The sequence below is a fragment of the Marinomonas vulgaris genome, assembly GCF_018145875.1.
GTDB lineage: Bacteria > Pseudomonadota > Gammaproteobacteria > Pseudomonadales > Marinomonadaceae > Marinomonas > Marinomonas vulgaris.
The window spans coordinates 1-45,158 of record NZ_JAGSSV010000025.1; the positions used below are offsets into that span (position 1 = coordinate 1).

Annotated in this window: 40 protein-coding genes; 28 read left to right on the plus strand and 12 right to left on the minus strand. The window is 48.2% G+C overall.

From position 1 onward, the window contains the following. Positions 1-478: 478 nt before the first annotated feature. Genes J9B83_RS13620 through J9B83_RS13640 form a run of 5 tightly spaced genes read left to right on the plus strand, consistent with a single transcriptional unit; the run spans position 479 to position 4,990 of the window. A complete protein-coding gene (locus J9B83_RS13620; RefSeq protein ID WP_211537376.1) occupies positions 479-1,240 on the plus strand; it encodes an ETEC_3214 domain-containing protein in 762 nt (253 codons plus the stop codon). Then, positions 1,240-2,184, plus strand: a complete 945-nt coding sequence (locus tag J9B83_RS13625) for an LPP20 family lipoprotein (RefSeq protein ID WP_211537377.1) — start codon at positions 1,240-1,242, stop codon at positions 2,182-2,184. The genes J9B83_RS13620 and J9B83_RS13625 overlap by 1 nt, the downstream gene beginning before the upstream one ends. A gap of 18 nt (positions 2,185-2,202) precedes the next feature. Beyond that, positions 2,203-3,243, plus strand: a complete 1,041-nt coding sequence (locus J9B83_RS13630) for a hypothetical protein (RefSeq protein WP_211537378.1) — start codon at positions 2,203-2,205, stop codon at positions 3,241-3,243. A 19-nt stretch (positions 3,244-3,262) separates the two neighbouring features. Next, positions 3,263-3,850, plus strand: a complete 588-nt coding sequence (locus J9B83_RS13635) for an LPP20 family lipoprotein (protein WP_211537379.1) — start codon at positions 3,263-3,265, stop codon at positions 3,848-3,850. Positions 3,851-3,895: 45 nt separating this feature from the next. Next, on the plus strand, positions 3,896-4,990 hold the full coding sequence (locus J9B83_RS13640) for a murein transglycosylase domain-containing protein (RefSeq protein ID WP_211537380.1): 1,095 nt from the start codon (positions 3,896-3,898) through the stop codon (positions 4,988-4,990). A gap of 72 nt (positions 4,991-5,062) precedes the next feature. Here J9B83_RS13640 and J9B83_RS13645 read toward each other — a convergent pair whose 3' ends face one another. The 6 genes from J9B83_RS13645 to J9B83_RS13670 all read right to left on the minus strand — a co-directional run bounded on the left by J9B83_RS13645 (position 5,063) and on the right by J9B83_RS13670 (position 11,064). Continuing rightward, entirely contained in the window at positions 5,063-5,686 is a 624-nt protein-coding gene (locus J9B83_RS13645) for a ubiquinone biosynthesis accessory factor UbiJ (protein ID WP_211537381.1), read from the minus strand. Positions 5,687-5,718: 32 nt separating this feature from the next. Then, entirely contained in the window at positions 5,719-6,102 is a 384-nt protein-coding gene (locus J9B83_RS13650) for a gamma-butyrobetaine hydroxylase-like domain-containing protein (RefSeq protein ID WP_211537382.1), read from the minus strand. A 16-nt stretch (positions 6,103-6,118) separates the two neighbouring features. Beyond that, on the minus strand, positions 6,119-7,441 hold the full coding sequence (gene hslU / locus J9B83_RS13655; protein WP_211537383.1) for an ATP-dependent protease ATPase subunit HslU: 1,323 nt from the start codon (positions 7,439-7,441) through the stop codon (positions 6,119-6,121). Between the two features lie 54 nt (positions 7,442-7,495). Next, a complete protein-coding gene (hslV, locus tag J9B83_RS13660) occupies positions 7,496-8,047 on the minus strand; it encodes an ATP-dependent protease subunit HslV (protein ID WP_211537384.1) in 552 nt (183 codons plus the stop codon). A gap of 106 nt (positions 8,048-8,153) precedes the next feature. Then, positions 8,154-8,762, minus strand: a complete 609-nt coding sequence (locus J9B83_RS13665) for an SPOR domain-containing protein (RefSeq protein WP_211537385.1) — start codon at positions 8,760-8,762, stop codon at positions 8,154-8,156. Between the two features lie 70 nt (positions 8,763-8,832). Then, positions 8,833-11,064, minus strand: a complete 2,232-nt coding sequence (locus tag J9B83_RS13670; protein ID WP_211537386.1) for a primosomal protein N' — start codon at positions 11,062-11,064, stop codon at positions 8,833-8,835. Positions 11,065-11,331: 267 nt separating this feature from the next. Between J9B83_RS13670 and rpmE the strand changes: the two genes are divergently transcribed. From rpmE to J9B83_RS13685, 3 genes are all read left to right on the plus strand, one after another. Further along, on the plus strand, positions 11,332-11,547 hold the full coding sequence (gene rpmE / locus J9B83_RS13675; protein WP_211537387.1) for a 50S ribosomal protein L31: 216 nt from the start codon (positions 11,332-11,334) through the stop codon (positions 11,545-11,547). An 8-nt stretch (positions 11,548-11,555) separates the two neighbouring features. After that, positions 11,556-12,347, plus strand: a complete 792-nt coding sequence (locus tag J9B83_RS13680) for a thermonuclease family protein (RefSeq protein ID WP_211537388.1) — start codon at positions 11,556-11,558, stop codon at positions 12,345-12,347. Positions 12,348-12,543: 196 nt separating this feature from the next. Next, complete coding sequence (locus J9B83_RS13685) at positions 12,544-13,812, plus strand: malic enzyme-like NAD(P)-binding protein (RefSeq protein WP_211537389.1); 1,269 nt, start codon at positions 12,544-12,546, stop codon at positions 13,810-13,812. Positions 13,813-13,895: 83 nt separating this feature from the next. Here J9B83_RS13685 and J9B83_RS13690 read toward each other — a convergent pair whose 3' ends face one another. Then, positions 13,896-16,340 carry a penicillin-binding protein 1A gene (locus J9B83_RS13690; protein WP_211537390.1) on the minus strand — a complete coding sequence of 815 codons (2,445 nt, stop codon included), beginning with the start codon at positions 16,338-16,340 and terminating at the stop codon, positions 13,896-13,898. A gap of 156 nt (positions 16,341-16,496) precedes the next feature. Between J9B83_RS13690 and J9B83_RS13695 the strand changes: the two genes are divergently transcribed. From J9B83_RS13695 to J9B83_RS13735, 9 genes are all read left to right on the plus strand, one after another. Beyond that, positions 16,497-17,459: a hypothetical protein gene (locus J9B83_RS13695; RefSeq protein ID WP_211537391.1), complete on the plus strand. Its 963-nt coding sequence runs from the start codon at positions 16,497-16,499 to the stop codon at positions 17,457-17,459. Further along, a complete protein-coding gene (locus J9B83_RS13700) occupies positions 17,428-18,138 on the plus strand; it encodes a hypothetical protein (RefSeq protein WP_211537392.1) in 711 nt (236 codons plus the stop codon). Before J9B83_RS13695 ends, J9B83_RS13700 begins: the two co-directional genes overlap by 32 nt. Then, positions 18,131-19,330 carry a type II and III secretion system protein gene (locus J9B83_RS13705; RefSeq protein WP_236037313.1) on the plus strand — a complete coding sequence of 400 codons (1,200 nt, stop codon included), beginning with the start codon at positions 18,131-18,133 and terminating at the stop codon, positions 19,328-19,330. The genes J9B83_RS13700 and J9B83_RS13705 overlap by 8 nt, the downstream gene beginning before the upstream one ends. A gap of 42 nt (positions 19,331-19,372) precedes the next feature. Beyond that, positions 19,373-19,921, plus strand: coding sequence for a shikimate kinase (locus J9B83_RS13710; RefSeq protein WP_211537393.1), 549 nt, complete (start codon positions 19,373-19,375; stop codon positions 19,919-19,921). Next, complete coding sequence (aroB, locus tag J9B83_RS13715) at positions 19,921-21,027, plus strand: 3-dehydroquinate synthase (protein ID WP_211537394.1); 1,107 nt, start codon at positions 19,921-19,923, stop codon at positions 21,025-21,027. The genes J9B83_RS13710 and aroB overlap by 1 nt, the downstream gene beginning before the upstream one ends. A 59-nt stretch (positions 21,028-21,086) precedes the next feature. Next, a complete protein-coding gene (locus J9B83_RS13720) occupies positions 21,087-22,676 on the plus strand; it encodes an SPOR domain-containing protein (RefSeq protein ID WP_211537395.1) in 1,590 nt (529 codons plus the stop codon). A 413-nt stretch (positions 22,677-23,089) separates the two neighbouring features. Next, the gene (gltB, locus tag J9B83_RS13725) at positions 23,090-27,541 is read left to right on the plus strand and encodes a glutamate synthase large subunit (protein WP_211537396.1); all 4,452 of its coding nucleotides are present in this window, start codon (positions 23,090-23,092) and stop codon (positions 27,539-27,541) included. A gap of 114 nt (positions 27,542-27,655) precedes the next feature. Beyond that, complete coding sequence (locus J9B83_RS13730) at positions 27,656-29,077, plus strand: FAD-dependent oxidoreductase (RefSeq protein ID WP_211537397.1); 1,422 nt, start codon at positions 27,656-27,658, stop codon at positions 29,075-29,077. A 123-nt stretch (positions 29,078-29,200) separates the two neighbouring features. Continuing rightward, positions 29,201-29,371 (plus strand): DUF6435 family protein, encoded by a 171-nt coding sequence (locus J9B83_RS13735; protein ID WP_211537398.1) that lies wholly within the window; start codon positions 29,201-29,203, stop codon positions 29,369-29,371. A gap of 92 nt (positions 29,372-29,463) precedes the next feature. Here J9B83_RS13735 and J9B83_RS13740 read toward each other — a convergent pair whose 3' ends face one another. After that, positions 29,464-31,047: a cation:proton antiporter family protein gene (locus J9B83_RS13740; RefSeq protein ID WP_211537399.1), complete on the minus strand. Its 1,584-nt coding sequence runs from the start codon at positions 31,045-31,047 to the stop codon at positions 29,464-29,466. Between the two features lie 109 nt (positions 31,048-31,156). Here J9B83_RS13740 and J9B83_RS13745 point away from each other — a divergent pair, with 109 nt between their 5' ends. Further along, a complete protein-coding gene (locus tag J9B83_RS13745) occupies positions 31,157-31,465 on the plus strand; it encodes a 4a-hydroxytetrahydrobiopterin dehydratase (protein ID WP_211537400.1) in 309 nt (102 codons plus the stop codon). Positions 31,466-31,489: 24 nt separating this feature from the next. Here the strand turns inward: J9B83_RS13745 and J9B83_RS15825 are convergent, their stop codons facing one another. Continuing rightward, a complete protein-coding gene (locus J9B83_RS15825; protein ID WP_236037314.1) occupies positions 31,490-32,074 on the minus strand; it encodes a helix-turn-helix transcriptional regulator in 585 nt (194 codons plus the stop codon). 141 nt (positions 32,075-32,215) lie between these two features. After that, positions 32,216-33,067 (minus strand): LysR family transcriptional regulator, encoded by an 852-nt coding sequence (locus J9B83_RS13755; RefSeq protein WP_211537401.1) that lies wholly within the window; start codon positions 33,065-33,067, stop codon positions 32,216-32,218. Positions 33,068-33,220: 153 nt separating this feature from the next. On the opposite strand from J9B83_RS13755, the gene J9B83_RS13760 reads away from it, so the two are divergent. From J9B83_RS13760 to J9B83_RS13805, 10 genes are all read left to right on the plus strand, one after another. Beyond that, positions 33,221-33,955, plus strand: a complete 735-nt coding sequence (locus tag J9B83_RS13760; protein ID WP_211537402.1) for an HPP family protein — start codon at positions 33,221-33,223, stop codon at positions 33,953-33,955. A 143-nt stretch (positions 33,956-34,098) separates the two neighbouring features. Next, on the plus strand, positions 34,099-34,917 hold the full coding sequence (locus tag J9B83_RS13765; protein WP_211537403.1) for a MurR/RpiR family transcriptional regulator: 819 nt from the start codon (positions 34,099-34,101) through the stop codon (positions 34,915-34,917). A gap of 125 nt (positions 34,918-35,042) precedes the next feature. Beyond that, positions 35,043-36,245, plus strand: a complete 1,203-nt coding sequence (locus J9B83_RS13770; RefSeq protein WP_211537404.1) for an amidase — start codon at positions 35,043-35,045, stop codon at positions 36,243-36,245. A 6-nt stretch (positions 36,246-36,251) separates the two neighbouring features. Continuing rightward, the gene (locus J9B83_RS13775) at positions 36,252-37,874 is read left to right on the plus strand and encodes a gamma-glutamyltransferase family protein (RefSeq protein WP_211537405.1); all 1,623 of its coding nucleotides are present in this window, start codon (positions 36,252-36,254) and stop codon (positions 37,872-37,874) included. A 32-nt stretch (positions 37,875-37,906) separates the two neighbouring features. Then, positions 37,907-38,725: a sulfite exporter TauE/SafE family protein gene (locus J9B83_RS13780; protein ID WP_211537406.1), complete on the plus strand. Its 819-nt coding sequence runs from the start codon at positions 37,907-37,909 to the stop codon at positions 38,723-38,725. A 9-nt stretch (positions 38,726-38,734) separates the two neighbouring features. Next, positions 38,735-39,955 carry a pyridoxal-phosphate-dependent aminotransferase family protein gene (locus J9B83_RS13785; RefSeq protein WP_211537407.1) on the plus strand — a complete coding sequence of 407 codons (1,221 nt, stop codon included), beginning with the start codon at positions 38,735-38,737 and terminating at the stop codon, positions 39,953-39,955. Beyond that, complete coding sequence (locus J9B83_RS13790) at positions 39,955-41,181, plus strand: allantoate amidohydrolase (protein WP_211537408.1); 1,227 nt, start codon at positions 39,955-39,957, stop codon at positions 41,179-41,181. The genes J9B83_RS13785 and J9B83_RS13790 overlap by 1 nt, the downstream gene beginning before the upstream one ends. 377 nt (positions 41,182-41,558) lie before the next feature. Beyond that, a complete protein-coding gene (locus J9B83_RS13795; protein WP_211537409.1) occupies positions 41,559-41,924 on the plus strand; it encodes a cupin domain-containing protein in 366 nt (121 codons plus the stop codon). 233 nt (positions 41,925-42,157) lie between these two features. Next, positions 42,158-42,313, plus strand: a complete 156-nt coding sequence (locus tag J9B83_RS13800; RefSeq protein WP_236037315.1) for a type II toxin-antitoxin system HicA family toxin — start codon at positions 42,158-42,160, stop codon at positions 42,311-42,313. Between the two features lie 11 nt (positions 42,314-42,324). Beyond that, positions 42,325-42,729: a type II toxin-antitoxin system HicB family antitoxin gene (locus J9B83_RS13805; protein ID WP_211537410.1), complete on the plus strand. Its 405-nt coding sequence runs from the start codon at positions 42,325-42,327 to the stop codon at positions 42,727-42,729. 74 nt (positions 42,730-42,803) lie between these two features. Here J9B83_RS13805 and J9B83_RS13810 read toward each other — a convergent pair whose 3' ends face one another. Then, a complete protein-coding gene (locus J9B83_RS13810; RefSeq protein ID WP_211537411.1) occupies positions 42,804-43,550 on the minus strand; it encodes a sulfite exporter TauE/SafE family protein in 747 nt (248 codons plus the stop codon). 302 nt (positions 43,551-43,852) lie between these two features. Then, a complete protein-coding gene (locus J9B83_RS13815) occupies positions 43,853-45,085 on the minus strand; it encodes an APC family permease (RefSeq protein WP_328797744.1) in 1,233 nt (410 codons plus the stop codon). Positions 45,086-45,158 lie beyond the last annotated feature (73 nt).

The window sequence follows — 45,158 nt, forward strand, 5'->3', positions numbered from 1 at the left end:
TGTGATTCTTATGAACGAGTTTCTTGTTGTGTTATTTAGGCTGACGCGTCGAGGCACGAGACAGGCGCAAGTAAATGGCACCATAAGAGGCTCAGTAAGGGAAATTAGGTTTGGCTCGGGTTACTGTATGTATAAGTTGGAATACAGGAAGGGGTTTTCTACTGCATCCATGCAGCTCGGGTTCATCATGAAGAATGGACAGAGCCCCCGTCCTGGGGGAATCGCAAATCCTTTTGCTCTCTGTCTGAAAATAATTTAGTACAATAAAACACTAGATTCAAGAGAATATTTTTAAAATTTAATATTTTATCTACATTACCTTACAAATTATTGGGGTAACTAGGCATGATTTACGGAATGACTGTTGTATTTATCTATATCATCTAATGTTTAAAAAAGAACTTTCCTCTTGATTTATAAAGAATAGATGGTGTTTAATGCACTTTCTTTACATAAAAAATGGAATTAAATTAATTACATGGACTCTGTACATGAAGAAAAGCCACGTTTAATGAAGCGTGTGCAAAGCATAGTATTTACTGTCGCTGCTGTTATGCTGTCGATAGGTCAATGGTCTGATACTAAAGAAATGTCCATTGAAGTCTACGAAGGTTTTATTGCTAAGTTTACCGATACGATCGAATTAGAACGACTCGGCAATGTTAAAGTCGGTGGAAATATAAACTTCATTGAGCAATCTTTTGGAATTGCAACCGTTATTAAGGCATCTAGAACGGTTGAAGGCTTAGAATATCGTTACTATCCAGATTCTAAGTATGTCCTCACGGTTGCTACTCAAGATAATTTAATTAAAGGCTATCAGGTCATTAGCCTCAAAGAAACTTTTTACCCCGAGATGCCTTTTTCTGCGCAATCCCTTGGTCAATTCTTATACTCTGATTACTCACCTTACTACGATGATATTCGTACAGATAATGCCAATCTAACGTATTACCTAGAAAGTCACTCATTGGGACGTGCCGGTCTGTTCTTTAATCAATTTATTACATACGTTGAGTATGGTGCCTCCTATGGTGATGCCTCAGAAAGTAAGGCTGGTATTAATGCCCTTAATGAAAGTCTATTAGAGCAAGGGCAAGAAGGTTCTACAGAAATTATTAATACACTTCGTTCAGGTATTGTGCCTAATGTGTTTTCTGTGGGCGATATAGACGCTTCAACGGCAGCCGATATGTTGGTGACTCAATATGAATACGCTGCTTACTTCAAAGGTGAATGATGAAAATAATACCTGTATTAATCTTTTCTATTTTTTTGGCAGCTTGCCAATCTCTCGGAAGTAAAAAAGAAAGTATTCCTGAGTGGTGGACGACTCCATCAGAGGATACATCAGAGTGGTTATATGGTTTTGGTGAAGGGCGTACTTTAAATGTTGCTAATCAGCAGGCATTAGCAAATGTCGCTGGTAAATTAAAAACGACCATAAGCGGCTCCTTGTCTAGAAGAACTCAGGAAACGAATGCGTCTGCGTCGGATTATATTGACCGTCAAATGTCGTCAGAAATCCAAAAGGTTTCTTTAGGGCACTTTGAAACGGTGAGAACGGAGACATTATCGGGTCGTGTTTTAACGTCGATCCGTGTTGATAAAAAGGCCTTGATAGACGCATGGTTGCGTCAATATCAGGCGATCCAGAATGATTTAGACACGCTACTAGCTGACAAGCAAAAAAGCCGCTTTCAGTGGTGGGTTGCTGCTGATGCGTTTTCAGTACGTGCTTTAGAAGGTGATAATTTGGCGTCATTGATTTCTGGCCTTACTGAAACGGAGATGCCAAGTAACTTGGTGTATCAGCTTAACCAAGCGATCAACCTTAGAGCGCCTACAGTTATGGTAAAAGGCCCGCAGGCAGATATTAACCGAGCGATTGTTTCAGATCTTTTATCACAAGGTTTGAGAGTTGGGAATTGTTCGAAATGTGATCTGACCATTGAATACGACACAACGTTTAGCTCTTTGGTTTTGTTTGGCCAGAGTGTTGTAAAAATGAATTTTTCAGGAAGTCTAATTGATGAGCGCGGTAGTGTTTCTTCGAATCATTGGGTTTTAAGTGCATCTTCTGTATCTGGGATGGAATCGGGTAAGAAAGGATCGATATTCATGGCAGTGCAGAAAATTAAAAGTGAGGGCCTATGGAAGGCCTTCGGTATGGAAACTAAATAAATAGGTAGAGTTTAAAACATGTTGAAGAAAAAGATTTTAGTGGCTGCCGTTGCAGTTAGTACAGTTATTCTTACTGGCTGTGGTCCGGTTAAAGTGGCTGACACAACACCCACACCGGTTCCAGAAGCGGAGTTTGCTCCAACATCAGAAGAGCTAAAAGCTCAGATGAAAGGAAGTGGCAGTAAAATTGTCCTATCGGCTGTTGAATATAGCGATAGTGCTGCCAAAAGCTTTGCGCCTGGCGTGTATGATGATTTTTCTCAACGCTTGTTAAAGTCAGGGAATACTTTGGTTGATCGTACCTTAGCGGCTAAACTTGAAGATGAGCTACGAGCTGCAGAAGTATCCGGTAAGTTCCAAACATCGGGTCCTGCTGACGCTGATATTGCCATCATGACAAAAATTTCAGATCTCAGTCTAAAGCACTCTTTTACTAAAGAGTATGTTTGGGTAGATGAAGATGGTGAAAGGCATAAAAGAGACTCATATTGCCGATTCACTAGCGGGGCTAAACTATTCGTTCGCGCTTACAAAATCCCTTCTATGGATCTAGTTAATACCTATGATTACGAAGGGTCGGCAACTATGACTTCTGAAACAGGTAATTCTAATTGCCCAATTAACGATGCAACAGCATCTAGTTTGGTTAATGAGGCGTTAGAAGATGCGGTGAAGTCTGGCTCAGGTGAGACATTGAATGACCTGGCTCCTGAAGCATACGTTCTTGAGCGCAGAGATAATGAAGATGCCTCAAAAGCGCTTTTCCGTGTGACGATTGCTAAGAAATCTGGTGCGGTTGAAGGGGCAAAAGTTAAGTTTTACCGTAAAACCAGAACCATCACTCCGATTACAAACGAAGAACGTATGGGTAGAATGCTATTAGGAGAAGGTGAAATATCTGGAGAAGGCATCGATACTTCAGGTTCTTATGTTTACGTTAAAGATAAAGAGCTTATCCAAGACATTAAGATCGGTGATATTGCTAAGTTAGATCATGGTAAGTGTGATGTTGATGAAACAGAAGTGCTTGGTTCTTGTATCAAAATCCCCGGTTTGTAACTTAAGGAATAAATAGAGAATGAATATTTTTAAAACAAGTCTTCTAGTCGGTACAGTTGTGGCTCTCACTGGCTGTATGGCCGAAAAAACAACCCTTGATTACGGTGAATGTAATTACCCTGATAGCCCGAACGAAGAAGCACCGGGTTGGGTTTGTAGCCAACAAGTAGAATCCATAGAGATTCAATCGGTAGGTTACTCTAAGAAATTAGCCGCTGGACCTGGCATGATGACTGATGTTGCTGCTACAGAAGCTCGCGCGCGCTTGTCAGGAGAGTTTTCAACACAAGTAAATGCTCGCCTTTCTCGTCTTATAGAAGACAGTACAATCGACGGTGTGAATACTAACAAGGACGTTACAGAGCGTGTTCAGAATACATTATCGACCATGACCATAACGAACTCTCGTGTATATCGTACACAGGTTAGTCCAGCTGGAAACATGTATGTTCTAGTTGGTTTAACCAAAGAAGGTTACGATCAAAACATTGATGCCTTGTTGAACACGTCTTTAGATGGTGATTCTCCAGAGTTGTACAGACAGTATTTGAAGGCGGAAAGTGATGCGGCATTAGATGCCGTTCGGGCCGACTTAAACACTAAGTAATAGACTAAGGGGGCTAAATAAGCCCCTTTATTTTAGGTGAATATTATGAAAACTACGTCTAAATTTGCGGTGCTGCTGCTTTGTCTGAGTGTTTTACAAGTTAATGCGCTCAGCTATGATGAGTGGAAAGCCAGTAAGCAAGCCAGTTATAAAGAATACCAAGTACAGTACAAAGCGCGTTACGCCGCCTTTAAAAATAAAGTACTTATGAAGTGGGGCGATAAAACTACACTGTCTAGTCAACATCAATACGTGACTTACACGGACGATCTAGACCAGAGAACAGTGCTGGACTACAAAAACAATGAAATTGTTATTGAGTCTTTGAGCGCTCAGTCACCTGATGTAGAAAAAGCGCTGTTGGTTTTACAATCGACAACAGTGAATCAAGCTTTACAGAAAGACCCTATTTTAACGAATGTTAATATCGCGCAGCAGTCAGGTTCTTTACTGGGAAGTATTAGTGACTTGGAGTCTCTAGATACGCTTGTTAAAAGCGGAAAAGCAGAAACGGATACCGCAAAAGTAAAAGAAAGCGCAACGGACAAACGCATCAGTCGTGTACGGATTAATTTACCTGATAATGTCTATGTAAAAAGAGCGGAGCCTTTTTTACCAACTGCATCTGCTATGAGTCAAAAGCATGATGTGGACTCCAATCTCATTTTGGCGATTGCGCAGACAGAGTCGAGTTTTAATCCTTTGGCTCAGTCTCCCATTCCAGCATTTGGTTTGATGCAGATTGTGCCAAGCTCTGCTGGTCTAGATGTCAACCAAGCATTGAATAACAAAGATCAAAGCCCTCAAGCATCTGTTTTATTTCAACCAGAAGAAAACATTGATTTTGGCGCTGGGTATTTGCATTTGTTAAACACTCGCTATCTGAAAAACATCAAAGACGAGCGCAGCAGACTGTACTGTATTATAGCGGCATACAATACTGGTGCCGGTAATGTGGCGAGTGTTTTTCACCCTCAAGGTCGTAAAGTGATCAATCCTGCCGTGGCGGTGATTAATAAACTGACGCCTGAGGAAGTGTACCAACGTTTAGTCAAAGAGCTTCCCTATAAAGAAACTCAAATGTACTTACAAAAGGTCACGAAAGCTTTAGCTCAATATCAAGCAGCCAACCCAGTGTAATCACTGATAAACGAAGGGCTTTGATAACAAAGCCCTTAGCATTTCACCCGAATATATTCCCTTAATATCGTATTAAGACGCCTTTTTGGCGAGTATTCTTACTCTTGCTTCTGCTCTGTCGATCAGGGTGCCAAAGCGTTCTAAGTCATCAACAAAGTGATTAAACTCTATTTTACTAGGCAGTAATTGGCTGTCTGTTTGTAGATGTTGAACCAGTTGCATGCGCAAATTAGTGGTAAATTCTTTGCTCCATGACCATTGCGCTCGAAGCAGTCGCGATAAAGTCGCCGCCGGTAAGTCGCCAATATAGTCAGCAAGTAACCCTTCCCAGTCTAGGTCAAAGTTTTGCATGACTTTGTGCAGTGTCATAAGCGCTTGCGCGTTACCTTGAATACGCAAGTCACCATCAAAGAAACCATCACCATCCAGCAGCTTACGATAGGCTGAACTAGGGCCTTGAACCAAGGTGTCCAGTCGAGTGTCCAGTTCTATGTCGTCTAGACTGTCTGGGCGATCCAGCATGACGCCCTGTTCTAAAATATGGATTTGTAAGATGAAGGAGAAATCTTCTACATACAAGTAAACCTGCTGACCAGCCAATTTGCTCAGTCGCTGTTGGGAAGGGGTATCCTGTTTAAGGGCGAGATTAATCGCACTTTCAATGGCGCTGAGTGCCGATAAACTGAGTGAGTCCATAAATCTTCCCGATAAGTGATTTGCTTGTAGGTTTAAATTTGGTGAATTTGAATGACAGAAGTGTCCCGTGTCTGACCTTCTTTTTCAAGACGATCTAGGTACATCTGCCAAAGTTCGTCATGATTTATACCGATGTTATACAGGTATTCCCAAGAGTATAAACCTGTGTCGTGGCCATCATCAAAGGTGATTTTGAGAGCATAGTTGCCAGCGCCTTCAACATTGTTAATGGCTACGTTTTTTTTGCCGTATTGCAGAATGGGCATTTGTCGACCGTGACCACGCACTTCCGCCGACGGAGAGTGAACTCGAAGATATTCTGCGCTTAGCCGAAAGGCTTGTCCGTCAGTAAACGCCAGCGCCAACTCACGAGACTGTTTATGATAATGAATGTGGGTTGGCGTTGGTGTGGTCATGTTTTTATCCTAATAATTACAAAATGTACTGGCTTAAGTCTTCGTTTTCGGCGATTTCACCAAGCTGTTCATCTACATACGCTGCGGTGATATCGACGGTTTGCTCGTCTGGCATGTCGCTGGCCGAGTAAGAAACCTCTTCCAGTAAGCGTTCTAATACCGTATGCAAACGACGTGCACCGATATTTTCTGTGCGCTCGTTCACTTGAAAGGCGATTTCGGCGATGCGGTGAATACCTTCTTCCGTGAAATTTAAGTTGATGTGTTCGGTTTTTGCCAAGGCTACATATTGTTTGGTCAATGAGGCACTTGGCTCCACTAAAATGCGTTTGAAATCGTTAACTGTCAGTGCATCGAGTTCGACGCGAATCGGCAAACGACCCTGTAGCTCTGGGATCAAATCAGACGGTTTCGACAAGTGAAACGCGCCAGAGGCAATAAACAAGATATGATCGGTTTTGATCATGCCGTATTTGGTGCTGACCGTACAACCTTCGACCAAAGGCAGTAAATCGCGCTGTACGCCTTCACGGGAAACTTCGCCGCCACTGCGCTCAGAGCTTTTCGCTACCTTGTCAATTTCATCAAGGAAGACAATACCGTTTTGCTCAACAGCCTCGACGGCGCGTGCTTTTAACTCGTCTTCGTTAACCAGTTTCGCGGCTTCTTCATCCCGTACTTGGCGAAGGGCGTCTTTGACTTTCATTTTACGTTTTTTGGTTTTTTGTGATCCTAAGCTGGAAAACATGTTTTGCAACTGACTGGTCATCTCTTCCATGCCGGGGGGCGTCATGATTTCGACACCAGCAGGCGAGTCGGCCACATCAATGTCGATGTCTTTGTCATCCAATTGTCCTTCGCGTAATTTTTTACGGAAGGTCTGACGAGTGCTGTTGTCTTGCAATTCAGGATCGCCACCACGCGCCGGTGGTAACAGAACATCAAGAATGCGATCTTCTGCTGCGTCTTCGGCTTTGTCGCGCAAGCGGGCGGTTTCTTGCTCGCGGAGCATTTTTATGGCCATTTCAACGAGGTCGCGAATAATGGATTCTACGTCGCGCCCAACATAGCCTACTTCGGTGAATTTGGTTGCTTCGATTTTAATGAAAGGCGCGTTAGACAATTTGGCAAGGCGACGGGCAATTTCGGTTTTACCGACGCCGGTTGGCCCTATCATTAATATATTCTTTGGCGTGACTTCAGCACGCATATCTTCGGGCAGTTGCATGCGACGCCAGCGATTGCGCAGTGCAATAGCGACGGCACGTTTTGCTTTTTGCTGGCCAATAATATGGTTGTCTAAGGCGTTAACCGTCTCTCTTGGGGTCATGCTGCTCATGATCAATTCTCTTCTTTGTTCTGGAACGAGGTAAGTGGGTCACAGGGCGGAAAGTTACGCCGATTTATCTTCAAGCTGTGGATCAATCGTAATATCTTCGATGGTCAGGGTGTGGTTAGTGAACACACAAATATCCGCTGCGATGTTTAGACTTTTTTCCACAATCTCTTTGGCGGTCAGGTCGGTATTGTCGATCAATGCACGGGCCGCCGCTTCAGCGTAATTGCCGCCTGAACCTATGGCTAAAGCGCCATGCTGTGGTTCAACTACATCGCCTGTTCCGGTAATAATTAAGGTGCTTTCTTTGTTCGCGACGATCAGCATGGCTTCAAGTTTGCGCAAGGCTCGGTCTGAGCGCCAGTCTTTGGCAAGATCCACCGCCGCACGAACAAGCTGACCTTGGTGTTTTTCAAGCTGTCCTTCGAAACGTTCAAATAGAGTGAAGGCATCCGCTGTACCACCGGCGAAACCGGCGATCACTTCACCATGGTATAAACGGCGTACTTTGCGTGCGTTGCCTTTCATTACAGTGTTGCCTAAAGACACTTGTCCATCGCCGCCTACGACGACTTGGTTTCCTTTGCGTACAGTTAGAATCGTTGTCATGATGTTCTCCAGTTTCGTTACTAACAAAATGGGGTCATGCACGAAGATTTCAAGCGAGAAGGGCACACAGAAATGGCTTTCTATTCTGTATGCCTTTGAGGAGGGGCTACTGTTCTTTTTTTACTTTATAGGAATAAGGCGAGATAGACATAGAGACAAGCTTATCTTCCGCGCGATTCATTTTTGAGCGCGATTCATAAGGCCCCAAAATAACGCGATACCAAGGTTGCTCATTTTGACCAATGGTCTTACGTACACTGGCTTCTGCCAGGCCCGATAAAATAAGGTTAGCGCGCATTCGATCGGCATCTTCTGGACTACGAAACGACGCCGCTTGCAGCATGTAATAGAAATCTTGCTCGCCTCGTGGCGTCGATTGATAAGCGTCTACGTGACTGGTATCCACTTCACTGTCTTGCAAAATCTGATAAAACTCAAAGGTATCCTTTTTAGGAGCCGTTGTGGCTTTTTCTTCTACTTTTTTCGGTGCAGGGACCGGTTTGACTTTTTCTGTTGGAGTCACCACAGGCATTGGTTTTGGTGCTGGAGTGACTTGGTTGAGTTGCATTAAACCATAGATAAACGCCAGTAAAATGATCGGAATGAGTAACCACAGCCACCACGCGGTTTTGCGTTTTGGTGGAGAAGGGGCTCGGCGGGTCGCGCCTTTTTTCGGACGACTTCCTTTGGTGGCGATGAGAATAGGACTAAACATAATGTTGGCTTTTGAAGTTGACGTGTTAATCGTGGAGCATGATGTATAAGTGCACATTATGCGGGTAAGGTCAGTAAGTTTCCAGTGGATCCACGTCGATTGCGAAACGAATTCGATGTTGTCGCGCCGATTGCTCTAACCAATCGCTCATCAGCTGAACGGCATGGTGTAGGGGCGCTCTTTGAGCCGATTTGAGCGAGATCAAGGCACGATGTTGTCCGGCCTTGCGAACAATGATCGCTGCATAAGGGCCCACCAAATAGACGTCTTTCGAGAACAAAGGTTCAAGGTCATTTCGCATGGCAGACAACCATTGCATGGCTTCTTGTTCGTTGCCCGACTCGGCGCGCACAATCACTTGATGAAAAAAAGGCGGCAGTGACAAGGATCTACGTTCGGCTAACCCATCAATGGCAAAATGCTCGTAACCTAGATTACACAAACATTCTATGGCGGCATGGTCAGGGTGATAAGTTTGTAAGAGCACATGGCCGGCTTTTTTTGCCCGTCCCGCTCGTCCGGCTACCTGTGTAATAAGCTGAGCCGTGCGCTCCATACCACGAAAGTCGGAGGAAAATAAGCCGGCGTCGGCGTCCATGATGATCACCAGGGTAACGTTTGGGAAATGGTGCCCTTTGGCCAGCATTTGCGTACCGATAAGAATGGCTTGGTCGTGTTCGTGTATTTTTTGCGTAAGCTTCGCCATGGCCGCTTTGCGTTGCGTGCTGTCTCGATCGATCCGTAAGATGGGCACCTCTTTGAAGAGTGTACTCAGTTGAGTTTCAACTTGCTCCGTGCCTTCACCGACGGTAAAGAGCTCCTCCGAATGACATTCTGGGCAAGTGTGCAGTAAGGCTTTTTGTGTGTCGCAATGGTGACAGTGCAGCTTGTTGGCGCGCTTGTGAACCGTGAGATTCACGTCGCAATGATCGCAGGCGGCGATCCAGCCGCATTGATGGCACATAAGTGTTGGCGCGTAGCCTCGGCGATTTAAAAATACCAACACTTGTTCTTTGCGGTCTAGGCACAGCTTCATGTGTGCCAGAGCCTGTTCGCTGAAACCATGAATCAGCGTTTTTCCTCGCAGATCGACGCGTTCCATCTCAGGAATGAGAGCGTTGCCAGCGCGACTGCGTAATTTAAGCCAGGCGAATTTCTTTTGTAGCGCGTTGGCTAAGCTTTCATAAGATGGCGTAGCAGACGCCAGCAATACGGGAATATCCAACGCTTGTGCGCGCTTAATGGCAAGATCGCGAGCGTGATAACGAAAGCCCTCGTGCTGTTTGTAGGAGGTATCGTGTTCTTCGTCGATGACGATTAGTCCCAGATTTGGTGCGGGAATAAACGCCGCAGAGCGTGTGCCTATGATGATTTTAGCGTGACCGCTGGCCGCCAGTAACCAAGCATCGAGGCGCTCTCGGTCACTCATATTGGAATGCATTAAGACAATGTCGGTATTAAAACGAGTTTCAAAGCGTTTCAATGTTTGAGGTGTGAGGCCGATTTCTGGCACCATCACCAGCACTTGCTTACCGTCTTCGATCAAGCGCGCCATGACGCGTAAAAACACTTCGGTTTTACCGCTGCCAGTGACGCCGTCGAGCAAAGACACATTGAAATGGTGGCGAGCATCCAGCAGGTGTTCCGTTGCGATGGCTTGTTCAGGGTTGAGTGTCGGCAACACTTGAGTCTGGTGAGCGTGCTTTTCGCCTCCCTTATTAAATGTACGTGGCTCGCGGCGCAGTAAGCCTTTTTCTTCTAAGCTTTTTCCGGCGGCAGGCGCTAAATCCAGCACGGACACAGTCTGTTGACTTAAGCCGTTTGGGTGCTGTTGAACCGCTTTTAAGAAATCTTGTTGGCGAGGGGCGCGACTTAATTTTTCCAGTGAAAAATGTTGCCCTTCAGGTGTGGTGAGCCACCAGTTCTCGGTACGAAACTCGGCGTTTTCTCCTTTACGGAGCAACACCGGCAAAGCGTGAAAAATGACGTCACCAATTGGGTGGTGATAGTAGCGCGCCGCCCATTCACACAATTCCATTAGCTCTTGTGTGATCACAGGACGCTCGTCGTGCATGGCGGTGAGCGGTTTCACTTGCTCTGGGTCCCAGTCGGAGTGATTGGTTAACGCGACTATTACCCCCAGTCGAGTGCTTTTTCCGAACGGTACTTTGACTCGCATACCAGGCTTTAATTCGTGGCGCAGAGCAATGGCTTTTGGCACCTTATAGTCAAACAGAGTGCGCATTGGCACTGGCAAAGCGACTTTGATAAAAGAATAAGGAGTAAGCATCGCCTCTGACATACGTGGAACCAGACCCTGTTTAATTCATAAAAAATAATGATAACAAATAAGCGCCCAGTGTACGCCAGAGTGACGGCTGGGAGCGAGTTACAATTTTTTAGGCAAGCTTGATAAAAAGGTTGCCGATTGGTCGATAGACGCCTAAAATACGCCACTCTTGGATCCACTGTACAATGTCTGTACAACGAAACGTGCGGTGCTTGGCGAGGCAATTGCCCATTTATCTATCGATCAAGTGGCGGCACACCAAACTTTAAGGTAACTATTATGAAAAAAGATATCCACCCAAATTACTCTGCCCTTACTGCAACTTGTACTTGTGGTAACACGCTAAACCTAAACTCAACAGCGGGTAAAGACATGCACATCGACGTATGTAGCAACTGTCACCCTTTCTACACAGGCCAGCAAAAAATGTTGGATACTGGTGGTCGTGTTGATCGCTTTAACAAGCGTTTCGGAGCACGTCGTACTACTAAGTAATTGGTGGCATGATAGTGAACATATTAAAAAAGCGCCCAGTTTTCTCGGCGCTTTTTTTGTTTTTGTGGTTGGCGCTCGATGTCAGTTCGGTGCACGCCAGCGGCCTGTGTGAGGCAAATGGCCCTGTAGAAAAAGCGCACATTAAACGAGTGGTCGATGGCGATACTATTCATCTGACCGATGGCCGTAAGGTGCGTTTGGTAGGGATCAATACTCCAGAATTGGATCATAAACATCAAAAACACCAAGCTTATGCGGTGCAAGCAACCGAGTTTTTGCGCGCCCGTTTAGACCAGTTTGTGTACCTTCAGCGAGCAAAAGATGACCGCGATCGATACGGGCGCTACTTGTACTACTTGTTCGATAAAGATCGTATTTCATTAGCGAGTCAGTTATTATCCGAAGGACTTGGTTATCGTATTGCTGTACCGCCTAATCTGGCTTACCAAGACTGCTTTGTGGAATCGGAAGATGCCGCGCGCAGGGCTCATAAAGGGCTATGGCAGCAATCTTTGCAATGGCAGCCAAAAGCTGGTTTTGCAATCTCTCGTGTTAACATCACTTCCATTACTCAGAACCGAGGTGGCTGGTGGCTAGAAACCGATCAGGATCTAGTGATCAACTTGCCAGCAAGTGCCGTAGATTATTGGCCTGCTCAAAAGGTGTTTTACCTTGAAGGCAAAAGCGTAGAAGTGCGCGGCTGGCAACATCAAAGAAAAAGCCGACATTCGAACTATGCGACCTGGGTGCTTTCAGTTAGACATCCAAATGACTTGTCCAATACTTTTACGAAAGATTAGCGACTTTTTTAGTCATAGATTGATAGGATATTCCTATGGTTTTACGCTTTAAAGTATTAGGTAGATGGATTATTCTGACTACGCACTATTATAAAGCGCAGCTTTCGATGCTTTTGTCGGCTCGAAATATAAAGCCTAATTTGGCTATACTAAAATAAAATAATTTAAAAACACCAAATAGACGGAAAACATCACAATGGCAGAAGACATAAAGCAAGCGGCACTGGATTACCATGAACATCCAGTTCCAGGTAAATTGAGCGTGACGATTTCGAAACCGACCGCGACCGCTCGTGATCTTTCTTTGGCTTACAGTCCTGGTGTGGCAGAGCCATGTCGTGAGATTGCAAAAGACCCAGAAAATGCTTATCGCTACACAGGTAAGGGCAACTTAGTTGCCGTGATTTCTGATGGTTCGGCTATTTTGGGCTTGGGGAACCTTGGTCCTTTGGCCAGCAAGCCAGTGATGGAAGGTAAAGGTTTATTGTTCAAGCGCTTTGCCGGTATTAATTCAGTCGATGTTGAAGTGGAAGCGGAAAGTCCACAAGCCTTTATTGATACGGTTGCGCGTATTGCCAACACGTATGGCGGTATTAACCTTGAAGACATCAAAGCCCCTGAGTGCTTTGAAATCGAACGCCAACTGATTGAGCGTTGCTCGATTCCTGTTTTCCACGACGATCAGCACGGTACAGCGATTGTGACTGCGGCAGGCTTATTGAATGCCCTAGAGCTGCAAGGCAAAAAGCTGGAAGACGCAAAAATCGTCTGTTTGGGCGCGGGTGCGGCGGCAACGGCGTGCATGAAGTTGATCATTGCCTGTGGCGCGCAGCGTGAGAATATTTTCGTACTGGATCGTAAAGGTGTGATTCACTCTGGACGCGATGACTTGAACCAGTTCAAGTCAATGTTTGCGATTGATACGGACAAGCGCACGCTAGACGATGCCATGCAAGGCGCCGATGTGTTCATTGGTGTCTCTGGTCCAGATCTATTGTCTGCCGAACAGCTGGCTACTATGGCGCCGAATCCTGTGGTGTTTGCATGCTCTAACCCAGATCCAGAGATCAACCCTGAACTGGCTCGTGCAACGCGCAGTGACTTGATCATGGCAACGGGTCGTTCAGACTACCCGAATCAGGTAAACAATGTGCTTGGCTTCCCGTTCATTTTCCGTGGTGCGCTAGACGTTCGTGCGACTAAGATCAACGAAGAAATGAAAATTGCCGCGGTTCATGCCTTGAAAGACTTGGCTAAAGAGGCGGCTCCAGCGGATGTGGTAGAAGCTTACGGCGGTGCAGCATTGAGTTTTGGCAAGGAATACATTTTGCCAAAACCTATGGACTCGCGTTTGCTTAATGTGATTTCTGCAGCAGTGGCGCGTGCAGCGATTGATTCTGGCGTGGCCATGCTGCCTTACCCAGATTTTTACCCATTAGAAAATCTTGATCACTTCGGTGCTTAAGCGCTAATTTCAGCAATAAAAAAAGGCGACTCCAAGTGGGTCGCCTTTTTTGTGTCTGCGGTTTTACGCTTAGAGCAAACGCGTTAAAACAAGTTTTCTAGAATGTTGTCATCCTGCTTGTTTTCTTGTGCTTCGCTACTGATGCTGTTGATACTCGGTGGCGCGCTTACTTGGCGCTGTGCAGGCACATGGTCTTTTCTAAAAATTTCAAAAATGGCATTGGATTGTCCTGGAAGGGCACGTTCACCTGTCTTCGGATCAATTCGTACTGTGACCAAAGACGATGGTTTGTAAACAAACGACGATGGTGTGTCGGCTAAGGCGTCGCGCATGTAATCTATCCAAGGCGGCAATGACACAGAGCCACCCCATTCGCCTCGACCTAGAGAAGAAGAGTTGTCAAAGCCGCTCCACACCGAGGTGACTATGTCTCCATTGAAGCCCGAGAACCAGGCATCTCTTCCATCGTTGGTAGTACCGGTTTTTCCGGCAATGTCGTCCCGTTGCAACACGCGAGCGCGTCGTCCAGTGCCGTATTTGATCACGTCGCGCATCATGTCATAAATGATGTAAGCGACTTCTGGATCAAGCACTTGCGGGGCAATAGGCAAGCTTTGAATGCCTTTTACTGTGTCGAAAAGTCCCATTTGTGATTCATCGCCGGGGCTTTTTTCCAGCAAGGTACAGGTGACACACACAGTAACGGGGTTGGCTTCGAACAAGGTATCGCCGTTTCTGTCAGTGACTTTATCGATCAAATAGGGTTGCACCTGATAACCGCCGTTTGAAAACACCGCGTACCCTGTGGCAATTTGCAATGGCGATAAGTTCGCGCTGCCTAAAGACAGGGACAGGTTGCGCGGTAATTCGTTGGGATCAAAGCCAAAGCGGCGTAAAAACTCCAATGTGGGGCGAACGCCCAGTTCATCCAGCAAGCGTACCGACACAATATTTTGTGAACGATACAGTGCTTGGCGTAACCGTGTTGGCCCATAGAATTTGCCGCCGTCGTTGGTCGGTCGCCACGCTGAGGCCAGGTTGGTGTCGTTAAAGACCACAGGGGCATCATTGATGATACTGGCGGCTGTGTAACCACGATCGAGTGCGCTGGCGTAGATAAAGGGTTTGAAGTTCGAGCCAGGTTGACGTTTGGATTGGGTGACGCGGTTGAACTTATTCTCGTAGAAGTTGAACCCGCCAACCAAGGCTTCGATGGCACCATCTTTACTGTTGAGCGAAATCAACGCGCTTTGTACGTCAGGTTTTTGCGCCAATACCCAACCTAAGCGATCATCAGGTCGTAAGCGCACTATGTCTCCTGGTACCAATACGTCGGCAACCACGTTAGGCGAGGCACCTTGGCTGTGTTCGCTCAAATAAGGTTTGGCCCATTTGATGCCGTCCCATAACAAGGTGATGCGTTTTCCATCGGCGAGGCGCATGTCCGCGGTGGTGTCACTGGTATCAATGACCAGCGCGGTTTGCCAGTCTTTGAATCGTTCAATGTCTTGCAGTGTGCTTTCTTGCTCTTCCAGCGGTGCGTCGATTAAGTCGACACGGGTTTCGATGGAACCGCGGTAACCGTGACGCATATCGTATTGTAATACACCGTTAAAAACAGCTCGGTTGGCGGCTTGTTGCTTCTTGGCGTGTATGGTGGTGTATACGCTCATGCCGGTGCTGTACAGATCTTCGCCGAAGGTGTCATACAACTCGGAGCGAACCATTTCGGCGATGTAATCGGCTTCGATGTCAGGCATGATGCCGTGATTCTTTGCGGTGACGGGGGCTTCAACGGCGGTTTGGTAGGCGGGCTTATCTATCATGCCCAGTGACAGCATGCGCTGTAGAATCCAATTACGGCGTATCAGAGCGCGTGAAGGATTTACCACTGGGTTGAAGCGTGATGGGGCTTTAGGTAAACCGGCGATCATCGCGAGCTGGGCGAGGTTCAGGTCGTTGAGGCTTTTGCCATAATACACCTGAGCAGCGGCTTCAAAGCCATATGCCCGATTGCCCAGATAAATCTTATTCACATACAGTTCAAGAATTTCGTGCTTGCTGAGCTCTCGCTCCATTTTTAGGGCAATGAAGATCTCGGTAAATTTTCGAGTGTAGGTTTGCTCGAACGACAAAAAGTAGTTTCTGGCCACCTGCATGGTGATGGTACTGCCGCCACCTTGCTTTTGCCCTGTGGTGATCAATTGCATGACGGCACGACCCAAACCAAGCACGTCGACTCCTGGGTGGTGGTAAAAATTGGTGTCTTCTGCGGCTAAAATAGCGTTTTCTAGGCCTTGTGGAATGCCGTCGTAATTAATGGGCGTGCGGCGTTGATCGCCAAATTCACCGATCAGTTGGTTGTCGGCCGTGTAAATACGAAGAGGGATTTTTAATTCAATGGCTTTGAGTTCGGCAACGCTGGGGATGCGGTCTTTTACGTTGTAATACACGGCATAGGTGATGCCGGCGGCGCTCAGTGCGCCAATAACGCCAAGTAAGAGAAGAATTTTGAATGTCTTTGCCATAGAAATCTAATAAACACGAAAAATAAAAACGCATTATACCTAAAATGGTCACATAATAGGCGGTTAACTTTGCACCAAATCGTGTTATCTTGGTAAAAACTTGTGATCAAAAACACAGGTTTTAAAGTACTTAGCTGACTATTTCAAGGATGAAAAATGAAGCGAACGCCCAATTATTTTGTGGCAGTGTATTCGGCTCAAGGATGCGAAATTTGTTCGCCGGATAACGCCATAGCACACTTGTCTCACGAAACTGATGAGGCACCTGATGACCAGCAACTCTTAACCATACAAGCGTCGATAAATGCCGCAGCTAAATCTCGTCTGGTGATTTTGCTTCCTGATGCTTGGTTGTCGGTGACTGAACATCAAATAGACCATCAAGTTCCCCCCAAATTGCTGCCATTGGCGGCGTTAAGTTATGCCGCTGAAGCGACTTTTACCCCACCAGAATCGGTTATGTTGAATTATCAACAGTCGTCATTGCCGAGCAAGCAGACGGGGTTAACCGTGTTTGCTTGCTCGGTCGCCTGGGCTGAGCAATTGCGTAGACCCTTTCAAACCAAGGTTGATACTTGCTTGCTGGTTCCGGAAAGCCAGTGGCATGACGATACTGTGCCAGTTAGACGAAGAACGTGGCGCTACTGCCAGAAAAAGTCCCTGTTTGTTTATCAGCCGGATCAAGATAGGCGTCGACAGGGTCGGCGTCTGTGGTGGTGCCTATTGGTTTTGAGTTTGATCTTGAATACCGCGGCAGGGCTGTATTTTCTATCGTTAAAACACACAACCGAAGCAGCTCAAGTCGCTCAACAAGCCACGTTAAACAGTCAACCTGAATGGTTTCATTCGACACAAAAAGAAGGCTTTGTGGATGCCATATTAGCCTTGATGCAGGCGCTGCCTCGCTCGGTGCGGGTGTTGAGCCTTGTCGGAGAAGAAGAGCGCGCCGAACTGCGCCTCTTATTACCTGCGTCAAACCTAGAGCCCTTGTTGTCAAATTGGCGCCAACAGCAGCCCAACTGGCAATGGCAATGGGTTGAGCATGGCAGTGTGGCGATTTCTCCCACACAACCGGTGGAGGTGGTGAATGTCTCTATCACAATATTGGCAAGCGAATAAACACACATTGCTGCGCATTAATGCGTCTACTTTGGTGCTGTTGCTGGTGGTACAAGCCGCTGCTTGGTATCCCATTTTATCGGCGAGCCAAGACAGGCTGGATCGCCAAACAGCGCAAAGAGACAAGGAAATGAATCAGGAGCGAAAAAGACACACCTACGTCAAAGCGTTACAACAGCTGCAACTTAAAGAGGCGACTTGGGCAAGGTATTCCGTTAAAGCTTCAGATAATGAGAATGAATTAGAGTGGCACATTGACGGTGCGGCCTCACTGGCTCAATGGCAGCGGATACTGGAAAGCGTCGAGGAGCATTTTGCGCTGTCTTTGTTGTCGGTGTCTTGGCATCTTCAGCCCAATGGCGAATGGCAGGGGACGCTGGGTTTTCAGGTAAACCCGCCAAAACGTCAGCGCGAATACCACAACTGGCTACCCAGTCGTTTAGGGGCAGAGCGCTTTGTGCAAGCCGACTGGCAATTGCTCTCTACCATGCGTATTGCGGACGTCACGGCGGCCTTGATCGCTCATAAAGAGCAGCGCTACTGGGTGCGCGAAGGCAGTTGGTTGCCCGACATGGGGTTAGCGGTGAATCGCGTGACCACCAGTGCCGTCACCTTGATGGCCAAAGACGGCTCACAACCGACCGTCACCATAATGGAAACAGGAGGTTCCCATGATTAACGCGTGGCTAAACCGTGCTTATCGAATGATGACGCTGGCAGGCATCGTCACCACCTTGTTGGTGCGACCCGTCGTCGCGATGGATGTGTACTTTGAAGCGCGACCTTTACAAGAAGTGCTGCCTTGGTTGGCCTCGCAAATGGACAAAAGTGTGGTGATCAGCCCAGAAATCAATGAAAGCCTGACCTTATCTATTAAGGGAGCGACATGGGTTGATGTGATGGAAGCTGTGGCGCAGCAACCTAACATTCAACTCACTTGGCAAGGAGAGGTGGCGGTACTGATGCCCAAGCGCCATGTGCCCATCGTCGAGAGCGAGGTTCGTTCCAGCTGTCCACCGACCTATTGGGTGCTTAGGCATGCCGAGGCCGAGGTAGTTGGTAGGCACTTACAAACCTTGTATCCAACACTTTCCTATATCGTCGATGACCGCACGAACGCCATCGTGGCGTTTTCTTGTGCCTCCTTTGAAGGAATTGAAAGGACGCTGCAGTGGCTCGATGCGCCTCTTAGGCAGGTAGAGATCAGCGCTCACATCGCACAAGTCAGTCGCACCGCCCAGTCGCAATTTGGGGTGAATTGGCAAGCTAGCTTGTCCGAAGGCGTTCGATCGTCATTAGGCGGCGCGGTGGATTTGGGCGCTTTGACACCTTCCACAAGCTTGAGTTTTTCGAGTGCAGGTGGGTCGGGATTATTGGGCTTCACTTTGGACATGATGGAAAGCGAAGGGCTGGCGAAAGTCATGTCGACGCCGAAAATTGTCACGTCAGAAGGGCAGCCGGCGCGCATTGAGTCAGGCACAGAAATACCTTACCAGATAGTGAGTGATGACAATATTAACGTCGAATTTCGTCAAGCGGCTTTGTTGTTGGAAGTGACGCCCTTTGTCAAAGACGGCGAACACCTGTTGTTAACCCTGAATATTCACCAAGATTCTGTGGGCGACCTTATCAATGGCGTGCCGAGTTTGAATACCAACAGACTGAAAACTCAAGTGGTGGTGAAAAACCAAGAAACTCTAGTGTTGGGAGGGATTTTTCGCGAAGAACGTTTCGAAACCGAGAGCCGAGTACCATTTTTAAGCGCAATTCCCGTATTGGGTAACCTGTTTAAAAGACGCTCGGAACAGCAAGAAAAGGTTGAATTGCTTGTATTTATTACGCCAAAACTGCTACAAATGACAGTTAACTAGGCCGCAGTCTAAATCTGCTTAATTCCGACGTAATTGAATACAATGATTAAAGCCCCCAATATTATTTTAGTAGGCCCAATGGGCGCAGGAAAAACGACCATAGGCCGTTTGATTTCCCATTCGATGGGAAAAGATTTCTATGACCTAGATAAAGTCATCGAAGACAACGCCGGTGCAGACATTCCGTGGATTTTTGAACGAGAAGGCGAAGACGGTTTTCGCAAACGTGAAACCCAAGCTTTGCTGTCGATGACAGAATCTGCCGCGGAAGATTGTGTACTCGCCACCGGTGGTGGCATCGTGATGCGCGAAGAGAACCGAGACATTCTGCGTCAAGGTGCGCTGGTGGTGTATTTATATGCTTCGGTCGCCCAACAGCTTTACCGCACTTCGAAAAGTAGCCATCGGCCACTGTTGCAAACGGGCGATCCTAAAGCCACCTTAACCAAATTATTTGAAGTTCGTGACCCGCTTTATCGTGAGGTGGCGACTTTGGTCATAGAAACAGATGCTCGTCATCCTAGATCGGTTGCCAACAAGGTGCTGAATGCGATTAAACGACATCTCAACACGGAGAGCACTGTATCCTAATGCGCACATTAACCGTCGATCTTGGTGACCGCAGTTACCCTATTTTTATTGGTAGTGGTATTCGCGAGCAAAAAGCCCTCTTTGATGATGCCATTCACGGCAAGCAAGTCATGATAGTAACGAACACCACAATCGCACCCTTGTACCTTGATGACATGGTGGCCATGTTATCGGTCGATTACAAAGTCGATACCTGCATTTTGCCTGATGGGGAAGTGTACAAAACACTGGAAACCTACGGTCTTATCATGACGGCTTTGCTGGATGCTAAGCACAATCGCACCACCACAGTAATCGCCCTAGGTGGCGGCGTGGTGGGAGACATGGCGGGTTTTGCGGCGGCGACCTATCAGCGCGGCGTGCCTTTTATTCAAGTGCCAACGACGTTATTGTCGCAAGTTGACTCTTCCGTCGGTGGTAAAACCGGTGTGAATCATCCGCTTGGTAAAAACATGATAGGGGCTTTTTATCAGCCTCAAGCGGTGATTATCGATACGCAAACACTGACCACCTTGCCACAGCGTGAATTGTCCGCTGGCATGGCAGAGGTGATTAAATACGGTTTGATTTGCGATGCGCCTTTCTTTGATTGGCTAGAGCAAGAAATGCCTGAGCTGATGGCGCTGGATAATGACAAAATCAGCGACGCGATTTATCGCTCTTGTTTGGCAAAAGCCAAGGTGGTTGCTCAAGACGAAAGGGAAGGTGGCATCCGTGCGATTCTCAACTTGGGGCATACCTTTGGTCATGCGATTGAAACGGAAATGGGCTACGGCAACTGGTTGCATGGGGAAGCCGTTGCAGCGGGTAGCATGTTGGCGGTTGATTTGTCTTGGCGTATGGGCAACCTCACGGAACAAGACGTGAGTCGCTCCGTGGCTATTTTTAAGGCGGCGCACTTGCCAGTATTACCGCCAGAAAGTATGACGGTAGATAACTTTATTGAACGCATGGCGTTGGATAAAAAAGTACTCGATGGCAGTCTGCGGTTGGTGTTGTTGGCGTCCATGGGCGATGCGATGGTAACGTCAGACTTTCCGATGGACGATTTTAACGCCTGTCTTTTAGATGCCCTTGAGGCGAGTGCGCAAGCTAATTTAGCCTAGTTCTTGTATCAAGAACGCGTGCTTGTCGAAAAGACATGACTTTTTTTGAAGGACAACCTATGTCGAAGCCAGACTTTCAGTTTGACCTAGAAGATGCACTCAATCAGCCTTCAAAAGCGGCATTGAGGGATCCTTTTGGTTCGAAAGACGCCTCGGTGTATTTTGCTTCAGAAGAAGGCAATCAGCAGCTGGCGTTGCTGGAACATCTAAGTCGCTACAGCAGTTTGTTGTCTGTCGTTGAAGGGCCGCAAGGCAGTGGTAAAAGTCGCTTTTTAATGGAGTTTGCCCGCAACCAAGACGACACCACCATGGTGAGTCATGTCAAAGCGTCTATGCTTATGACCGCAGGTCAGCTGCTGCAAGCGATTTACAATGGTTTTTCTGGGCACTTTAAACAGCCACCTAATGAAGCGACTTTTGGCCCCTTACTGAAATTCGCCCACGATTTAGACGACAAAGGTCAAGCGGCCTTGGTGCTTATTGATAACGCCCAAGAGCTCAATACCGACGCCGTTAGCATGTTGCTAGACATGATGTCATTGGCCACAGAAAGTCAAACTGTGCCGCACGTTGTGCTGTTTACTGAACATTCAGTGGCGCGTAATCTAGACGCCTACCAGCGCTCCCGTTACGAACAGTTAAGTCATACTCTCAAGCTGTCACCTTATTCACTGGAGCAAACTCGCGCTTATTTATTGCATCGAGTGCGCGCTGTGGCTGGTGGTATCAACCTGCCTTTTAACGACAAACAAATTGCTCAGATTCATCAAGAATCCGGCGGTTTTCCAGGGAAAATTAATAACATTGCCCAGGTCATGATGGGCAACGCCGACAAACCAGCTAAATCGCCGTGGCGTTTTAATTTGGCGATGGGCTTTCCTTTGGCGCACATGGCACTTTTGTCCGTGGTCATGTTGGGTATTTTAGTGGCTGTGCTGTTTTCGGATTCACCAGAGGATTCAGCAACAGCCAATACTAATGGTACTGTGATTCCATTGAGCCCACGACAAGGGCAATCGTCTGCGGAAACCATTGCTCGCATCGATGCCATGCAGCGTAGGATTGGCCAAGAAGGCGAGATCATCTTGCCAGCGATTCCAACGGGAAATACTCAGCCAGCGATTAGCAACTCGACGACGCCAATACGAACGGCAACGCCTTCGGCTTCCATTTCTGCGCCATCAGTCGCTGTGCCAGCGATTTCAACGGCACCGATTCGAGCGGAAGCGCCTGCTCGAGTAGCGGCGCCAACGGAGCAAGAGTCACCTACCATTAACACGCCAGTCGTCAGCACGCCGGTTGTGACACCGACCACCCAAAGAACCGCGCCGACTGTGCCTCAAGATCCTTTTGATAAAACAGAATGGTGGTTAAGCCAAAGCCCAACCCGTTACACTCTGCAATTACTAGGTACCTATAATCAAGGCACGGTCAAAGACTTTATTCGCGACCAAGGCAGCATAGAGACATTTGGTTACTTTAAGTCGAAACACAATGGCCAAGACTGGTTTGTGGTGGTGTACGGTTCTTATCGTAACCGCAGTGAAGCCATCGCGGCGGCAGAAACTTTACCAAGAGATATTCGCGATCTTAATCCTTGGGCGAGAAGTGCCCGCGGCATACAAGACGATATTAAGAAAACCCGATAATCGACTGCTTCAGCTCACTGAAAAGCGAGAATGGGCTCAGAAAAGCGAATTTTTTTGGGTCTTTTCTCAAATTAAATCTGCAATTAAGTAAAAATCACTGAAATTCTCTGAAAAATCACAATGAACAGTAGAATTTTCTGTTTGGAAAAACACCAGCCATAGATAATTCTCTAAGTCCTGGTTATTTGCTGCTAAACCCCCTACAAAAAACGCCAAATTAGCTTAAAACAGGCTTAGGTCAATTTGAGTCGTGCCCTTCCTCGGGGTAGTATGATCATCCATTTTGACGACCTTTCAGCTTAATAATAGTCATTCTTAACGCCGAGCACCCCATGCTCGTGCTGTTGATTGAGTCGTCTAATAGTCGAATTTTATCTAATTACTTTTTACGTTTTTATTGTGGGAGTTGGTGTATGAATGCAGGCCTTTATCGTCCTGGCGAGTTCAAAGACAACTGTGGCTTTGGCCTAATTGCGCACATGGAAGGCAACACGAGCCATGAGTTGCTTAAGACAGCTATTGAGTCTTTGACATGTATGACACACCGTGGCGGCATTGCGGCCGATGGCAAAACGGGTGATGGTTGTGGTCTTCTTATTCAAAAGCCAGATCTATTCTTGCGCGGTGAAGCGCAGGCATTGTTTGGCCATACTTTGTCGGATCTGTACGGCATCGGCATGGTGTTTTTGGACCAAGACGAAGCACTAGCGAGTGAGCAGCGCGACACATTAGATCAGAAACTGAAAGACGAGGGCTTGAATGTGGTTGGCTGGCGCGATGTGCCAATCGATGCGTCTTGTCTTGGTATGATTGCCACCGATTGTTTGCCGCGCATTCAGCAGGTGTTTGTCGACAGTAACCGTATGGACGCTCGCACCTTTGCCACACGTTTGTTCGTGGCTCGTCGTCAAACCGAAATTGCCTTGACTCACTATGAGAATTTCTACATCTGTTCCTTGTCTGACAAGGTGTTAGCCTATAAAGGCTTGATGATGCCAGTGGATTTGCCTTTCTTTTATAAAGATTTGGGCAACGAAAAAATGCAAACGGCGATTTGTGTTTTCCACCAACGTTTCTCAACCAACACCTTGCCAAAATGGCCGCTTGCCCAACCGTTTCGTATGTTGGCGCACAATGGCGAAATCAACACCATTGAAGGTAACCGTAACTGGGCTTTGGCGCGAACCAACAAGTTGCGCACGCCACTGATTCCTGAACTGCAAGACCTTCAGCCGCTGGTTAACCTAACGGGCTCCGATTCGTCCTCCATGGACAACATGCTTGAAGTCTTGGTCACCGGTGGCGTGGATATCTTCCGCGCGGCACGTTTGATTATTCCACCGGCGTGGCAAAACGTCGAAAACATGGACCCAGAGTTGCGTGCGTTTTATCAGTACAATTCCATGCACATGGAACCTTGGGATGGCCCAGCTGGCTTGGTCATGACCGATGGTCGTCATGCCGTGTGTATGCTGGACCGAAATGGCTTGCGTCCGGCTCGCTGGGTAGTGACCAAAAATGGCTTCATTACTTTGGCATCTGAAGTAGGTACTTACGGCTACAAATCCGAAGATGTGGTATCGAAAGGCCGCGTTGGCCCTGGCCAAATGCTGGTCATTGATACGCAAAACGGCGAAGTGCTACACACCGACGACATCGACAATCGCCTGAAATCCATGCACCCATACAAGAAATGGTTGAAGCAAGAAGCGATTCGTATGGAATCCTTGTTGCAGGAGTCGTCTCTTGAGTTTGAACCTTTTACCAAAGAAGAGATGTCAACGTACCAAAAGATGTTTCAAGTGTCTTTTGAAGAGCGTGAGCAAATTTTCCGTCCATTAGCCGAAAGTGGCCATGAAGCGGTAGGTTCGATGGGTGATGATACGCCAATGGCAGTGATGTCGAGCCAGACTCGCCCAGTCACCGATTACTTCCGTCAAAAATTTGCTCAAGTAACCAATCCACCGATCGACCCATTGCGTGAATCTGTGGTGATGTCGTTGGAAACCTGCATCGGTGTAGAACGCAATCTGTTTGAAGAAACGCCGAAACACGCGAACCGTATTATCTTTTCATCTCCTGTGGTGTCAGCACGTAAATACAGTCGACTGCTGGAACTTAATGATCATCGTTTCCGCATGGAGCGTTTGAGCACCAATTACAACCCAGAAGTGGTTTCCCTCGAAGAGGCAATTAAAGCATTACAGGTCAAAGCTGCTGAGGTGGTACGCAATGGCGCGGTGATCTTGTCATTGACCGACCGAGACATCCAAAAAGGTTTCTTACCGATTCCGGCGCCCATGGCGGTTGGAGCGGTACATCATTATTTATCAAAGCATGGTTTGCGTTGTGATTCGAACATCATTGCCGACACCGGCTTTGCTCGTGATCCGCATCAGTTTGCTGTGTTGTTGGGCTTTGGTGCCACGGCTGTTTACCCTTACCTGTCATACCGTTTAATCAACGACATGATCGACAAAGGCGAAGTATTGGGCGACCCCATCGCGTGCCACGTGAAATACCGTAAAGGCATTAACAAGGGCTTGATGAAGATCATCTCCAAAATGGGGATTTCGACCATAGCTTCTTACCGTGGTGCTCAGTTATTTGAAGCCGTTGGTTTGGATACCAAGGTGGTGGATTTGTGTTTCAAAGGTGTTGCTAGCCGCATCAAAGGCGCACGTTTTGAAGACTTCCAAATCGATCAGCAAACCATTGCTGACAACGCGTGGAAATTGCGTAAGCCAATCCAACAGGGTGGCTACTTAAAATACGTACACGATGCGGAATATCACGCTTTCAACCCAGATGTGGTGCGCAACTTGCAAACCGCCGTAGGCAGTGGCCGTTTTGAAGACTTCAGCAAATACGCGGAGTTGGTCAACAATCGTCCAGCGTCTATGTTACGTGACTTGTTCACTGTGTCTGACAAAGCAAAAGCCATTGCGCTCGATACAGTAGAATCCGTTGATGAGATTCTGCCTCGTTTTGATTCGGCCGGTATGTCGCTTGGTGCCTTGTCACCAGAAGCACATGAAGCCCTTGCGCAAGCAATGAACGAACTTGGTTGTCGCTCGAATTCCGGTGAAGGCGGTGAAGACCCAGCGCGTCACGGTACGGAGCGTCGTTCTAAGATCAAACAAATCGCTTCCGGTCGTTTTGGTGTGACACCAGAATACTTGGTGAACGCCGAAGTGCTGCAAATTAAAGTCGCACAGGGCGCTAAGCCTGGCGAAGGTGGTCAGCTTCCGGGCGGTAAAGTAAACGGCTTGATCGCGCGTTTGCGTTACGCGGTGCCAGGTGTGACCTTGATTTCGCCACCGCCGCATCACGATATTTATTCTATCGAGGATTTGGCGCAGCTGATTTTCGATTTGAAACAAGTTAACCCAGAAGCTTTGGTGTCAGTGAAATTAGTGTCTGAGCCAGGTGTGGGCACAATCGCCGCGGGTGTGGCGAAAGCCTACGCGGATTTGATCACCATTTCAGGATACGACGGTGGTACCGCTGCGTCGCCGATCACCTCGATTCGTCATGCCGGTTCGCCTTGGGAATTGGGCTTGGCCGAAGCACAACAGGCGCTTCGTTCGAATGATTTGCGCGGCAAAATTCGTCTGCAAACAGACGGTGGCTTAAAAACCGGTTTAGACGTGGTGAAAGCGGCGATTTTAGGCGCAGAAAGCTTCGGTTTTGGTACCACGCCAATGATCGCGATGGGCTGTAAATTCTTACGAATTTGTCACCTAAATAACTGTGCGACAGGTGTGGCGACACAAGACCAAATGCTGCGCGATGAGCACTTTATCGGCACAGTAGAAATGATCAAAAACTTCTTCCGTTTCATGGCTGAAGACACTCGCCAATGGTTGGCGAAACTAGGTGTAGCGCGTTTACAAGACTTGATCGGTCGTACGGATTTACTGGCGATTTTGCCAGGAGAAACTGACAAACAGCGTAATTTAGACTTGTCGCCTATTCTGAAAAACGATCTGATCCCTGCCGACAAAGCGCAATATTGTGTGACGCCATTGAATCCACCACATGACAAAGGTCTTTTGGCGATCAAGATGTGGGAAACGGTGAAAGACAGTGTAGAAGAGAAAGAAGGTGGCGAGTTTGCCTTTGACGTCACCAACTGTGATCGTTCTATCGGCGCACGTTTGTCCGGTGAAATTGCCAAACGCTACGGCAACCAAGGTATGGTTGATGCGCCTTTGACATTGAAATTAAGCGGTACCGCGGGCCAAAGTTTTGGTGTGTGGAACGCCGGTGGTTTGAACATGTACCTAGAAGGCGATGCCAACGATTACGTAGGTAAAGGTATGACCGGCGGTAAGCTGGTTGTGCGTCCGCCTAAAGGTTCTGTATTTAAGTCGCAAGATTCGGCGATCATAGGTAACACCTGTTTGTACGGTGCGACGGGCGGTAAATTGTTTGCAGCTGGAACAGCGGGTGAGCGTTTTGCGGTGCGTAACTCAGGCACTCATACTGTTATTGAAGGCGCGGGCGATCACTGCTGTGAATACATGACCGGCGGTATGGTGACGGTATTGGGCAACACAGGTTACAACTTTGGCGCGGGCATGACGGGCGGTTTCGCTTATGTGCTCGATTTAGACCGTACCTTTGTGGATAAATACAATCACGAGCTGGTGGAAATTCACCGTATCGGCACAGAGTTGACAGAAGAATATCGTTCGCACCTACGTTCTGTGATCGAAGAATACGTCCGTGAAACTGACAGTGAATGGGGCCATGAAATCCTAGAGAACTTCTATGACTACATTGGCAAGTTCTGGCTAGTGAAACCAAAAGCCGCCAGTTTAGGCGCCTTGTTGGCAAGCACTCGTCAACGTCCGGAATAAAACACGCTGTTGCATTGGGCGATGGACGCCATGGCCCAGTGCAGAGAACGAATCAGTCTGACCCATTTGAGAGAAGCGCTGCTTGTTTGCAAGCAGCCAAGGAGATAGCAGCTTATGTCTGAGCGCTTGAACAATGCATTTCAATTCGTCGAAGTAGATCGTAAAGATCCGAAGAAAAAGCCTTTAATTACCCGTAAGGCGCAGTTCGTCGAAATTTATAAACCGTTTGAAGAGACGGGCGCGAAAGATCAAGCGCACCGTTGTTTGGAGTGTGGTAACCCATACTGTGAGTGGAAGTGCCCTGTGCACAACTACATTCCTAACTGGCTTAAGCTGGTCAGTGAAGGCAGCATCTTAGAAGCCGCTGAGCTGAGCCACCAAACCAATTCTTTACCAGAGGTTTGTGGTCGTGTTTGTCCACAAGACCGTTTGTGTGAAGGGGCTTGTACCCTAGGGGAAGGCGGTTTTGGTGCCGTTACCATAGGTTCGGTCGAGAAATACATCACAGACACCGCCTTTGCTTTGGGCTGGCGTCCTGATATGACCAATGTGGTACCGGTGAACAAAACCGTGGCCATTGTTGGTGCTGGCCCTGCAGGCTTGGCCTGTGCGGATATTTTGGTGCGTAACGGAATTAAGCCGGTGGTATTTGATAAGTACCCAGAAATCGGTGGTTTGCTGACGTTCGGTATTCCTGAGTTCAAATTGGAGAAAAGCGTGATGACTCGTCGTCGCGAAATTTTCGAAGAGATGGGCGTGGAATTCGTATTGGGCACTTCTGTGGGCGACGACGTACCTTTTGAGCACGTTTTAGAAGAATACGACGCTGTTTTCCTTGGCATGGGAACCTACAAGTACATGAAAGGCGGCTTCCCTGGGGAAGACCTTCCGGGTGTACACGACGCTCTGGACTACCTGATTTCCAATGTTAACCATTGTTTGGATTTCGAAGAAGACCCAGCGGACTACGTGAACCTAAAAGGCAAGCAAGTGGTTGTCTTAGGTGGTGGTGATACCGCAATGGACTGTAACCGCACCGCGATTCGCCAAGGGGCGAAAAGCGTGAGCTGTGCTTATCGTCGCGATCAAGAAAACATGCCTGGTTCTCGTAAAGAAGTGCAAAACGCCAAAGAAGAAGGCGTGCAGTTCCTATTCAACCGTCAACCAGTAGAAATCATTGGTGATGGAAAAGTAGAAGGCATCAAGGTGGTTGAAACCAGAATGGGTGAGCCAGATGAAAATGGTCGCCGTAGTGCAGAAATCGTCGAAGGCAGTGAGCAGATTATTCCTGCTGACACCGTTCTGATCGCCTTTGGTTTCCAAGCCAGCCCAGCGCCTTGGTTTGAAAAATTCGGTATCGATACAGACGCTCGTGGTCGTGTTGTTGCTCCGAAGAAAGCCAAATACATGTACCAAACCACCAATGAGAAAATCTTTGCTGGTGGCGACATGGTTCGTGGCTCAGATTTGGTGGTTACTGCTATCGATGAAGGCCGTAAAGCCGCCGAAGGTATTATGGATTTCTTAGACGTTTAACAAACGGTTTAAAACAGGCAATATGCTAAAAACGCCAACAGAGACATCTGATTGGCGTTTTTTATCATCTAAACCCCGCGTATCACCGTATTAACTTAACTACTCTTTTTTAGCAGGTTCACTATGTTCTCATTTTTAAAGTCCGACCCGACCAAAAAACTCAATAAGGAATACGGCGAGCTACTGGAAAAAGCCATGCAGGCTCAGCGCGGTGGAGACATTCGTTTGTATTCAGAACTGACGGAGCAAGCCGAAGCCGTGAAAGCCAAACTGGATGCCATGAAGGATAAATAAGCCTTACCAATCGAGAGTCAAAAGAGCCCCAGATAATCGCTGTTATCTGGGGCTCTTTTGGTTGGCTTGTTGGTGCGAGTGCGCGGCTTGCGTTAAGCGACCGCTTTTACGGGAGGGCGAACCAAGGCCAGACTTTCTTCAGCGAAACCAGTACCGGCTTCGGTGTAAAAGTTGAACACGTTGTCGATGCCACTGGCGATGAGGATGTCGCGCTCATCTTGGTAGCGGGCAATGGCGGCGATCTGGCCGGTGTAATTGGCTTTTCGCAGCTGTATGGCCACATTGGTGGTGTCTTCTGCAGCAGGCAAGGCTAGCAGTACTAAGTTGATCCGAGAGGTGTCTAAACGCTCCCATAAATCTGCGTCCTCACCGTCCCCATAAAAGACGTTTTCTTTGGCTTCTTGCATGCGATTAATGCGGTTGCGATCGGCATCCATACCGGCCACGGTATCCCCGACTAGGCCGGTTAATGAGTCAAATGCGCCTCGCCCAACTCGTCCCAATCCAACCACCAATATGTCGCTGTTAACGGGTTGTACGAAGCGATCTTCCGGTAAGCAATGTGGGCTTTCAAAGCGACGAATCGTGTCTTTGTTTTTGCGGTACATGCGATGCACATTGCGGTACAAAACGCTCGTAATAACAAAGGAAAAAGACACTGCCAAGGCCAGTACTACAAGCCACTCTTTTTCGAGCCAGCCATTCGACACACTCAAAGCCACAACGATCAAGCCGAACTCGCTGTAGTTCGATAAAATCATTGAGGACAAGAAGGAGGTTCGACCACGTAGCTTCATCTTGGTGAGCAACAGGAAGAAAAGCGCGAACTTGAGCAAAATCACTAGTGTAATGATCAAGCTGATGCCGATCATACTCAATGTCGGCAGGGCGGTGAAACCGATGGACAAGAAAAAGCCAATCAAGAAGAGGTCTTTGAAGTTCATCAGTGACTTGTTCATTTCGTTCGCTTTGGCGTGAGAGGCCAGTAAAATGCCGAGAATCAGAGCGCCCAAATCTCCCTTTACACCGAAGAGATAAAATAGCTCGTAGCCACCCAATGCGAGAAAAAGCCCTGTTAATGGCAGCATTTCCCCGTGACCGGCTTTGTCGACGATTTTGTTAATAATAGGGCGCACCAGTAAGAGCCCGAACAAACACAAGGCCCAGATAGACGGTATTTTACCCGTCGCGGCCACCAAAAAGACGACGGCGACTATGTCTTGCATGACCAAAATACCCAGAGACAATTGTCCGTGGCGGGTTTTTAGTTCGCTGCTTTCTTCAAGCAATTTCATCACACACACGGTGCTGGAAAAGCTTAATGCAAAGCCTACAAGGGCGGCGGTTTTAAAATCGAGTACCCCAAAGTAGGGTAAGCTTAACGTGCCTAGCAGAAGGGCGATACCAGCAAACAGCAAGGTCGAAATACCCATGTGGCTTAACGTGGATGCCCACACTTCTTGCTTTAAAAGGTCTTTTACATGCAATTTCAGCCCGATACTAAACAGCATGAGTGTGATGCCAATGTTAGCAAGTGACTCTAACGTACTGCTGGGTTCCAACCCTGCGTAGTTGAGCAAAAAGCCTGCTAACAAAAAGCCAATGAGCGGCGGCAAATTGATCAGCTTAACGGCTAATCCGCACACAAAAGCGAATAATATCCAAGTAAATTCCATACAGTCCTTCTACATTGATGGGTGGTAAACTAGGTATTCATCATACGAAATTTGCGCCATGCACGCAGCACAGTATGTGTGAAAATGCTTATTAATTGAGGGAAAGCAGATGACAGTCAAAAAATTAGAGTCCCATGAGATAGACCAAGCGCTGAACCAGTTAAATTCAAGCGCGTCGCCGAGTTGGACAATAGAAGACGATAAATTCACCAAAACCTTTAAATTTAAGAATTTTAAGCAGGCGTTTGGTTTTATGACCATGTGCGCTATGCAGGCGGAGCAAGATGACCATCACCCTGAATGGTTCAATGTGTACAACAAGGTGGTGGTGCAGTTAACCACACACGAGGCTTCCGGAGTGTCGCAAAAAGACGTCGATCTCGCTCAGAAGATGGACGCCTTTGCTCAGTGTTTTTAAGTGTAAGCCTTTAGTGGGTCAGCTTTAATGGGTCAGAATAGCGGCTAATAATTGGCTTGAGGTGGGGACTAACCCTACTTTTAGGTCAAAGGGCTTAAACACCTTGTTGATAATTTCGGCGGTGTAATTGCCCTTATCGTTTTCGATTTCAGACAAGGTTTTCCGCGAAACGCCACAGAGTGTCGTATAGGCATCTTGTCGGATCCCCAGCACACCCACGCGCAATTCCCGCAGCGCTTCGCCTTGGGTAATTTCATCGAGCAATAAACGCTTGATGATGTGATTGATGGCGATGAGCTGCTCTTCTTTCGACATAGGCGACGCGGTTTTTGACGCCCTTTGGCGGCTGGTCACAGAGTGGTCGTCTTCTCCTGCTTGTGTTTTTAGGGTGTTTTCTAATGTGGGAAGTTTTTGATCTGCTTTAGAGTGCACCTGCGCGTCCGTCGCCTTGATGCTCTCAACCTTGATCGAAGTGTCTGTGCTTTTCTCTTTGATGGCTTTCTTGTTATCGGCTTTATGTTGCTTCTTTTTCTTTGTTGCACTTTTTTTGGCTTTCGCCTTGTGCTTTTTCATGGGTTGAGCGCTGTCTAATTGATCTTTCATCTTCATTTTTATCATCTCCGTTATGTTTAAAAAAGTTCGATGTAATGGGATTAAATAGAGCGTACAAAATTAATATGACAGATAAGTAACAATAGTCAACTCAGGCCAATATGATGTGCTGTGGATAGCGAGGCAGGCTAGAACCTTCTACAAGGCCCAGCTGGCGAACGATGTCACCTTATTAAGCAACTTGGTTTTGATCTGTTCGAAATCCTCTGGAAAGGGCAGATTTTTACGATAAACCAAGTAAATGGGGTAGGTGAACTCCACCGCATTGGGGACTTTTTTTAGTGCTCCTGTTTTCAAATAAGAGTCAACCACACGAGTACGAAAGTACCCATTACCGCCAGCCGCTAATAAGTATTTGAGCGCCATGGGGCCGAGAGAAAATTGCATGGCAGTGCGACGGTTATAAGGCATACAGCGATCAAACTGCAGAGTGAACTCCTCCCCCCAATCAATAAACACATTGGGTTCTGGCTGTTGGCAAGAAGCCACATGAATCAGTTTTTCCTCAGCGATTTGTTCAACGATTAAACCGCTTAAATAGCGCGGGCTATGAACGATAATGGCGTCCAACTCGTTTTTTTGCAGAGCTTGATACAGTAGATTGGTTGTGGTGACTTGGCTGTGAACCAGCCACTGCGGGAAATCGCTTTTCAACGCCACCAGCCAATCCACCAAAATGGGGTTCCATAAACTCACATCACCGCCGATATTGAGCGTCTGCTGAGGCTGGTAATCGCTGTTGGCACACGCCTGTTTGGCTTGCTCCCAGGCTTCTACCATATTTTGTGCGGGTTTGACGAAGGCCTCGCCGCTTTTGGTCAGCCTAGCCCCCGCGCGATTACGTACAAATAAGGTGCAGCCCAATGCGGATTCCAGTGTCTGAATGCGCGCCGTCACTGTGGTTTGTGTCACGTGCAGTCGTTGAGCGGCACGGGCGAACGTGCCCGAATGCAGAATTTCCAAAAACGTCTTTGCTTGTTCAGTGTCCATCGTCTTCTTTTAAATGCAATTTTATTGCATTTAAACCTCATTATAATTCGTTATACATGAATCCATTCTACGCACTAAAATGCCTGCTTGACCAGCCTGACAGCCTCTTCGCTGGTATTTCTTAACGATTAGAAAACAGGAGAAAGTGCCGACATGATCGCGCCCTTATATCGATGGATCGCTGGTTTTATGGGCGTAACACCCAACAACACCTCTCATGTGGAGCGCTTTATTGCCGGCAGCACGGCTTGTATCGCCTTGATCAGCGTCTTTTATTTTTCGGGATTATTCTTGTCGCTACCAGATTCACTCTTGGTGGTGTCTTCTATTGGTGCCAGCGTGGTGCTCTTGTTCGCCGTGCCTCATGGTGCGTTTTCACAGCCTTGGTCGTTTGTGGTGGGGCACTTTATTTCAGCCGCGATCGGTATTGGGTTGTATCAGCAGTTTGGGGCGTCTTTTATGGTCGGCGCCATGGCGGTTGGTGTTTCAATCGTCGTGATGCATTACTTAAACTGTTTACACCCACCGGGTGGTTCCACGGCTTTGTCCTGTGTGATTGGCGGCAGCAGTATTCACGAACTGGGCTACGCGTTTTTATTGTATCCCTTATTACTCAACTTATTGGTCATGGTGGTATTGGCCTTTGTGATCAACAACGCATTTCGCTGGCGACGTTATCCCTCTTTTTTGAGCCCAACAAGCCATACAGAGCGCGCTGAAACCATGGCATTTGAACTCGAAGACTTGTACGGCGTGCTTGCCGACGAAGACCTAGTGATCGACATCAGCCCAGAAGAGCTCATGCACTTTTACGACGCGGCACGACACAAGGCCAAGGCACGCCGACAACCGAAACCCACTAGGCGCTTATTTATAGCCTCTAAATAGAGTGTTTTTATCTACTTTTTGAACCATGTGTTTGTTTTTCAATCAGGCCAAATCACATCTAAGAAACAAAAAGCACAATCTCGGTTGGCAGTGAAACAAGAATCGACTACCTTAGTGCAAAGTATTTAACGAGAGGCGTATTCGTGACTATAAAGCAGGATGTGTTGTCCCTGATTGAGAAAACCTACCCTACCTTGTCGCCATCGGCTCGGGCGATTGCGAATTACTTGCAGCAGAACCCTTTGGCGATTGTTAGTCAAACGTCGGCGGAGATCGCGGAAAACACCCATACCTCTAAGGCGACGGTGAGTCGGTTCTTTCGTCAGCTAGGCTATGATTCCCAGCAGGGCGCGAAGCAGGCGCAGTTAGCGCTGCGGGAAAGTGGTGTGCCGATTTACACACAAGGCTCGTCTTTGGATCAAACGGCGCAAGAGCTGAAAAATTTATCCCTCACCTTTGAAGGGCTACGACCTGACACGCTGAACGAGATCAGCGAGCAACTTGCCACCGCGCGTCGTGTCACCTTAATTGGCTTTCGTAACGCGTATCCGTTGGCGCTGCATTTTCGTCAACAGCTCCAGCAAGTTCGCCATTCTGTGCGTTTATTGCCTCAACCAGGGCAAACGCTGGGGGAAGATTTACACGACATTCTGGACGACGAAGTCATTGTGTTGCTCGGCTTTCGTCGTCGTACGCGACAGTTCAAGCAGATTGTGGCGGCGTTAAAAGGTCGCAAAACCGTCTTGATTACCGACCCAACAGGGCAGGTGTATAACCAGCAGGTGTCTCATGTGTTGGTGTGTCATCTTGGTAACGAAAGCCCGTTTGACAGTTATGCGGCGCCCATGAGTTTGATTTCCATGTTGTGCAATCGAGTGTTTGCCAATCTCGGTGACGGGGCGAATCGTCAAACTCAAGCCATTTCCGCCTTGTACGAATCCTTGGATGAACTGGAACCTTAACTCTCTTCATCTTTGCATTATGTTCCGTTTACGACATACCACTGGGAAAATAATGAATATTTTTCGTTTCAGTTGACATGGTGGTGAAACGATTGTTTCATATAGACTCATTAAACGGAGGGTATATGAAACATTTCCCAGTCGAGAATCCATTCCTTACTCCATCAGCCGACCTCGAGCAGCCGGATACGACAGCGGGACTCTTGCCCCTCAGTGGCTTACGACTCGCGGTGAAAGATTTGTTTCATATGGCCGGATTGCCGACCTCGGCGGGCAACCCAACTTGGCTTGCGACGCATCCTATTCCGACGCAAACGGCTTCCAGCGTGACCGCTCTCATCGAAGCGGGCGCTGAGTTTTGTGGCAAAACCATAACAGACGAACTCGCTTACAGCCTAAACGGCCAAAACATTCATTACGGTACGCTGATTAACCCACTTACACCGAATCGACTCCCCGGCGGTTCTTCCTCCGGTTCGGCTATCGCCGTAGCAAAAGAACTCGCTGACATTGGTTTGGGCACCGACACCGGCGGCTCCATTCGAGTTCCCGCCAGCTACAACGGTTTATTTGGTTTGCGCCCAACCCACGGAATAATTGCCGCAGACAACATGGTCGCCCTTGCGCCGTCTTTCGATACGGTGGGTTTGTTAACCCGAGATTTGGCCACCCTAACAAAAGCCGCCAAGGTTTTACTGAGTGCGAGTGCGAGTGCCTTGCCAGCGCACAGCATTAACAAGGTGCTGATCGCCGACAACCTCATCAATCAAGTGGCTCATATGGCTGAGTTGAAAACACAACTGGCTAACTGGCGCGACAAGGACTTGTTACCAAACGAAGCGACGCTTCACATCGACACCCAAGCCTGGCAAACCAGCGCGACCTTTCGTACTCTTCAAGGAGCGGAAATATGGCAAGAACACGGCGAATGGGTGACCTTGGTTACAGAGCACGACAAGAAAGCGGTCTTTGCCCCCGATATTCAAACTCGCTTTGCCTGGTGTGACACCCTCAGCGGCCAAGAGATCCAAGCCGCTCAACAACAGCGAGCGGATTTTACAGATTGGCTAGAAAGTGAATTAAAAGAGGGCGTGTTGATCATTCCCACTACGCCGGGTTTATCGCCCTTGTTAGAAGCGGCGGAAGCCGACCTTGCCGTGTACCGTAATCAATTAATGGACATCACCGCCATCGCAGGGTTAGCGGGTTTGCCCCAGCTGCACCTGCCGGTTTGCACCCTAAACGGCGCACCGTGCGGCTTGTCTTTGGTCGGGCCAAAAGGCAGCGACCTTGCGTTAATCGACTTTGCAACACATCTAATGGAGTAGTTTCCCGTGAACAATAACAACGAAAAAAACACTGCACTAAACCGTCCTCAAGTGGCTTTTACGGCACCGCATTTTAAAGCCACGCAAGCGGGACAAAAGATTCTAGAACAAGGCGGCACGGCGATCGAAGCCATGGTCGCAGCGGCGGCCACCATTGCGGTTGTGTATCCGCACATGAATGGATTGGGCGGCGATGGCTTTTGGTTGATCAGTGAACCAGGCAAGACGCCGGTCGGTATTGATGCGTCAGGCAAGGCCGCGGAATTGGCGACGCTGGACTTTTATCAGGGTCACGAAGCGATTCCAGCGCGGGGCGGTAAAGCGGCCTTAACCATGGCGGGCGCGGTTGCGGGTTGGCAAGAAGCCCTAGCCGTGAGTCAAGAATGGCAAGCGGCTTCTAACGCGCAAAATTTGCCTTTATCGACCTTGTTGGCAGACGCCATTGCGTTAGCGAAAAACGGCAGTGAAGTAACCAAAACCTACGTGGATGCCAGCGTTAAAACCTTCGTTGATTTAGCCGATGTTCAAGGCTTCGCCAGCACCTTTCTAAAAGACGGTGACCTTTACAAACAAGGCGATACGCTGACCTTGCCGACATTGGCTTGCACCTTAGAGCAGCTTGTAGACAAAGGCTTAGACGACTTTTACCACGGCGACATCGCCGAGCGATTGGCGAAAGATCTACTCAGCGCAGAGTCGCCTATTCGTCTTGCTGACTTTCACTCTTATCAGGCCAAGCGAGTTGAGCCACTTCAAGTGACAACGGGCGCGGGCACCTTATACAACTTGCCAGCACCGACCCAAGGCATCGCATCTTTATTGATCCTTGCCCTGTACGACAAGCTGTATACCCAAGGCAAAACCGCCACCGACATGGCGCATTTATTGATCGAATGCACCAAGCAGGCGTTTATTGCCCGTAATCAATATTTGACCGACGAATCTCGCTTGGCGCTGGAGCTGTCGTCTTTGTTAGACGACGAGCAACTGGAAAAAATGTGTCATGAAATCGCCCTAGAGCGAGCGCAACCTTGGCCTCATCAAGCCAAACACGGCGATACCATTTGGATGGGCGCGTGCGACAGCGAAGGCCGCATGGTCAGCTACATTCAGAGCCTGTATTGGGAATTTGGCAGCGGTGTGGTTAGCCCATCCACAGGCATTGTGTGGAACAACCGCGGCTCGTCGTTTTCGCTAGAAAAAGGCTCTTTGCAGGAACTTGGCCCGAATTTAAAACCGTTTCACACCTTAAACCCGGCGTTCGCCGAATTGTCTGATGGTCGTCGTATGAGTTACGGCACCATGGGCGGCGAAGGTCAGCCACAAACCCAAGCGGCGTTGTTCAGTCGTTACGTGTATCACAAGATGCCACTGGATCAAGCCATCAGCGAAGGCCGTTGGTTACTGGGTCGAACATGGGGCGATGTGAGCCACAACTTAAAAATCGAACAGGACTTTGCCGACATCGCTGCCGACGAATTAGTCAAGCGCGGCCACGATCTGGTCATCGTCGATTCGTGCAACGAATTAATGGGTCACGCGGGTGCCGTGGTGTTACACCAAGATGGTCACACAGAAGCCGCCACGGACCCGCGCAGCGATGGCTTGGCCATGGTGAGCCAACCTTAATCTGCCTTTATTGAACTAGGAGTGCACAAAACATGTCTTTCATAATGGAAAACTATTCCATGATTCTCGCCATGATGGCCACCGGTGTGGTCGGCGGCATTTTGGCTGGCTTGCTCGGTGTGGGCGGTGGCATCGTCATCGTTCCCGTGTTGTTTTTCTTGTATCAAGGCTTAGGCGTCAGCGCGGATACCGCCATGCTGGTGGCCACAGCGACCTCGTTAGCGACCATTATTCCCACCTCGATCAGCTCTATTCGTGCCCACAACGCTAAGGGCAATGTGGATTTTGATTTGCTGAAACGCTGGGGCGTGTTCATCTTTTTCGGCGTGATGGTCGGCAGCTTCATGGTGACGAAAGTCGATGGCGAATGGCTGACGTTACTGTTCGGTGTGATTGCTACCTTGTCGGCGGTCAATATGTTGCTAGGCAAAAAAGACAGCTTGTTTCAGTCTTTGCCGGGCACCGCGGGTCAGGGTGTGATGGCGACTTGTGTGGGCTTTTTTAGCTCCATGGTGGGCATCGGTGGCGGCACACTGACCGTTCCTATGCTGACATTTTGCAATTATCCTGCCCATCGAGCGGTTGGCACCGCTGCCGCGGTCGGTTTGATTATTTCTTTGCCTGCGGCCTTGATGATGCTGATTTTCGGACAAAGTCCAATCGATGCGCCTTTTGGCACCGTGGGCTTGGTTAACCTGATTGGCGCGGCCTGCATTATTCCATTAACGGTATTGTTTGCCCCCGTTGGCGCTGGGTTGGCCCATCGTTTAGACGCGGCCAAATTAAAGAAAGTGTTTGCTGTGGTGTTGATTTTCACCGGCGCAAAAATGCTCTATCAAGTATTAGGTTAGGAGACCATTATGCAACCCATTTCATTGCCCCCACGATTGTTAATGGGCCCAGGCCCGATCAATTGTTATCCGCGCGTTTTGACGGCCATGTCGACCCAGTTGGTTGGCCAATATGACCCCGCGATGACGGATTATATGAACGACACCATGGCGCTGTATCGCCGTGTGTTTAACACGCAAAATCAGCAAACCTTCCTGATCGACGGCACCTCGCGTGCCGGCATCGAAGCGGCCTTGGTGTCTTGTTTAGAGCCGGGCGATAAGGTGCTGATTCCCATCTTTGGCCGTTTTGGTCACTTGTTGGTGGAAATTGCCGAGCGTGTGGATGCCGAAGTGCACACCATCGAAGTACCGTGGGGCGAGGTGTTTGACCCGCAGCAAATCGAAGACGCGATCAAAAAAGTACAGCCTAAATTGTTGGCCGTGGTGCAGGGCGATACTTCAACCACCATGTTTCAGCCTTTGGAAGAACTCGGCGCCATCTGCCGTGCTCACGATGTGCTGTTTTACACCGACGCGACGGCATCGATTGGCGGCAACCCGCTGAACGTAGACGAATGGCAAATTGATGCGGTGACCGTTGGTTTACAGAAATGTTTGGGTGGGCCGTCTGGCAGCGCACCGATTACACTCAGCGATCGCTTTGTGGAAGTGGTGCGCAAACGCGCCCATGTGGAAGCGGGTATTCGTGACGCTCACCATCAAGGCGCATCAGGTTTGCGGATTCGTTCCAACTATTTTGACTTGCCGATGATCATGGATTACTGGGGTGAAGAGCGCTTAAACCACCACACAGAAGCCGCAACCATGCTGTTTGGCTCCCGTGAATGCGCGGTGCAATTGCTTAGTGAAGGCCAAGACGCTGTGTTGTTGCGTCACCAATTAGCGGGCGATGCCATGTTAAAAGGGATTCAGGCGATGGGCTTGAAGCCGTTTGGTGATTTGAAGCACAAAATGAGTAACGTAGTGGGCATTCACATACCGGATAACGTCGACGGTGAAAAGATCCGCCATGATTTGTTGACGATTTTTAACATTGAAATCGGCACCAGTTTTGGCCCCTTAAAAGGCAAAGTCTGGCGCATTGGCACCATGGGCTATAACGCTCGCCAAGACGCGGTATTGCATACCTTGCAGTCTCTTGAAACCGTCTTGCGTCGTGCGGGTTTTGCCTTGCCAGCAGGCGAGGCAGTAGACGCGGCCATGTCGGTATACGCAGGAGAAAAATAATGACAGATTACGGCAAACTCGCTCAGCAAGTAATGTCTCGTTGTGACGAGCTTGGCAAAATCAGTCAGTCTGAGGCGTATTTAGATCGTCGTTATTTGACGACAGAACACAAACAAGCCAACCAGTTGGTGGGCGAATGGATGACCCAAGCGGGCATGATTACCTGGCAAGACGAAGCGGGAAATTTGTGTGGACGCTTAGAAAGCAAGCGCCCCGATGCGCCGCGCTATTTGATTGGCAGCCATTTGGATACCGTGCCCAATGGCGGCAAATACGACGGCATGTTGGGTGTATTAGCGCCGATCTCCTTGATTCAAGCTATGACGGATCAGTCGATTGAACTGCCGTTTCATTTGGATATCGTCGGCTTTGGTGACGAAGAAGGCACACGTTTTCGCTCTACCTTGTTGGGCAGTCGAGCCCTTACCGGCAAGTGGCCTGCCGAATGGCGTCACGTGCAAGACAGCGATGGAGTTAGCTTACCCGATGCCCTAAAAGCCTTTGGTTTGGATTTCGATGAGGTCAAAAAGGCCGCCATCGATCATCAGGGTTTACTCGGTTATTTAGAACTTCATATTGAGCAAGGCCCAGTGCTAGAAGACGAGAATCTACCCGTTGGCGTGGTCAGTGCCATTGCTGGGGCGAAGCGTTTTGATTTGTCTGTGAAAGGCATGGCGGGACACGCCGGCACAGTGCCTATGCCCCTGCGCCAAGATGCTTTGTGCGCGGTCAGCGAAATGATCTTGGTGGTTGAAAAAGTCGCCCAAGAACATGGCATAGTGGCGACCGTGGGGCAGATTAATAATCGTCCAAATGGCGTCAATGTGATTTCAGGCAACACCCAGTTTTCCTTGGATATACGCAGTGAATTTGATGAGAAACGCGATGTGGGTCTTGAGCAAATCATGACAGAGATTCACGCCATTGCTGCTCGTCGCAATGTCACATTAGAAATGACGCAGACCCATTCAGCGACCGCGGTACATTGTGATCCTACACTACAAGGTGTGTTGCGTAACGCCATTGAACATGCGGGTCATAGAGTGTTGACTCTGCCTTCTGGCGCGGGACACGATGCCATGGCGATGGCGGATATTTGCCCCGTAGCCATGCTGTTTATGCGTTGTGATAAGGGCATCAGCCATAATCCAGCGGAAGCGGTGATGACAGAAGATGTGGCGGTGGCCTTGGCTGTGCTGAATCATACGCTACAGAACTTGGCATGATAACGGTTTCATTTTTACTGTATTGAACTCAGCATAACGCCTCGCTCCCCGAGCAAGCTCGAAGAATCGCTCTAGCGTTACGCTGAGCACAATGAGTATGCGATTGAAGAATTGCTTCTGGTGTATTGAATCCAGCATAACGCCTTGCTCCCCGAGCAGGCTCGAAGAATCGCTCTAGCGTTACGCTGGGTTCAATCAGCGTAACAAAGCCATTGAACGGTCGAGAAAGCTTCCATGCGTTTCATTGGCGCAGACGTGTCGAGGAACGAGACAATACGCAAGCCAATAAACGACATGGACGCTTATACGTTTATAGCAGCAGTGGCAGTAGCGATAACATGAGCACTTTTTGACGACGAAAAATAGAAGGGTATTCGATGAAGTTCACGCGTATTTTTAACGACGATCAGGGTAAGAGTCATTTTGGTGAGTTAGCGATTGATGTTCGTGATGGTGGTCCGATTGGTTTTTTATCCGAGCGGTTTCCTGCGGGCGAGATGATTTTCCGTGAAACCCCGAGCGATTACGATTTTAAATGGCATCCAGCGCCGCAGCGTCAGTTGTTGTTTATTATCAAAGGCCGCTGTGAGTTTACCGTGTCGTCGGGTGAGGCTCGCCAGTTCGGCGCAGGGGATGTAATCTTGCTAGAAGACACCGAAGGCGAGGGTCACTGCAGCAAGGCGTTGTTCAACGAAGTTCGCCACTCTATCTTCGTTACCGTACCAAAAGAGGTGATTTTTTAGTTTCTTCTGTTTTGTTAAAGCCACGGACAATTCATCTGCTCGATAGAACTGAGTATTGGATGAATTCTCCGTGGCTTTTTTGTTTGTAGTGCAAAGTCATAGTTATTTTTTCCAGAGTTACTGGGGTTATATTTAAATGCAATTGGTTTTATGGGGTTATCGGAGTTATTTTTTGGCTTGTTAAGAAAGGAGTCTGCAAGGATAAAAATATGAAAAGCAGGGAGGTGATTTAAATGCTCATTCATGATGGATGGTACGAGGTGAGGGTAAAAGGCAGCCATGCTCAGTTTAAACACCCAGTAAAAAAAGGAACGGTAACCGTGCCTCACCCCAAGAAAGAGATTCCTATCGGAACCTTCAATAATATAAAGAAACAGGCGCAGTTTTAGTGGAGATTGGTATGAAATATCCTGTTGTATTGCACACAGATGATGGCGTGAGTTACGGCGTTACTGTGCCGGATGTTCCCGGTTGCTTTTCTGCTGGTGACACCTTCGACGAGGCGCTTGAGATGGTCGAAGAAGCGATTTTCAGCCACTTGGAACTTATGTTAGAAGAGGGTGAAGATATCCCGGTTGCGAATCCAATTTCTGTTCATAAAGATGTCCCCGATTACGCTGGTGGCGTGTGGGTTGTCGTTGATATCGACATTACGCCCTTGCTCGGAAAAAGTGAGAAAATCAACGTCACATTACCACATTTACTCATCCATAAAATAGACAAAATGGTCGCTGCTAATCCGAAATACAAATCACGTTCTGGGTTTCTAGCGGAAGCGTCAAAAAAGGTGTTGCAGTTAAGTTAAGTACTTTCGGCCTTGTCTCAATAGGTCGTTTTTTTGAGACAAGGCCGCTTATTTTTTGGTACTTAGCAACAGCTTTAAAAAAGCGAGTTCACCGATGCGCTGATGCCCAGTATCGATACCAGTAAGAGTATCGGTAGTGAGAAGTGCTTGAGGGATTTGGGTGGGTTTCTGTTAAAGAACCATTGGCCAATCCGCACGGCAACTAGGGTCGGGAAGAGCAGTAGAAACAGCATTTTGATGATGTCGAGGTCGACTAGGCCGCCGGCGAATAAAGCCATCATAGCGAGTGCTTCGCTGGCGATGAAGAAGAGGATCATGGTCGCCCGTTGTGTACGTGTGTCCAGTGGGCTGGAAAGCATGTAGCAAACGATCATAGGGCCGCCGACCGAGGCGCCTGCGGTGCCGATGCCACTGGCTAAACCAAAGCCGAGTTTGGTGCTTTTTGCTTCAGCGCGACGCAGGCGAAAGTCGAACATGAGCACCAAAGCCAATATTAAGATCACCACGCAAATGGCAAATTTTAGAATCTCTTCAGGGATGAAGAGGATCAAACTAAGGCCAATAGGAATACCGATAATTGCGCCAATGATGAGTAGTTTAAGTGTCTGAAAATCCGCTTGTTTCATTGCTTGACGCCATAAACTGAAGCTGCAAAGTACGTCTAGCCCCAGTACAACTGGCACACTTTGAGAAGGCGGCAAAAAGAAATTCAACCCTACTACCGCAATGGCGGCAAAGCCAAATCCTGCGTAACCACGCACTATCCCTGCCAGCATGGCGATGGGAATCAACATCAAAATAAGGTCTAAATCAAACGGCACGGTTACCTCAACTGTTCTACTTAATGTCCATCAAAATCAAGCATAAAACTCACATTTTATGCTTAAGCGTGCAGTATGAAGTTTTGGTGTTGATTTGCTTAGCACCAGCTGTATGTTTCTTTAGTACCAACTGAGCCAAAAACCTAAGAAACCGAGAGTTTTAAAGAGAGTGGGCGCTCTTTTAGTGCATGTAGTGCATAAAAAGCGTCTTGAAAAGAAGATACAAAAAAAGCATCCACGTGATGCTGGGAGGCGTATACGTGGATGCTTTAAAAAAGGGAATGTCATCAGGGCATTTGGGCTTATTGATGATCTGGTTCGAACAGACCACGCTTCATGTAGAATTTTACCCAAAGTGCCGCGATAACACACAGTATAAGCAGGATGCCCCCTGTGATGCTGTACACCATTTGGGTCATTTCTGGTGCTGGCGAATTATTCACCGCAATGTACAGCATGCCGATAATGCCCAAAATTTGTGGTATTGGGTAGAAAGGCGTTTTGTATGGACGTTCGTGGTTTGGCATACGTTTGCGCAATACAATGACGTTGATGTGCGCCACGCTGTAGGCCAATAACCAGCTGGTGGTGGCTGCGATGATCAAGGTAACTAACGAGTCGATGCCAAACGCAAAGTAAGGAATTGTCGTTAGGCCAGTGAGCATCAAGATGCCTACCCAAGGCGCGTCAAAACGGTTTTTCAGTTTCAGCTGGGGGAAGGCTTGTTTTTGTTCTGCCATGCCCTGCAGCATTCTAGGGACAGACGCGAGAATGGTGTTCATGGTGCTGCACGTTGCAGCGATCGCCATGATAGTTGCGATCGCTAATCCACCTTTGCCAAACACCGCATTGGCGTAATCTAAGAAAGGCAATGGCGAGCCAAGCAGCGATTCCGTGGTCATGTACAGGCTTGCCCCGTAGATGAAGGCGGCGAAGATCAAAAAGATCAATACCAGCGACAAATGCATGGCGGTTGGGATGTTTTTCTTCGGCGATTTGACTTCATTGATCAGCGGGCAGATAAACTCCACGCCCACCATGGTCCACAAGGCTAAGCCAACCAAGCCGATAAAACTGCCGTCTAACACGCCACCAAAGCCCCAATCGACCGGCGTGCCCACAAGAGTTGGATGAGGTTCGCTCGATCCTGTGATGGCCACCAACCCAATAATGACCAAGGCGCTGACCAAGATAAACGCCAGTAGGTTTTGAATGCGTGCAAACACCGGCGTGGAGTCCGGCGTCACATCAATCAGCCCCGCCCAAGATTCGTCGATTTGCGCGTCACGAAACATGGGCCAAGCATTGATGGTGTTATTCAAGGCATCGGTTAAGAGGCCATGATTAATTTTCGGAGCATTCACGCGGTTTTTTTCAAAGGGTGTGATGGACTCCTTGTGCCACGATCTTGCTGTGGCCAAATCGCTGAAAAAAGTGCCGTTTAGGGCAATATTCAATGAATCTTTTCCGTGCTTAAGCTGGTCTTTGAACTTCATGCCGATTTTGAGGTGATCTAAGGTGAGTGGAGCGTCCACCTAAAATCGGCTAGGGAGCACCCTCCGAAGGAGGAGGGTGGGGAATAGCCAAAGATGCGTAGCATCTTAATGT

Coding starts and splice junctions, on each gene's coding strand:
- J9B83_RS13620 (WP_211537376.1), top strand. CDS start 479: ATGGACTCTGTACATGAAGAAAAGCCACGTTTAATGAAGCGTGTGCAA.
- J9B83_RS13625 (WP_211537377.1), top strand. CDS start 1,240: ATGAAAATAATACCTGTATTAATCTTTTCTATTTTTTTGGCAGCTTGC.
- J9B83_RS13630 (WP_211537378.1), top strand. CDS start 2,203: ATGTTGAAGAAAAAGATTTTAGTGGCTGCCGTTGCAGTTAGTACAGTT.
- J9B83_RS13635 (WP_211537379.1), top strand. CDS start 3,263: ATGAATATTTTTAAAACAAGTCTTCTAGTCGGTACAGTTGTGGCTCTC.
- J9B83_RS13640 (WP_211537380.1), top strand. CDS start 3,896: ATGAAAACTACGTCTAAATTTGCGGTGCTGCTGCTTTGTCTGAGTGTT.
- J9B83_RS13645 (WP_211537381.1), bottom strand. CDS start 5,686: ATGGACTCACTCAGTTTATCGGCACTCAGCGCCATTGAAAGTGCGATT.
- J9B83_RS13650 (WP_211537382.1), bottom strand. CDS start 6,102: ATGACCACACCAACGCCAACCCACATTCATTATCATAAACAGTCTCGT.
- hslU (WP_211537383.1), bottom strand. CDS start 7,441: ATGAGCAGCATGACCCCAAGAGAGACGGTTAACGCCTTAGACAACCAT.
- hslV (WP_211537384.1), bottom strand. CDS start 8,047: ATGACAACGATTCTAACTGTACGCAAAGGAAACCAAGTCGTCGTAGGC.
- J9B83_RS13665 (WP_211537385.1), bottom strand. CDS start 8,762: ATGTTTAGTCCTATTCTCATCGCCACCAAAGGAAGTCGTCCGAAAAAA.
- J9B83_RS13670 (WP_211537386.1), bottom strand. CDS start 11,064: ATGTCAGAGGCGATGCTTACTCCTTATTCTTTTATCAAAGTCGCTTTG.
- rpmE (WP_211537387.1), top strand. CDS start 11,332: ATGAAAAAAGATATCCACCCAAATTACTCTGCCCTTACTGCAACTTGT.
- J9B83_RS13680 (WP_211537388.1), top strand. CDS start 11,556: ATGATAGTGAACATATTAAAAAAGCGCCCAGTTTTCTCGGCGCTTTTT.
- J9B83_RS13685 (WP_211537389.1), top strand. CDS start 12,544: ATGGCAGAAGACATAAAGCAAGCGGCACTGGATTACCATGAACATCCA.
- J9B83_RS13690 (WP_211537390.1), bottom strand. CDS start 16,340: ATGGCAAAGACATTCAAAATTCTTCTCTTACTTGGCGTTATTGGCGCA.
- J9B83_RS13695 (WP_211537391.1), top strand. CDS start 16,497: ATGAAGCGAACGCCCAATTATTTTGTGGCAGTGTATTCGGCTCAAGGA.
- J9B83_RS13700 (WP_211537392.1), top strand. CDS start 17,428: ATGTCTCTATCACAATATTGGCAAGCGAATAAACACACATTGCTGCGC.
- J9B83_RS13705 (WP_236037313.1), top strand. CDS start 18,131: ATGATTAACGCGTGGCTAAACCGTGCTTATCGAATGATGACGCTGGCA.
- J9B83_RS13710 (WP_211537393.1), top strand. CDS start 19,373: ATGATTAAAGCCCCCAATATTATTTTAGTAGGCCCAATGGGCGCAGGA.
- aroB (WP_211537394.1), top strand. CDS start 19,921: ATGCGCACATTAACCGTCGATCTTGGTGACCGCAGTTACCCTATTTTT.
- J9B83_RS13720 (WP_211537395.1), top strand. CDS start 21,087: ATGTCGAAGCCAGACTTTCAGTTTGACCTAGAAGATGCACTCAATCAG.
- gltB (WP_211537396.1), top strand. CDS start 23,090: ATGAATGCAGGCCTTTATCGTCCTGGCGAGTTCAAAGACAACTGTGGC.
- J9B83_RS13730 (WP_211537397.1), top strand. CDS start 27,656: ATGTCTGAGCGCTTGAACAATGCATTTCAATTCGTCGAAGTAGATCGT.
- J9B83_RS13735 (WP_211537398.1), top strand. CDS start 29,201: ATGTTCTCATTTTTAAAGTCCGACCCGACCAAAAAACTCAATAAGGAA.
- J9B83_RS13740 (WP_211537399.1), bottom strand. CDS start 31,047: ATGGAATTTACTTGGATATTATTCGCTTTTGTGTGCGGATTAGCCGTT.
- J9B83_RS13745 (WP_211537400.1), top strand. CDS start 31,157: ATGACAGTCAAAAAATTAGAGTCCCATGAGATAGACCAAGCGCTGAAC.
- J9B83_RS15825 (WP_236037314.1), bottom strand. CDS start 32,074: ATGAAGATGAAAGATCAATTAGACAGCGCTCAACCCATGAAAAAGCAC.
- J9B83_RS13755 (WP_211537401.1), bottom strand. CDS start 33,067: ATGGACACTGAACAAGCAAAGACGTTTTTGGAAATTCTGCATTCGGGC.
- J9B83_RS13760 (WP_211537402.1), top strand. CDS start 33,221: ATGATCGCGCCCTTATATCGATGGATCGCTGGTTTTATGGGCGTAACA.
- J9B83_RS13770 (WP_211537404.1), top strand. CDS start 35,043: ATGAAACATTTCCCAGTCGAGAATCCATTCCTTACTCCATCAGCCGAC.
- J9B83_RS13780 (WP_211537406.1), top strand. CDS start 37,907: ATGTCTTTCATAATGGAAAACTATTCCATGATTCTCGCCATGATGGCC.
- J9B83_RS13785 (WP_211537407.1), top strand. CDS start 38,735: ATGCAACCCATTTCATTGCCCCCACGATTGTTAATGGGCCCAGGCCCG.
- J9B83_RS13790 (WP_211537408.1), top strand. CDS start 39,955: ATGACAGATTACGGCAAACTCGCTCAGCAAGTAATGTCTCGTTGTGAC.
- J9B83_RS13795 (WP_211537409.1), top strand. CDS start 41,559: ATGAAGTTCACGCGTATTTTTAACGACGATCAGGGTAAGAGTCATTTT.
- J9B83_RS13800 (WP_236037315.1), top strand. CDS start 42,158: ATGCTCATTCATGATGGATGGTACGAGGTGAGGGTAAAAGGCAGCCAT.
- J9B83_RS13805 (WP_211537410.1), top strand. CDS start 42,325: ATGAAATATCCTGTTGTATTGCACACAGATGATGGCGTGAGTTACGGC.